The sequence below is a fragment of the Mesorhizobium sp. M0701 genome, assembly GCF_040320365.1.
Taxonomy (GTDB): Bacteria; Pseudomonadota; Alphaproteobacteria; order Rhizobiales; family Rhizobiaceae; genus Mesorhizobium.
In genome coordinates this window covers 161,163-211,343 of record NZ_JAMYPO010000008.1, presented here as the reverse complement: position 1 = coordinate 211,343, position 50,181 = coordinate 161,163, and the positions used below count along the sequence as shown (strand labels likewise).

General features: G+C 63.6%; 50 protein-coding genes and 3 pseudogenes (1 of these 53 cut by a window edge). 31 read left to right on the top strand and 22 right to left on the bottom strand.

Going from position 1 to position 50,181, the window contains the following annotated elements; translation table 11 throughout:
• The 6 genes and pseudogenes from NKI24_RS11165 to NKI24_RS11140 form a co-directional block, all read left to right on the top strand.
• Window positions 1–119, top strand: a pseudogene (locus NKI24_RS11165) (IS110 family transposase); the annotation flags it as partial.
• Window positions 120–277: 158 nt separating this feature from the next.
• Entirely contained in the window at window positions 278–2,485 is a 2,208-nt protein-coding gene (gene ligA / locus NKI24_RS11160) for an NAD-dependent DNA ligase LigA (protein WP_352745230.1), read from the top strand.
• Window positions 2,485–3,177, top strand: a complete 693-nt coding sequence (locus NKI24_RS11155) for a DUF2461 domain-containing protein (protein ID WP_352745227.1) — start codon at window positions 2,485–2,487, stop codon at window positions 3,175–3,177. Before ligA ends, NKI24_RS11155 begins: the two co-directional genes overlap by 1 nt.
• 119 nt (window positions 3,178–3,296) lie before the next feature.
• A complete protein-coding gene (locus NKI24_RS11150) occupies window positions 3,297–4,025 on the top strand; it encodes an AzlC family ABC transporter permease (protein WP_352450120.1) in 729 nt (242 codons plus the stop codon).
• Complete coding sequence (locus NKI24_RS11145; protein ID WP_352450118.1) at window positions 4,022–4,318, top strand: AzlD family protein; 297 nt, start codon at window positions 4,022–4,024, stop codon at window positions 4,316–4,318. The genes NKI24_RS11150 and NKI24_RS11145 overlap by 4 nt, the downstream gene beginning before the upstream one ends.
• A gap of 316 nt (window positions 4,319–4,634) precedes the next feature.
• Window positions 4,635–5,525 carry a LysR family transcriptional regulator gene (locus NKI24_RS11140; protein ID WP_352742461.1) on the top strand — a complete coding sequence of 297 codons (891 nt, stop codon included), beginning with the start codon at window positions 4,635–4,637 and terminating at the stop codon, window positions 5,523–5,525.
• Here NKI24_RS11140 and NKI24_RS11135 read toward each other — a convergent pair.
• Window positions 5,515–7,359 carry an aminopeptidase P family protein gene (locus tag NKI24_RS11135; protein ID WP_352745223.1) on the bottom strand — a complete coding sequence of 615 codons (1,845 nt, stop codon included), beginning with the start codon at window positions 7,357–7,359 and terminating at the stop codon, window positions 5,515–5,517. The genes NKI24_RS11140 and NKI24_RS11135 overlap by 11 nt on opposite strands.
• Window positions 7,360–7,559: 200 nt before the next feature.
• On the opposite strand from NKI24_RS11135, the gene NKI24_RS11130 reads away from it, so the two are divergent.
• Window positions 7,560–7,739 carry a hypothetical protein gene (locus tag NKI24_RS11130; protein ID WP_352450114.1) on the top strand — a complete coding sequence of 60 codons (180 nt, stop codon included), beginning with the start codon at window positions 7,560–7,562 and terminating at the stop codon, window positions 7,737–7,739.
• 39 nt (window positions 7,740–7,778) lie between these two features.
• Here NKI24_RS11130 and NKI24_RS11125 read toward each other — a convergent pair whose 3' ends face one another.
• Complete coding sequence (locus NKI24_RS11125; RefSeq protein ID WP_352450112.1) at window positions 7,779–8,651, bottom strand: 50S ribosomal protein L11 methyltransferase; 873 nt, start codon at window positions 8,649–8,651, stop codon at window positions 7,779–7,781.
• A gap of 11 nt (window positions 8,652–8,662) precedes the next feature.
• Entirely contained in the window at window positions 8,663–9,241 is a 579-nt protein-coding gene (locus tag NKI24_RS11120) for an SCO family protein (protein WP_352450110.1), read from the bottom strand.
• 205 nt (window positions 9,242–9,446) lie between these two features.
• Between NKI24_RS11120 and NKI24_RS11115 the strand changes: the two genes are divergently transcribed.
• The 3 genes from NKI24_RS11115 (at window position 9,447) to NKI24_RS11105 (ending at window position 11,275) form a co-directional block, all read left to right on the top strand.
• Entirely contained in the window at window positions 9,447–9,935 is a 489-nt protein-coding gene (locus tag NKI24_RS11115; protein WP_502901444.1) for a CreA family protein, read from the top strand.
• 96 nt (window positions 9,936–10,031) lie between these two features.
• On the top strand, window positions 10,032–10,673 hold the full coding sequence (locus NKI24_RS11110; RefSeq protein WP_352450109.1) for a DapH/DapD/GlmU-related protein: 642 nt from the start codon (window positions 10,032–10,034) through the stop codon (window positions 10,671–10,673).
• A 170-nt stretch (window positions 10,674–10,843) separates the two neighbouring features.
• Window positions 10,844–11,275, top strand: a complete 432-nt coding sequence (locus NKI24_RS11105; RefSeq protein WP_031211766.1) for a low affinity iron permease family protein — start codon at window positions 10,844–10,846, stop codon at window positions 11,273–11,275.
• A 69-nt stretch (window positions 11,276–11,344) separates the two neighbouring features.
• Here the strand turns inward: NKI24_RS11105 and NKI24_RS11100 are convergent, their stop codons facing one another.
• Entirely contained in the window at window positions 11,345–12,217 is an 873-nt protein-coding gene (locus NKI24_RS11100) for an SDR family NAD(P)-dependent oxidoreductase (protein WP_352450107.1), read from the bottom strand.
• Window positions 12,218–12,346: 129 nt separating this feature from the next.
• On the opposite strand from NKI24_RS11100, the gene NKI24_RS11095 reads away from it, so the two are divergent.
• Window positions 12,347–12,628, top strand: coding sequence for a hypothetical protein (locus NKI24_RS11095; protein WP_029351415.1), 282 nt, complete (start codon window positions 12,347–12,349; stop codon window positions 12,626–12,628).
• A 7-nt stretch (window positions 12,629–12,635) separates the two neighbouring features.
• Here the strand turns inward: NKI24_RS11095 and NKI24_RS11090 are convergent, their stop codons facing one another.
• Entirely contained in the window at window positions 12,636–13,211 is a 576-nt protein-coding gene (locus NKI24_RS11090) for a TMEM175 family protein (protein WP_352450106.1), read from the bottom strand.
• A gap of 156 nt (window positions 13,212–13,367) precedes the next feature.
• Between NKI24_RS11090 and NKI24_RS11085 the strand changes: the two genes are divergently transcribed.
• A complete protein-coding gene (locus NKI24_RS11085) occupies window positions 13,368–14,576 on the top strand; it encodes an MFS transporter (protein ID WP_352450104.1) in 1,209 nt (402 codons plus the stop codon).
• Between the two features lie 9 nt (window positions 14,577–14,585).
• On the opposite strand, the gene NKI24_RS11080 is transcribed toward NKI24_RS11085, so the two are convergent.
• Together NKI24_RS11080 and NKI24_RS11075 are read right to left on the bottom strand one after the other, a co-directional pair.
• Window positions 14,586–15,689 carry an MATE family efflux transporter gene (locus NKI24_RS11080; RefSeq protein ID WP_352450103.1) on the bottom strand — a complete coding sequence of 368 codons (1,104 nt, stop codon included), beginning with the start codon at window positions 15,687–15,689 and terminating at the stop codon, window positions 14,586–14,588.
• A 31-nt stretch (window positions 15,690–15,720) separates the two neighbouring features.
• Window positions 15,721–16,047: pseudogene (locus NKI24_RS11075) on the bottom strand (MATE family efflux transporter); the annotation flags it as partial.
• A 205-nt stretch (window positions 16,048–16,252) separates the two neighbouring features.
• Here NKI24_RS11075 and NKI24_RS11070 point away from each other — a divergent pair.
• Entirely contained in the window at window positions 16,253–17,041 is a 789-nt protein-coding gene (locus NKI24_RS11070; RefSeq protein WP_352745217.1) for a L,D-transpeptidase, read from the top strand.
• Between the two features lie 145 nt (window positions 17,042–17,186).
• Here NKI24_RS11070 and NKI24_RS11065 read toward each other — a convergent pair whose 3' ends face one another.
• Entirely contained in the window at window positions 17,187–18,665 is a 1,479-nt protein-coding gene (locus NKI24_RS11065; RefSeq protein WP_352745215.1) for an esterase-like activity of phytase family protein, read from the bottom strand.
• Window positions 18,666–18,913: 248 nt separating this feature from the next.
• Here NKI24_RS11065 and NKI24_RS11060 point away from each other — a divergent pair, with 248 nt between their 5' ends.
• Genes NKI24_RS11060 through NKI24_RS11035 form a run of 6 tightly spaced genes read left to right on the top strand, consistent with a single transcriptional unit; the run spans window position 18,914 to window position 25,402 of the window.
• The gene (locus NKI24_RS11060; protein ID WP_352450100.1) at window positions 18,914–19,903 is read left to right on the top strand and encodes a TIM barrel protein; all 990 of its coding nucleotides are present in this window, start codon (window positions 18,914–18,916) and stop codon (window positions 19,901–19,903) included.
• 42 nt (window positions 19,904–19,945) lie between these two features.
• The gene (locus NKI24_RS11055) at window positions 19,946–21,004 is read left to right on the top strand and encodes a sugar ABC transporter substrate-binding protein (protein ID WP_352450099.1); all 1,059 of its coding nucleotides are present in this window, start codon (window positions 19,946–19,948) and stop codon (window positions 21,002–21,004) included.
• Window positions 21,005–21,060: 56 nt separating this feature from the next.
• A complete protein-coding gene (locus tag NKI24_RS11050; protein ID WP_352745210.1) occupies window positions 21,061–22,587 on the top strand; it encodes a sugar ABC transporter ATP-binding protein in 1,527 nt (508 codons plus the stop codon).
• A 16-nt stretch (window positions 22,588–22,603) separates the two neighbouring features.
• A complete protein-coding gene (locus NKI24_RS11045) occupies window positions 22,604–23,581 on the top strand; it encodes an ABC transporter permease (protein WP_352456543.1) in 978 nt (325 codons plus the stop codon).
• Window positions 23,578–24,453: a MurR/RpiR family transcriptional regulator gene (locus NKI24_RS11040; protein WP_352745206.1), complete on the top strand. Its 876-nt coding sequence runs from the start codon at window positions 23,578–23,580 to the stop codon at window positions 24,451–24,453. Before NKI24_RS11045 ends, NKI24_RS11040 begins: the two co-directional genes overlap by 4 nt.
• Window positions 24,454–24,484: 31 nt before the next feature.
• A complete protein-coding gene (locus NKI24_RS11035; protein WP_352745203.1) occupies window positions 24,485–25,402 on the top strand; it encodes a ribokinase in 918 nt (305 codons plus the stop codon).
• Window positions 25,403–25,412: 10 nt separating this feature from the next.
• Here NKI24_RS11035 and NKI24_RS11030 read toward each other — a convergent pair whose 3' ends face one another.
• A complete protein-coding gene (locus NKI24_RS11030; RefSeq protein ID WP_023676728.1) occupies window positions 25,413–26,438 on the bottom strand; it encodes a LacI family DNA-binding transcriptional regulator in 1,026 nt (341 codons plus the stop codon).
• Between the two features lie 196 nt (window positions 26,439–26,634).
• Between NKI24_RS11030 and NKI24_RS11025 the strand changes: the two genes are divergently transcribed.
• The 5 genes from NKI24_RS11025 to NKI24_RS11005 all read left to right on the top strand — a co-directional run bounded on the left by NKI24_RS11025 (window position 26,635) and on the right by NKI24_RS11005 (window position 31,682).
• A complete protein-coding gene (locus tag NKI24_RS11025) occupies window positions 26,635–27,669 on the top strand; it encodes a Gfo/Idh/MocA family protein (RefSeq protein ID WP_352614306.1) in 1,035 nt (344 codons plus the stop codon).
• Window positions 27,666–28,574, top strand: coding sequence for a sugar phosphate isomerase/epimerase family protein (locus NKI24_RS11020; protein ID WP_352471591.1), 909 nt, complete (start codon window positions 27,666–27,668; stop codon window positions 28,572–28,574). The genes NKI24_RS11025 and NKI24_RS11020 overlap by 4 nt, the downstream gene beginning before the upstream one ends.
• A 164-nt stretch (window positions 28,575–28,738) precedes the next feature.
• Window positions 28,739–29,752 (top strand): substrate-binding domain-containing protein, encoded by a 1,014-nt coding sequence (locus NKI24_RS11015; protein ID WP_023676725.1) that lies wholly within the window; start codon window positions 28,739–28,741, stop codon window positions 29,750–29,752.
• 86 nt (window positions 29,753–29,838) lie between these two features.
• The gene (locus NKI24_RS11010) at window positions 29,839–30,636 is read left to right on the top strand and encodes an ATP-binding cassette domain-containing protein (RefSeq protein WP_352745200.1); all 798 of its coding nucleotides are present in this window, start codon (window positions 29,839–29,841) and stop codon (window positions 30,634–30,636) included.
• On the top strand, window positions 30,633–31,682 hold the full coding sequence (locus NKI24_RS11005) for an ABC transporter permease (protein ID WP_352450091.1): 1,050 nt from the start codon (window positions 30,633–30,635) through the stop codon (window positions 31,680–31,682). The genes NKI24_RS11010 and NKI24_RS11005 overlap by 4 nt, the downstream gene beginning before the upstream one ends.
• A gap of 12 nt (window positions 31,683–31,694) precedes the next feature.
• Here NKI24_RS11005 and NKI24_RS11000 read toward each other — a convergent pair whose 3' ends face one another.
• Window positions 31,695–34,418: an ATP-dependent helicase gene (locus NKI24_RS11000; protein WP_352745197.1), complete on the bottom strand. Its 2,724-nt coding sequence runs from the start codon at window positions 34,416–34,418 to the stop codon at window positions 31,695–31,697.
• A gap of 252 nt (window positions 34,419–34,670) precedes the next feature.
• Between NKI24_RS11000 and NKI24_RS10995 the strand changes: the two genes are divergently transcribed.
• The gene (locus NKI24_RS10995) at window positions 34,671–36,983 is read left to right on the top strand and encodes a glucose/quinate/shikimate family membrane-bound PQQ-dependent dehydrogenase (protein ID WP_352745194.1); all 2,313 of its coding nucleotides are present in this window, start codon (window positions 34,671–34,673) and stop codon (window positions 36,981–36,983) included.
• 10 nt (window positions 36,984–36,993) lie between these two features.
• On the opposite strand, the gene NKI24_RS10990 is transcribed toward NKI24_RS10995, so the two are convergent.
• Together NKI24_RS10990 and NKI24_RS10985 are read right to left on the bottom strand one after the other, a co-directional pair.
• Window positions 36,994–37,425: a hypothetical protein gene (locus NKI24_RS10990; RefSeq protein ID WP_352614313.1), complete on the bottom strand. Its 432-nt coding sequence runs from the start codon at window positions 37,423–37,425 to the stop codon at window positions 36,994–36,996.
• A 9-nt stretch (window positions 37,426–37,434) separates the two neighbouring features.
• The gene (locus NKI24_RS10985) at window positions 37,435–37,584 is read right to left on the bottom strand and encodes a hypothetical protein (protein WP_352745192.1); all 150 of its coding nucleotides are present in this window, start codon (window positions 37,582–37,584) and stop codon (window positions 37,435–37,437) included.
• 275 nt (window positions 37,585–37,859) lie between these two features.
• On the opposite strand from NKI24_RS10985, the gene NKI24_RS10980 reads away from it, so the two are divergent.
• Window positions 37,860–38,759, top strand: coding sequence for a dienelactone hydrolase family protein (locus NKI24_RS10980; RefSeq protein WP_352742426.1), 900 nt, complete (start codon window positions 37,860–37,862; stop codon window positions 38,757–38,759).
• Here the strand turns inward: NKI24_RS10980 and NKI24_RS10975 are convergent, their stop codons facing one another.
• Window positions 38,760–39,668, bottom strand: a complete 909-nt coding sequence (locus NKI24_RS10975; RefSeq protein WP_352745189.1) for an EamA family transporter — start codon at window positions 39,666–39,668, stop codon at window positions 38,760–38,762. It abuts the gene before it with no gap.
• A 90-nt stretch (window positions 39,669–39,758) separates the two neighbouring features.
• Between NKI24_RS10975 and NKI24_RS10970 the strand changes: the two genes are divergently transcribed.
• Together NKI24_RS10970 and NKI24_RS10965 are read left to right on the top strand one after the other, a co-directional pair.
• Window positions 39,759–40,238, top strand: coding sequence for an Lrp/AsnC family transcriptional regulator (locus NKI24_RS10970; RefSeq protein ID WP_352745236.1), 480 nt, complete (start codon window positions 39,759–39,761; stop codon window positions 40,236–40,238).
• A gap of 106 nt (window positions 40,239–40,344) precedes the next feature.
• Complete coding sequence (locus tag NKI24_RS10965) at window positions 40,345–40,548, top strand: hypothetical protein (RefSeq protein WP_352745186.1); 204 nt, start codon at window positions 40,345–40,347, stop codon at window positions 40,546–40,548.
• Between the two features lie 129 nt (window positions 40,549–40,677).
• On the opposite strand, the gene NKI24_RS10960 is transcribed toward NKI24_RS10965, so the two are convergent.
• From NKI24_RS10960 to NKI24_RS10940, 5 genes are all read right to left on the bottom strand, one after another.
• A complete protein-coding gene (locus NKI24_RS10960; protein WP_352745184.1) occupies window positions 40,678–40,914 on the bottom strand; it encodes a hypothetical protein in 237 nt (78 codons plus the stop codon).
• 35 nt (window positions 40,915–40,949) lie between these two features.
• A complete protein-coding gene (locus tag NKI24_RS10955) occupies window positions 40,950–41,438 on the bottom strand; it encodes a hypothetical protein (RefSeq protein ID WP_352745182.1) in 489 nt (162 codons plus the stop codon).
• A gap of 110 nt (window positions 41,439–41,548) precedes the next feature.
• Window positions 41,549–41,779 (bottom strand): hypothetical protein, encoded by a 231-nt coding sequence (locus tag NKI24_RS10950; RefSeq protein WP_352745179.1) that lies wholly within the window; start codon window positions 41,777–41,779, stop codon window positions 41,549–41,551.
• 177 nt (window positions 41,780–41,956) lie between these two features.
• On the bottom strand, window positions 41,957–42,154 hold the full coding sequence (locus tag NKI24_RS10945) for a hypothetical protein (protein ID WP_023676715.1): 198 nt from the start codon (window positions 42,152–42,154) through the stop codon (window positions 41,957–41,959).
• Between the two features lie 147 nt (window positions 42,155–42,301).
• On the bottom strand, window positions 42,302–42,787 hold the full coding sequence (locus NKI24_RS10940) for a thioesterase family protein (RefSeq protein ID WP_352745176.1): 486 nt from the start codon (window positions 42,785–42,787) through the stop codon (window positions 42,302–42,304).
• A gap of 119 nt (window positions 42,788–42,906) precedes the next feature.
• On the opposite strand from NKI24_RS10940, the gene NKI24_RS10935 reads away from it, so the two are divergent.
• A complete protein-coding gene (locus NKI24_RS10935; protein ID WP_352450082.1) occupies window positions 42,907–44,322 on the top strand; it encodes an FAD-binding oxidoreductase in 1,416 nt (471 codons plus the stop codon).
• Window positions 44,323–44,416: 94 nt separating this feature from the next.
• A complete protein-coding gene (locus NKI24_RS10930) occupies window positions 44,417–48,514 on the top strand; it encodes an AsmA family protein (protein ID WP_352745174.1) in 4,098 nt (1,365 codons plus the stop codon).
• On the opposite strand, the pseudogene NKI24_RS10925 reads toward NKI24_RS10930, so the two are convergent.
• Window positions 48,459–48,830 (bottom strand): annotated as a pseudogene (locus tag NKI24_RS10925) (MarR family winged helix-turn-helix transcriptional regulator); the annotation flags it as partial. The gene NKI24_RS10930 and the pseudogene NKI24_RS10925 overlap by 56 nt on opposite strands.
• A gap of 86 nt (window positions 48,831–48,916) precedes the next feature.
• On the opposite strand from NKI24_RS10925, the gene NKI24_RS10920 reads away from it, so the two are divergent.
• Window positions 48,917–49,042: a hypothetical protein gene (locus NKI24_RS10920; RefSeq protein WP_352450080.1), complete on the top strand. Its 126-nt coding sequence runs from the start codon at window positions 48,917–48,919 to the stop codon at window positions 49,040–49,042.
• Window positions 49,043–49,202: 160 nt separating this feature from the next.
• On the opposite strand, the gene NKI24_RS10915 is transcribed toward NKI24_RS10920, so the two are convergent.
• The 3 genes in view from NKI24_RS10915 to NKI24_RS10905 are tightly spaced (at most 20 nt apart) and all read right to left on the bottom strand, a layout consistent with a single transcriptional unit that may run on beyond the window.
• Window positions 49,203–49,424, bottom strand: a complete 222-nt coding sequence (locus tag NKI24_RS10915) for a ribbon-helix-helix domain-containing protein (protein ID WP_352450079.1) — start codon at window positions 49,422–49,424, stop codon at window positions 49,203–49,205.
• Window positions 49,425–49,444: 20 nt separating this feature from the next.
• The gene (locus NKI24_RS10910) at window positions 49,445–49,648 is read right to left on the bottom strand and encodes a DUF4169 family protein (protein ID WP_023676708.1); all 204 of its coding nucleotides are present in this window, start codon (window positions 49,646–49,648) and stop codon (window positions 49,445–49,447) included.
• A gap of 18 nt (window positions 49,649–49,666) precedes the next feature.
• Window positions 49,667–50,181, bottom strand: partial view of an SspB family protein gene (locus NKI24_RS10905; protein ID WP_352450077.1) — the 3' portion only. Its footprint extends 22 nt past the window's final position; only the last 515 of its 537 coding nucleotides appear in the window; its start codon lies off the right edge, out of view — the gene reads right to left on this strand; it ends in the stop codon at window positions 49,667–49,669.

Below are 50,181 nucleotides of genomic sequence, written 5' to 3'. Positions count from 1 at the left end.
AGCTCACGGCCGACGGCAAAGCCTCAAAACTCGCCATCACAGCCATCATGCGAAAGCTCATCATCCTCGCAAACGCACTACTCAGCGACAATCGGACCTGGACACCATCTCTCCCTTGACCAACACGGATACTCCAGGCGAGTTCGTTTCCGGCGCTCGCGACCTGAGTCAGGGTCTGGCGCCATCCTGCTGTTCAGGAATGATTTTCCGTGCCTGGTCTCTCCCTCGTGAGAGAATCCTGTTCTATTGTGTCGCGCCACCGTGGAGGGAGCAGTGCATGGACGAAAAACCAGTCGAGTCGCTCAGCGAAAGCGAGGCGGCAAGCGAGTTGAAGCGGTTGGCGCAGGAGATCGCCGAGCACGACCGGCGCTACCATGGCGAGGACGCGCCGATAATCACGGATGCGGAATATGACGCGCTGACCCGGCGCAACCTCGCCATCGAGCAGCAGTTCCCGCATCTTGTGCGTGAGGATTCGCCCTCACGCAGGGTCGGCGCCCCGCCGGCCGAAGGTTTTGCCAAGGTGCGCCACGCGGTGCCGATGCTCAGCCTTGCCAAGGCCTATACCGACCAGGACGTCGCGGACTTCATAGAACGGGGCCGGCGATTCTTTGACCGCGACAAGGATCTGAACATCGCCTTCACGGCGGAGCCGAAGATCGACGGGCTATCGGCTTCCCTGCGGTATGAAGGCGGTGTGTTCGTGCAGGGAGCAACGCGCGGCGACGGCGTCGTCGGCGAGGACATCACCGCCAATATCAAGACCATCGCCGATATTCCCAAGACCTTGAAGGGATCGGACTGGCCCGAGGTCATCGAAATACGCGGTGAGGTCTATATGACCTACGCGGAATTCGAGGCGCTGAAGCAACGTTCGGCGGCGATAGGCGGCCAGGATTACGTCAATCCGCGTAACACGGCGGCCGGGTCGCTCCGCCAAAAGGACCCGTTAGTTACCGCCAGCCGCAACCTTAAATTCTTTGCTTACGCCTGGGGCTATGCTTCAAAGGATCCAGCTCCGACCCAATACGATTCCGTGCAAAAATTCGCGGAGTGGGGATTCAAGGTCAGCCCGCTGATGGTCCGGGCAAGATCGGTCGAGGAACTGGTCGCGCACTATCACCTAATCGAGACCCAGCGCTCATCGCTGGGCTACGACATCGACGGCGTCGTCTACAAGGTCGACCAGCTGGAATTGCAGCGCAGATGGGGTTTCGTCACTGGCGAACCACGCTGGGCCATTGCCCACAAATTTCCAGCCGAACAGGCGATGACAACCGTGCTCAGGATCGACATTCAGGTGGGCCGTACCGGTACGCTGGCGCCCGTTGCCCGGCTTGCACCCGTCACGGTCGGCGGCGTCGTGGTCGAAAATGTCACGCTTCACAACGAAGATTACATCAAGGGTCTGGACAGCAACGGCCAGCCGATCCGCGACGGCTATGACGTGCGTATCGGCGACACGGTGGTCATCCAGCGGGCAGGGGACGTCATTCCGCAAATCGTGAGTGTCGTCGCCGACAAGCGGCCGACTGATGCCGTGCCCTACGAATTCCCGCACAGATGTCCGATCTGCGGCTCGCCCGCAACGCGCGAGATCAACGAGAAGACCGGCAAGGAGGATTCCCGCCGACGGTGCACCGGCGAGCTGATCTGCCCCGCGCAGGCCGTGGAAGGATTACGCCACTTTGTGTCGCGCGGCGCCATGGATATCGAAGGCCTGGGGGCTGAAAACATAGACCTGTTCTTCAATGCCGGGTTGGTCAAAACTGCCGCCGATATCTTCACGCTCCGGGACCGCCGTCCCGCCGTCACCAAGGCGCTGGCGGAGCGACGGGAGGAGCAGGCCAGGCAGCGCGACGCCGCATCGGGCAAAACGCGCAAGAATGTACGCAGCGTCGAGGAACGCAACTATGACGGCCTCGACAAGCTCTTCGCTGCCATCGACGCCCGCCGCGAACCCGAACTTGATCGCTTCATCTTTGCGCTGGGCATCCGCCATATCGGCGAAACGACGGCCGTTGTGCTCGCCCGAACCTTCTCGACGATCGAGGAGTTGATCCGCATTGGCAAGGAGACAGCAGCGGCAGCCGATCCACACACCGTTTTTCCTTCGATCAACGGCATCGGCGATACGGTGATAGGCGCCCTTCGCGATTTCTTCGGCAATGAACGCAACGACGCCGTACTTGAAGCGCTGCTCACACAGGTCCACCCGAAGCCGTACATTGTGAACGTCTCAGCCGATAGTGCGGTCGCCGGCAAGACAATCGTGTTTACAGGCACGCTGGAAAAGATGACGCGCCCGGAGGCCAAGGCGATGGCCGAACGTCTCGGCGCGAAGGTCGCCGGCTCGGTTTCCGCGAAGACCGATCTTCTGGTGGCAGGGCCAGGCGCCGGTTCCAAGCTGAAGGATGCGACCAAATTCGGCATCGAGGTGATCGACGAGGACACCTGGCTGCAGCGGATTGGCAAGGGCGGGTGATGGCGGCTGCGTTCAACGGTTTTGGGCAAAAGGCCATTCCCTTCCTCAAGGCGCTGGATTTTCATCAGAGCCGGGAGTGGTTTTTAGAGAACCGCGACCTTTTCGAACGCGACCTGCGCGATCCCTTCGGCGATCTGGTCGAGACGCTCTCCGAGCGCTTCACGGCCGCGGGGCTCGGCCTGCGCGGCGACCGCAAGAAGTCGCTGTTCCGGATTAATCGCGACGTGCGTTTCGCCAAGGACAAACGGCCTTATAACCGGCATTTGTCGGCGATCCTTTCGCCTGACGGCACCAAGATGGAACAGGGCGTGTTTTACGTCCTTATCGGGCTGGAGCGCTGCTTTGCCGCCGTTGCCTGGTGGCAGCCTGGACCGGAGCTATTGCTGGCGCTGCGCAACGCGATCGCGAAGCGGCCCGCTGAATTCCGTACCCTCGTTGCGGCGCTGAAGAAGAACGGCCTCGAATTCGACCCGGACGGCTGCATGAAGCGCACGCCGCGCGGCTTCGAGCATATCGCCGAGCCCGATCTCGCTGCCGCGATCCGCAACCGGCATTTTGCCGTCCGGCACGCAATCGAGCCGGCGGATATCTACGGAGCTGGATTGGTCGACGAACTCGTCGACTTCGTCATGCGGGCTAAACCGCTGCTTGACTGGGGCAGGGCGATCGAAGGCAAGGCTTCGCCGCGCTAGGCACGGAAGCGCGTTTGCGCGACCTTCAGCTGTCATTTCCGCTGATCGTTTGCCTCAAGCGAATTGGTGTGACAAGCCGCGCCGCCCTCCCTACATAGGCGCTTCCCGAGGAGCGGTCGATGTCGGCGGAAGCAATCTCCGAAAACAGTGCGAAAAGCGATTTCTGGGACGGCGTGCGGCTCAGCATGCCCGTCGTGGTGGCGTCGGCGCCGTTTGCGTTGCTGTTCGGGGCGCTCGCGGTCGACAACGGGTTTTCCGTGCTCGAAGCGTTCCTGATGAGCGCAACGGTGTTCGGCGGCGCCAGCCAGATGGTCGGCATCGAGCTGTTCGGCCAGCATGTCGCGCCGTGGCTGATCGTGCTGTCGATCTTCGCGGTGAATTTTCGCCATGTGCTCTATTCGGCTGGCATCGGCCGGCGCATTGCGCATTGGCCACTGGTGCAGCAGGCGATAGGCTATTTTGTGCTGACCGATCCGCAGTTCGCGGTGGCCGAGCGCAAGGCTGAGGCCGGCGAGACCGTCGGGTTCACCTGGTATATGGGGCTTGGGCTGCCGGTCTATTTGTTCTGGATCATCGAAAGCGCGCTCGGCGCGATGTTCGGCAAGCTTATTCCCGACACCGATGCGTTGGGCATCGATTTCCTGCTGCCGATCTATTTTCTCGGCCTGGTCATGAGCTTCCGCAAGCGGCCTCTGTGGCTGCCGGTGGTCGTCGCCAGCGCTGCCGCCTCCATCATTGCATACAAAACGGTCGGCTCGCCCTGGCATGTCTCCATAGGTGCGCTGGCGGGCGTGCTGCTCGCCGTCATCCTGCCGCCCCGCCACAGCGGCGTGGAGGCACGGCCATGAGCACGACCTTGTGGATCATCATCGCCGCTTCGATCGCGACCTATCTGACCCGCATCGGCGGTCATCTGGTGATCTCCCGCTTCGATCATATCCATCCGCGCGTCGAAGCCGGGCTCAGCGCCGTGCCGGCGGCGGTGCTGACCACGCTGGTGGCGCCGGCGGCGCTCAGCGCCGGGCCGGCGGAATGGGCAGCCTTGATCGTTGCCGCCTTGGTCTCACTGCGCGGCGGCCTGATGGCGATGTTCCTGGCGGGTGCTGCCGTGCTGATCCTCGCGCGGCAGCTCGTCGGCTGATCGACTTTTGCTTTGGCCGCGAGAGCACACATGCGCTTTACCGCAGCGACTATTGCCGCGCCGACCCACGACAGGCTCAGCCGGATCGCCTCCGCTCTCTCCTGGCGGGCGCGACGCACGGCGTCGCTGTAGAGCGCTTCGCGCTGCTTCGGCGTCAATGCGCTTAGATCGATCGGCTGGATGCCGAAGGGCTCACGCGACATTTCCATCTCCCCTGGTTTGCCGTGTTGATCGGCAGCTACACCGGCGATTTACGGGAAAGGCATAATCAGTTAAAATGAATAATTAAGATCGTTATGTTCTCCAGGAGAGATGTATGGATTTGGCCGATCTGCGCATCTTCCGCACGGTGGTGCGCGAGGGCGGAATCACCAGGGCGGCGGAAAAACTGTTTCGCGTGCAGTCGAACGTGACCACACGCATCCGGCAGCTCGAGGAGGATCTCGGCGTGCAGCTGTTTATCCGGGAGGGCAAGCGCCTGCACGTATCGCCGGCCGGTCACAGATTGGTCGGCTATGCGGATCGGCTGCTGGCGCTTGCGGAGGAGGCGCGAACGGCGATGCTCGATCCACACCCGCGCGGCACTCTTCGCCTAGGTGCTATGGAGAGCACCGCCGCGGCACGGCTTCCAAGTCTGCTCGCCGAATACCATGCACGGCATCCCGAAGTGGAAATCCAGTTGCGCACCGGCAATCCGCAGGTTCTCGCGACCGCCATGCTTGCCGGTGAGCTCGATGCAGCGTTCGCCGCCGAGCCGATCGCTGACGTTCCGTTCGAAAAGCTGCCCGCATTCCACGAGCAGCTGGTCATTGTCTCGGCGGCATCGCGCGTTTCGGTCGAAGACCACCTGGACATGCCCAAAACCATGATAGCCTTCGAGCACGGCTGTCCGCACCGCAAGCGGCTCGAACAATGGTATGCGCGCAGAGGGTTCATGGCCGAGAAAACCATCGAGCTTGGTTCATACCATGCCATCCTTGGTTGCGTGGTGGCTGGCATGGGCATAGCGCTGATGCCGAAAAGCGTGCTTTCGGGTTTCCCGGAAAGCCGCTGGCTAAAGCTGCACGAACTGCCCTCTGACGAAGACAACGCCGTCACGGTGTTGTTCTGGCGCAAGGGAGCCGGTTCTCCCAACGTCACCGCTTTGCAGGGACTGCTTGCGGAGCAAAGCCTGTCAACCGGCGTTGCCGCCGCGGCTATTGCTTGAAGTCGTGCGGCAGCGGCGCGGTTGCCTTTTCCAGCCAGGCCAGCGTTTCGCCGGCGAGCATCGGTCCGATCTCGGCCAGTACGCGCGCATGGTATTCGTCAAGCCAATGCAACTCGTCGCGGGTTAAAAGGTCCGATCGGACCAGCCGCTTGTCGATCGGCGCCAGCGTCAGTGTCTCGAAGCCGTGCATGGCGATGTCGCCGCCCTCGATTGCCTCGGCCGGTGTCACCAGAATCAAGTTCTCGATGCGGATGCCGTAGGAACCTTCCTTGTAATAGCCGGGCTCGTCGGAGACGATCATGCCGGCCAGCAGCTTTTCGGTACCGGTCTTGGCGATACGCTGCGGGCCCTCATGCACGGCAAGATAGGAGCCGACACCGTGCCCGGTGCCATGGGCGAAATCGCAGCCGTGTCTCCATAGCGCCAGGCGCGCCACTGCATCGATTTCGGAGCCGCGCGTGCCCTGGGGGAAGCGCAGCATGGAGATGCCGATCATGCCTTTCAGCACCAGCGTGAAGCGTTCGCGCATCTCTTCCGTTGGCGTGCCGATCGGCACGGTGCGGGTAATGTCGGTGGTGCCGTCCTGGTACTGCCCGCCGGAATCGAGCAGGAACAGCTCGCCATCCCCCAGCTTGCGATTGGTGGCGCGGGAGACGCGGTAGTGCATGATGGCGCCGTTGGGGCCGGCGCCGGAGATGGTATCGAACGATACGTCGCGCAGCGGCATCTGCGTTTCTTCGCCGGTCTGGCGGCGCGTCTCCTCAAGCCTGGTGACAACGGCGATTTCGTCGAGCGTGCCGGGCTTCTGGCGGTCGAGCCAGCACAGCAGCTTGGCGACCGCGGCGCCGTCGCGGCGATGTGCGGCGCGTGCGCCGGCGATCTCAGCTTTGTTCTTTGTTGCGCGTGGAATGCGGGCCGGATCGGCCGTGGCAATGACGGTGCCGCCATTATCCTCGACCAGCATCCTGAGCTTGTCCGCCGCGAGAACCGGGTCCAGCGCGATTTTTGCGCCGCCCTTGGCCCGGGTGACGATCGCCGATTCGAATTCACCTGGGTCGTGCAATTCGGCGAGCTGCGTCAGGTAGGCCGCGACGGTGCGCGAAAACTTGCGCTGGTCCATGAAAAGCAGATGCGAGCCGTCGGCGGCGAGCACGGCAAAGCCGAGCGCCAGCGGTGTGTGCGGTACGTCGCCGCCACGGATGTCGAAGGCCCAGGCAATGGAGGAGGGGTCGGTCAGTACGGCATGGGTGGCGCCGTCCTTCTCGATGGCCGCCGCCAGCCGCACCAGCTTGTCCTTGGCCAGTTCGCCGGCAAAGCCGATCGGGTGGATCTCGACCGGCGCCAGTGGCGGCCCGGGCTGGTCCTGCCAGATGGCGTCGATTGGATTTTGTTCGAGCGGCACCAAAGTCGCGCCGGACTTCTCGGCCGAGGCCTTCAGCGCCTTGACGTCACTGATCGTATGGAGCCACGGATCGAAGCCCAACCGTACGCCCTTGCCGAGATTGTCCCTGATCCAGTTGGCCGGCGGGTTGTCGACAAGGCTCTCGATCGAAAAGATGTCGAGATCGACCTCCTGGCGCACCTGCAGCGTGTAGCGCCCGTCGACAAACATGACGGCGCGCTCGCCAAGCACAATGGCGACACCGGCCGAGCCGCTGAAGCCGGTCAGCCATTTCAGCCGTGCCGAGCGGTCGGCGACATATTCGCCCTGGTGCTCGTCGGCACGGGGCACGATGAAGCCATCCAGCCCGTTCGCCGCCAACCATTGGCGCAGCATTGCTACGCGCGGCTTGCCAACAGCCGGATCGCCGGCGGAATCGAAGGTCTGGAACATGTAGGCTCTCCTCGAATGCTGGCGCGACCGTAGCGCATGACTTCGAAAATCGGAATCGATTTTCGGACCGATCATTCCCGGTTGCTGCGTGTCTCTTTGCGCATGGACGCCATGCAGAATCGACGATTTCAAAAAGCGTCAGCGGAGCTTACCTTCTTAATGTGGAGGAAAAGTCCTGTTGCCCTGCAAAGGAGACCGTCATGTCCACGATTTCACCTAGACGCGGATTTTTCAAAAACGCTGTGAAAGCGCTGATCGAAGCTCGCCAGCGCGAAGCGAGCCGGTATGTAAGCGGCGTTCTGCTTGGCTTTGACGACGAAACGCTGAAAGCTCACGGCTACGATCGCGAACAGCTAAAGAAAGCGGCGAACTCGCGCTAAGTCCGAGCGGATTCCGGCTTGCGTTGAAGGCGTCGCGCCTCAGCGCTTGAGGTGAATCGTCACCCAGCCCTCGCGGTGCAAGGTGCGGACGTGCCGGAATTTCTGGCCGACATAGGCCGCGATTACCGCATCGCGCTGGCGCTCGAGGATGCCCGACAAAACAATCGAGCCACCGAGCGCGATATGCTCCGCCATTTGCGGCGCCAGGCGCATCAGCGGCCGCGCCAATATGTTGGCGACGATCAAGTCGAAGGGCGCGCGCGCGGCAAAGATCGGGTGGTGGAATCCGGGCGCCGTCACTGTTTCGACGAGCCCCTTGACGTGGTTCAGCCGCGCATTGGCGGCGGCCACCTTGACGGCGACCGGGTCGATGTCGGTCGCCAGCACCGGTATATGCGCGAGCCTGGCCGCTGCGATCGCGAGCACCGCGCTGCCGGTGCCAAGGTCGAGCGCGTTGCGCGGATGCTCGCGCCGTACGACCTGCTCCAGCATTTCGAGGCAGCCGGCGGTGGTGCCGTGATGACCGGTGCCGAAAGCAAGGCCGGCCTCGATCTCTATGGCGATTTCGCCGCTGTGGCGCTTCCTGCGGTCATGCGCGCCATGGACGAAGAAGCGCCCGGCCCGCACCGGCTTCAATCCCTCCAGCGAGCGCGCCACCCAGTCGATGTCGGGCAGCGTTTCGCGCGCTATAGGCTTCGACAGCGACAGTCCGGCAAGTACATCCCTGAGCCGCGCCTCGACCGCATCGACGTCGTCGCCGGCATAGAGCGATACTTCGTGGATGTCGCGGTCCTCGTCGACCTCGAGCACCGCAATCGGCAGGCCCTCATCGTCGAACGCCGCACCGAGCGCCGCGAAGATGCGATCAGCCTCGATCTTGCCCGCGGTGAAATACAAACGCGTCTGCGTCATTACCGGATGTGTCAACCTTCCGCCGCCAGCCGTTTGAGCTTGGCGATGGCGGCGTCCGGGCTTTCGCCATAGGCAATAGTGCCGGCGAAATCGCCCTTGGCATTGAGCAGCAGCACCGAAGCGGTGTGGTCCATCGTGTAGTCGCCGTCGTTCGTGTCGACTTTCTTCCAGTAGATGCCGAAGGACTTGGCCATGGCGTGGACCTTATCCGGATCGCCTGATATGCCGAGGATGCGATCGGAGAAATTGCTGACATAGGTGTTCATGATTTCCGGCGTATCGCGCTCCGGGTCGACCGTAACGAAATAGGCACGCAGGTTCTTGCCGTCGTCGCCCATCGTCTTCAGCCAGCCGGCCAACTCGAAAAGCGTGGTCGGGCAGACTTCCGGACAATGCGTGAAGCCGAAGAAGACGACGCTGGGGTGGCCGCGAAACGCGGCTTCGGTGACCGGCGCGCCCTTCTGGTCGACCAGCGTGAACGGTGCTCCGAACGGCTCGCCGCCATAATGTCCGCGGTACCAGTCGAAGGTGAGCCAGCCGATGCCAGCGGCCATCAGGACGAGAATACCGACCAGAATTGAACGCATCATCAGTGAAGTCCGTCGTTATTTCCATCGGGCGCCGGGTTGGCGCCGTGAAGGCCCTGGCTTGGCGAACACTCTTAGCGGTTCGGTCGCGCCGACGCAAAGATGTCGCGTTGCCGCAACCGGCAATCCTGTGGGAGGCGATCTGCTTGCAAAGCGCTGCCGTTCGTCCCACCTGAGGTCGGCAAAATTCGAACCGCAGGAGGCCTCTTTGCGAAAACTGATTGGCGGTGCGTTAGCCGCATGCCTGGTCATTGGCGCCGGCGCGGCCGCCACCGAGGAAGTCGGCAAGGTCGGCGTCGATTGGCTCGGCAACGATATCATCGTCGAGGCGATCAAGGATCCGAAGGTCGAGGGCGTGACCTGCCACGTCTCCTATTTCGACCGTGGCATGATCGACCGCCTGCAGAAAGGCAACTGGTTCGAGGACCCGTCCGATTCCTCGATCTCCTGCCGCCAGACCGGGCCGATCACCATTGGCGACATCGACATGAGCGAGGCCGGCGAGGAGGTGTTCAAGCAAGGCATCAGCCTGATCTGGAAAAAGCAGGTGGTGAACCGCATCTACGACAAGGCCAACGAGACGCTGATCTACCTGTCGCATTCGCGCCAGGTGCAGGATGGCTCGGCAAAAATGTCGGTCACCACCGTGCCGCTCTACGGCCAGAACGTGGTGTGGACCAGCGGCAAGCCGAAATAGAGACTGAAGGTGCTACGGGGTCCTTGGCGCGTCCAAACGGATGCGCGGCGCTGCACTCGGCTTGCGAGACTATGCGCGCGGGCGTAAAGCGCCCGCATGGACCGTCCTGAACACCTTGTCCTAAAAGATCCCGAGCCGCGCATCCATCCGACGGCGGAGCTGAAGGCGTGCAAGCTTGGACGTTATGCGTCGATCGGCGAGCGCGTCATCCTGCGCGAGGTGATGGTCGGCGAGTTTTCCTACTTCGAGCGCCACGCCGAGGCGATCTATACGACGATCGGCAAATTCTGCTCGATCGCCGCCAACAGCCGCATCAATGCGCTGGAGCATCCGGTCGAGCGGCTGACGCAGCACAAAATCAGCTATCGGCCCAACGAGTACTTCCGCTGGCTGGGTGTCGATCAGGCATTCCGCGACCGGCGGCGGGCGAGAGCCGTCAGCATCGGCCACGATGTCTGGATCGGCCATGGCGCCGTGATCATGCCGGGCGTGGCGATCGGCAATGGCGCGATCGTCGGTGCCAACTCGGTGGTGACGCGCGACGTGCCGGCCTATGCAATCGTCGCCGGCGTTCCGGCCACGCCATTGCGGCAGCGCTTCAGCGCGGGAACTGCGGCCCGGATCGAACGTCTTGCCTGGTGGGACTGGCCGGTCGAGAAACTGGCCAGGGCAGTCCCCGACATGCAGGCCTTGCCCATCGAGGCTTTCCTCGACCGCTGGGAAAACGGCGCCCCCTGACTTCGGGGCGTATCTGCAAGCGGTCCGACGGCCTGCGCGATCTGCTCCTCCAACAATGTACCCGCGATCTTCCGCCACGAGGGAACCAGGAGCGGCTGCCAACTGTTTCTGCAGACACAATGAACTCGGCTTCCGTCCGGGTTCGTCGCCCGGCTGTTGAGGGAGTTTGAATGATTGAGAAGCTTTTCACCAGGATCGCCAACAACGTCGCCCATTTTGCCGGCCTGCCGCCGACGTTTGCCGTCTGTTTCCTGATCATCGTCGTCTGGGCGGCAAGCGGGCCGATGTTCGGCTTTTCGGACACCTGGCAGCTCGTCATCAACACCGGCACGACGGTCGTCACCTTCCTGATGGTGTTTCTCATCCAGAACACCCAGAACCGCGATGGCGCCGCGATCCAGGCGAAGCTCGACGAATTGATCCGGGTCAGCACAGCCCAGAACACCTTCATCGGTATCGAACACCTGACTGAGACCGAGGTCGAAGAGATCCGCAAGAAGTGCGAACAGGCAGCGAAGCGGCATGATCAGAAGCTTGCCGAGTTGGCAGCCGAGAAAGCCATGGCGAAGAAGCGGAACACGAAGAAGCACGCAGCGGCGTGATATAAAGGTCCGGCGCCATACCTGCGAAGATCGGATCCGATTCTTTGCTAGGTGATCTTCGGTTCGGGATCATGCGCTGCGTGTCATGAATGCCGCGAAAGCATCCTTGTAGTCCGGATGCCAGCGCGACAGAGCAGGACGGTTCTCAATGATGTCGCCGATTGCCCAGGCCATGCGCTTTTCGTCCATGGGCCGGGTCGCCTCGTTATCGGGACACAGGATATAGAAATCGCTACGCAGCAGCGAGGCCAGCATGAAGTCGATGACCTGCTCGCCGGTCCAGGCGCCCGCCGGCTTTTCGGTCGCACCTTCGGTCAGGCCGGTAAAAGTAAACCCGGGAATGAGCAAATGCGCCGCGACATTGGCGCCGGGCTCGTTGCGCAGCGCGTGTGCAAGGCCCTCGGTATAGGTCTTCACGCCAGCCTTGGAGACGTTGTAGGCGAGGTTGCCGGGCGGCGTGGTGATACCTTGCTTGGAGCCGGTGTTGACGATCAGGCCGGGCTTTCCCGCCGCCAGCATGCGTGGCGCGAACGCCTCTACGCCATGCACGACACCCCAGAAATTGATGTCCAGCAGTCGCTTCCAGGCGTCACGGTTCTCCCAGGGCTTGCCGGGGTTGTTGCCGACCCCGGCATTGTTCATCAGCAGCGACACGTCGCCGAAAGTGCCGGATGTCCTTTCGGCGAGGCGGTCGAGCTCGTCGGCCTTCGAGACATCGGTGGCGACGGCAAGTACGGCGCTGTCGCCGGCGATGGCGACGACGGCGTGTCGGGCCTCATCGAGGCGTGCGCCGCCGATATCGGCCAGCACGATCTTCATGCCCATCGCCGCCAGCCTTTTGGCCGCGGCGAGGCCGATGCCGCTGGCCGCGCCGGTGATGACGGCGACATTGCCGGAGGCGAGTGCGGGCAGGGCGGTCTGGATCTCGGCGTCGGTGGTCATGATTTTCTCCTGTTCTGGCCGCGGCGAACTTAGCGCGGAAAGAGGCTCGCGCAAGCCGGTGCGGCATCTTCGGGTTGACCGCGTCGGCGGGCGCTGCGCATGCTGGTATCGAAAAAAGGAGACTGACGATTGACCGACTGGATCGAGATCCTGAAAGAACAGACCGCCACCGGCGACCAGATGAGCCGCGAAGTGCCGCAAATGCTTGCCAATCCCGACATCAGCGAAGCGCAAGTGAAAACGCTGTTTTCGGCGCTCGAAAAACAGGCCGAATTCGTCGAAAAGCTGCGCATGGCGCTGGAAAAATTCGGCCATGATTTTTCAGTGATCAAGGCGGCCGAGCGGCTGGAGGAGCGCTACGCCGACCTTGCCGCTTCGGTAGCGGAAAAGCTGAAAGCAATGCGAGGCTAGACGGGGCCTATTTCTCGATCAGCCGCTCGAAGCGCCTGTCCGGCACGAACCAGATCGTCGCCACCAGGACATAGATCGAGACACCGATCCAGTGATTGACGAAGGTCAGCGCGATGGCGGAAAGATAGAGGACCAGCGAGATCTTTCCCTTGAGGTCATTGCCCAACGCCCTGGCGAAGAGAGTCTCGTTGCCGTGCAGCCGATGCAGGGCCATGGTGAGGATGTTGAAGCCGATGGCGCAGAGCGCCAGGTCGACGCCATAGACGGCAACCGGCACCGGCGCGAAATGGTTCTCACCCATGAAGGCTGTCGTCGCCGGCATCAGCGATAGCCAGAACAGCAGGTTGAGGTTCGCCCACAGCACGCGGCCGTCGACCCGCTGCACGGTATGGAACATGTTGTGCAAATTATTCCAGTAGATGCCGACATTGATGAAGGACAGCACATAGCTGAGGAATATCGGCCAGAGTGGTGCCAGCGCGGAAAAATCCTCGCCATGCGGCACCTTCAATTCCAGCACCATGATAGTGATGATGATGGCGACCACGCCATCGGTGAATGCTTCGACTCGTCCCTTGCCCATGAATCTCCCCTGACAATCCGCTGAAGTTAAAAGAGGATCTCGCTCAGCGCCATCGGCAAAGCTGCCAAACTTGTCAGGAGCAAGCCGGGGAGGGGGAACGGCTGACGCGAAAAAGGCGTTAGGATGTCAGATCCCGAACAGCAAAAGGTCGAAAAAATGACAGCTCACGCTCAAGTCATGACGCGCGATCACGAACTCGGCGGCCGCGCTGCAGCGGCCGCCGTGGCCGCCATGATTGCGGCTCTTTTCGCCGGCAGCACGGCGCTGACGCCACTTTACATCATCTACAAGCAGGTCTTCGGCTTCTCGCAGATCACTTTAACGCTGGTCTACGCCGTCTATGTCATCGGCAATCTGGCAGCGCTTCTGATGTTAGGGCGTGTGTCCGATGTCATCGGGCGCCGTCCAATGGCATTGGCCGGGATGGCGGTGGCCGTGGTCAGCGCGGTGGTTTTCCTGTTCGCCGAAAATGTCGCCTGGCTCGACATCGCCCGAATTCTGAGCGGACTGGGAATCGGCGTCGGCGCGGGCACCGGCACCGCCTGGCTCGCCGAATTGCTCCCGACCGACGACAAGTCACAGGCGGCGACGATTGCCACCAGCACCAATTTTCTCGGCCTCGGCCTCGGTGCGCTGGGGGCCGGGTTGCTCGCCGAATACGCGCCCTGGCCGCTCAGGCTGACATTCGTCGTCTACCTGGCGATGCTCGCGACTGTAACCCTGCTGGTCTGGCGCACGCGGGAAACCGTTTCGCGGCCGGGGAAACTGGCTGACGTTTCGATGCGGCCGCGGCTTTCCGTGCCCGATGACATCCGCGCAAGTTTCGTTGCGCCGGCGGTGACCGGCTTTGGCGCAATGGCGCTGGTCGGCTTTTATGCAGCACTCGCACCGAGCATTTTGGCGCAGCAACTGCAGGTAACCAACCATGCCAAAGCCGGCGCTCTGTTCTTTGAATTGGCAATCGTGACGGCCGCCACCATTGTGGTGACGGCACGTCTTTCGAGCCGAGCCGCGATGTTCGCGGCGCTTGCGCTGATGATCCCAACCGTCGCGCTGATTGTTGCGGCGCAGGTCTTCGCCTCGATGACCATAATGATTGCCGGGACCGCCTTGTGCGGCGTGGCGGCAGCGCTCGGCTATCGCGGCGGCTTGCAAGTGGTGAACGAGATCGCGCCGGCGGACCGGCGCGCCGAAGTCGTCTCGGCCTTTTTCATCTGCTGTTTTTGCGGCAACGCGCTGCCGGTAATCGGCATCGGCGTTCTGTCGACGGTGGCAGGTGCGACCGTGGCAAGCCTGGCCTTTGCCGGCATGATTGTCGTCTTTTCCCTGGTCGCTCTCGGGTTTGGCGCGAAATACGCGCGCTGAGCCGACCCTTCAGCCGTTCGGTGTCTCGGGCGAAAGATGCGCGCTCTGGCGCGGTACGCCGAGGCCGGTATCCGGCGGTTCGCCGGCAGCCGGCCGGCTCTCGATCATGTGCAGGCTGCGCCAGCGGCCGAAGCGATAATAGGCCGCGGCCAACACGAGCGAGGTTATAGAGCCAGCCGGAAAGCTCCACCACAGAGCTTCCTCGCCGATCACGCTTCGGAAGAAATAGGCGAAGCTGGTGCGCACCAGCAGCACCGAGATCACCAAGATGATCAGCGGCGGCATCACGGCGCCGGTGGCACGCACGGTGGCGAAGAGCACGATGGTGATGCCGAACAGGATGAAGGACCACGACGCGATCTTGTTGATGTGAGTGGCGATGTCGATTGCTGCACTGTCGCTGCCAAGGAAGAGGCTGAGCACCCCGCGATCGAACACGAACAGCAGCGCGACGAGCATGCCGGTGAGCACAAGGTTGAAGCCGACGCCGGAGGTGGCGATGCGTCCAATCCGGTCCCAGCGCCTGGCGCCGACATTTTGCGCCGCCATGGACGAGACCGCGGCGCCGATGGCGAGCGCCGGCATCTGGATGTAGGTCCAGAGCTGTGCGGCTATGCCGTAGGCAGCCGCGACCTGCGAGCCGTACGAGTTGACCATGCCCATCACCGTCAGCGCCGCGGCCGAAACGACGATCATCTGCAGGCCCATCGGCACGCCCTTGAAGACGACAATGCGCAGCAGCGCCGGGTCCGGCCGCAGCAGAGCGAGATTGGCGCCGGCCAGCCGCAGCGGGTGCTTGCGCGCATAAAGCACGATCAGGATGGCAACCACGCTTACCGTCTGGCCGATCAGCGTCGAGGCGGCCGAGCCGGCGATGCCGAGTTCGGGGAACGGGCCGATGCCGAGGATGAGCAACGGGTTCAAAATGACGTCGAGCACGACGGCCAGCGCCATAAAAAGGAAGGGCGTGCGCGAGTCGCCGGCGCCGCGCAGCACCGTCATGACGAAGGAGAGCAGATTCATCATCGGCACGGCGAGGAAGATGATGCGCAGATAGGAGCGCGCCAGCGGCAACGCATCGGCCGGCGGTGCCGAGTGCATCGAGGATCGCATCGACCCAGATCCAGCCGCAAACCGCGAACACCACCGAGACGAGGAAGAAGAAGGTGGCGCTGGTGCCGACGATGCGCCGGGCTTCGGGCAGGTCACGAGCGCCGACGGATTGCGCGACCAGGATGGTCGCCGCCATGCCGATGCCGAACATGGTGCCGAGGATGAGAAACAGTACGAGGTTTGCATTGGACGTGGCGGTCAGCGCCGCTTCACCGAGGAAACGGCCGACCCACACGGCATTGATCGAGCCGTTGAGCGACTGCAGCACATTGGAGCCGAGCACCGGCAGGGCAAACAGTAGAAGGGTGCGCGGGATAGGCCCACTGGTGAGGTCGCCGGTCTGCCGGCGCGCGGGCATGTTGTCGTCCATGGCAGGCAACTCGGCGAAGGCTTGTCTTGAGTCCGCAATGATTGCCGATTTAACGGGAGAGGTCGATGCGGCGCTGTAAATTCCGCCTGGCGTGCCTTGGTCTAAGCATTTCTCAAACCTTCCGGAATCGTATATTGATCCCGCACGCGTGGGGCCGCATTTTCCTGGATCTCATGGGTAAGCCGGGGGGCTCATGTCCGATATTCCGTTGTTTTTTGAGCGCCTGAACCGGCGCGCCTTTCTTGGTGCATCCGCTCTGGGCGCGGCCTCCGTGGCTCTTTCGTCGTGCACCACGACGGACGTGGCGGCGCCGCCGGTGCCCGCGGCACCAAGCGATCCGGCTCTCGGCGATGCCGCAAGCATGTATGCCGCGCGCAGCGACGAGGGCTATCAACTGCCGGCAATCCCGGTAGCCAAGGTCGATCCGAAATTCGTGCGTCAAATCGTGGCCGAACCGACTGGAGAAAAACCCGGCACGATCGTCGTCGATACTTCCGAGCACTTCCTCTATCTGGTGCGCGACGGCGGCAAGGCAATTCGCTATGGCGTCAGCCTCGGCAAGGCCGGTTTCGGATGGACCGGCAGCGCCGTGGTTCAGGCGAGGAAGAAGTGGCCGGTCTGGACGCCGCCGCCGGAAATGATCCAACGCCGGCCGGAACTGGCGAAATACAAGGACGGCATGCCGCCCGGCCCGCAGAGCCCGCTTGGCGCCCGCGCGCTGTATCTCTTCCGCGACGGCAAGGACACGATGTATCGGCTGCACGGCACACCGGAGTGGGATTCCATTGGGAAGAACGCTTCCTCCGGCTGTGTGCGCTTCATGAATCAGGACATTATCGACCTCTACAGCCGCGTCGACGGCGTCGCGCCGGTCTTCGTGCGCCCGAACCTGTCGGCCGCCGGGAAGATCGCCGCCGTGTCGAACAGGACGGCCGAGCCGATCGATGCCGGCGTGCCAAAGGACGCGGAGATGTTGAGGTAAGTGCCGTCGACTGGATCGTCAGTCGCAGGTTTGCAACGCACTAGGACACCGTCCTTGCGCGGGCGAGCCGCAACTGAAGGGCACGACCGCTCAATCGCGCCAGCTCAGGCGGACGCGTTCCGCGCGTCCGCCTGTATGGGTGCCGCTACTTCTTGGCGAGGCCTGGGAGCGTGACCTGATAGACCAGGAACATGGTGTCGACATCGGCGCCATCCTCGGCCTTGTAGGCCGCGCCTACCTGGAAGCCGTCCTGCGTGAGGAAGTCATTGTCATTGGCGACGAACAGGAAATAGTCGTCGGGCAGTGTTGGATCGAGGACGCTCACCACCGACATCGCCTCCCATTTCTCCGAAAGGTTGTTGCGGTCGTTGGGCGCGCCATTGTGCAACCCGAAGCGGCCGAGCTCGCTCTTGTCGTTGATGTCGATGAACGGCGTCAGCTTGGCCGGCGTCACCGATGGATCGAGCTCACCCGTGGGCGCCAGCGGCTTGTCCTTGTCGAATTCTGTGCCGGCGACATCGGTTGCTGTCGACACATCGACGACGCTGATCTCGCGGTGGAGCGAGGTGTCGCCCTTCAGCCCCTGGCCGTTGCCGCTGTCGCGCGCCAGCATCAGGAAGGTCTTGTCCGACAGCGCCACGATTTCGCTCTGCGCGGCGATCTTGGTTTTGCCCTTGGCATCGGTGAACACCGGCAGCGGCACGACATATTCATGCGCGAGCTTGAGCTGGCCGGGATCCGAGGCATCGTAGACCAGCGCGCGCGTGTTCTGACGCGTCGAGGCGGAATCGCCGCCATCCTGCCTTGGGGCCGACTGCAGCACGGCAATCAGGAACTTCCCGTCCGGCGTCAGCGCCATGCCTTCGAGGCCCTGGTTGTTCTGACGGCCGGTTTCGGGATCCTTCGGATCTGGGTCTGCCGCGCCAGGTCCGGGATTGTTGGAAGCAAAGTTTGGCGTCCCGTGACGCATCGGGACAAGCGCCGCCGGCGGCTGCGTTGCCGACATCAGACGCCCATCGGCGGAGAAGCGGTAGATGTTCGGACCGTATTCGTCCGAGATGAACATCGTGCCGTCGGGCAGCCGTGCGATCGCTTCGTTATCGAGCGCGAGCTTGCCGTTGGCTTCGGGCAGGATCGGCATGTCGTCGGTCGCGGCACGCACGCCGTTGAGCGGATCGAGGCCGGTTGCGTCGGCGCCCTTGTCGTCGCTCAAAAGCATGGTGTCGGCAAGCGTCGCCTTGAGGCCCGATTGTTCCTGGCCGGTGGCCGGCACTGCACCCGGCGCGATCGGGGCGAACTCGAGGGCGATCGTGTTGAGGCGCGGGCGGTAATCGGTGGTACCGACGACATTGTAGCCGCGGTCCGGCAACAGCCATAACGAGCCTTTGTAGCCATCGGCGCCATGCGTCCAGCCGGCAGCGTCGATCGACATGCCTGAGCCGGAGCCAAACGTCTCGCCGAACTTGTCCTTCTGGCTGGCCGGGATGCGGCCGACACCGACCAAGCCCTTGTTGACGAAGCTGACGCCGCCGACGGTCGCGGCGTTTTCTGCCAAGGCCGGAGTCAAGGCGGTGAACATCGCCAGCGCGACGGCGAGGGACGCGGTTCGGTGCAGGTTTTTCATGGAAATCCTCTTTGTGACAAAGCTGCCGGGGCACGAAAAAGCGTCGCGTCGCATCAAGGATGCCGCGAAAGCCTTCGGAGAAGCGATCTAGGACGCGAACATGATACTTGCGTGACAGTGCCGCGCTTGCTTGTCCCCACGTGGTCGCAACTGGCCTAGGTATGGCGAATTCGTCGTCGCCGAGCGAGCAATTAACAACTTTACAAATAATCGTTATTATGTAAAGTTATGACAATGAAAGGTCCCCGATGACTGCCTGTCGTTTCGCCACCCGCCTCAATTCCTTTGCCTCGCGGCCACAGTCCGAGTGGCCCGATCTTGTCGGCAAACCGTCCATGCTGCAAATGGCGGCACGTGCGGCGAAGGTTGCGGAGTTGACCGATCTCGACCTCAACTTCCCCGACCATGTCGGCGAAAAACCTACGGAAATAGCGCGCAAACTCGGCGACATCGGGCTTTCCATCAATGGTTTCGCCATGCGCTACTACTCCAATCCGGCTTTCAAGCTCGGTGCCTTCACCAATCCGGATCCTTCCGTTCGCCGCGAAGCCATCGACCTGACCAAGGCCGGCATCGACGCCACCCGCGAGGCGGGCGCCGGCCTGATGACGCTGTGGCTCGGGCAGGATGGCTTCGATTATGCTTTCCAGGCCGATTATGCGACGCTCTGGCAACACGAAATCGATGGAATTCGTGAAGTTGCGGCGCATGACCCCGATTGCCAGATCAGCCTTGAATACAAACCCAACGAGCCGCGCTCCTACAGCCTGATGCCCGATGCGGCGACGACATTGCTGGCGATCCGCGAGATCGGCCTGCCCAATCTCGGCGTGACGCTCGATTTCGCCCATGTGCTCTACGCCGACGAGCAGCCGGCCTTTGCCGCTGCGCTGGTGGCGCGACACAGCAAGCTGCTCGGCGTGCATCTCAACGACGGCTACGCCAAGCGCGACGACGGCTTGATGGTCGGGGCCGTGCATACGCTGCAGACGATCGAGCTGCTCAGGCAGATCCGTCGAGACGGCTATGCCGGCGCCATCTACTTCGACACGTTCCCCGACATGACCGGGCTCGACCCGGTCCACGAATGCGAAGTCAACATCGCGACTGTCAAGCGCATGCTGCGCGTCGTCGATCGGCTGGAAAAGGACAATCGCCTGTCAGCCGCCGTCGACCGTCAGGACGCGGTCGCCTCGCAGGCCATCGTCCAGGAAGCCATGCTCGGGCCGGACAGCTGAAGCTCCGGCGCCATCACCGTTTTCAACCAGGGAGGAAAGACCATGAAATTTCTGCTTGCCACCGCCACCGCTGCCCTGATGGCGCTGTCTATAGGCTCGTCGTTTTCCGCGGACCTCGCGCCGCTCAATTCCGACACCGAGAACGATCGCATCGACTGGTCGCAGCTCGAGGCCAAGTTCGGGGCCTTCCCCAAGCTGCCCGAGGGCACCAAGGCGGGTGCGGTCTCCAAGACGCTGACCAACGAATACTGGCGCTCGCTGGGAGAGGGCTACAAGTCGTTCGGCGACCGCACCGGCGTGCCCGTGGTCTACCAGGCGGCGCAGAGCGAGGGCGACCAGCTCGGCCAGCTCACCATCGCCGAAGGCCTGGTCACGCAAGGCTACAACGTGCTGCTCGTTTCGCCGCAGACCGACTCCAACCTGCAGCCGATCATGGAACAGGCCAAGGCAGCCAATGTGCCGGTGGTCAACGTCAACGACGCGGTCATCCCGCAGGCCGAGCACTATGTCGGCAATGTCCAGCGCGACAACGGCGTGCGCGTCGCCAAATGGTTCATCAAGAACCGGCCGGATGGCGGCAAGGTCGCCATCGTCGAAGGCCAGGCCGGCGTCTACGCCGCCGTCCAGCGCACCGACGGTTTCAAGACAACGATCACCGAGGCCGGCAAGTTCGACGTCGTCGCCAGCGTCCCCGGTAACTGGGATCGCCAGACCTCCTACGACGCGGCCACCAACATCCTGCAGCAGCACCCCGACCTGATCGGCTTCTATGCCAACAATGACGGCATGGCGCTGGGCATCGTCGAGGCGGTCAAGGCTGCCGGGCTGCAGGACAAGGTTGCGGTCTTCGGCACCGACGGCATCTCCGACGCCTATGCCTCGATCCGCGCCGGCGAGCTGACCGGCACCGTCGATTCGTTCCCGGTGCTGACCGGCGAGGTGGCGCTGGAATCGGCGCTGCGGCTGGTGGCCGGGCAGAAGCTGCCGCGCGTCGTTGCCACGCCGCAGGCGCTGATCACCAAGGACAATGCCGACCGTTACTCTGGCGCCGGCGACGCCGTGCGCAAGGCGCTGCTCGAGGACGCGGCAGCGGGCCAGTAGAGCAGGGCCGGCAGGTGCCGGCCTTGGGTCGGCACCTTGCCTGGAGAACCGAAGCAATGTCAGCGCGGCTGCAATTCGAGGGCATTTCCAAAGAGTTTCCGGCTGTGCGGGCGCTGAGCGAAGTGTCGTTTTCGGTCGGCGCCGGCGAGATCCATGGCCTGCTCGGTGAAAACGGCGCCGGCAAATCGACGCTGCTGCGCATACTGTCAGGCGTCTACCGACCGACGGCGGGAAGCGTGCTGATCGACGGCAAGCCGGTGATGCTGAACAATCCGGTCGCCGCACGCGCCGCGGGCGTGGCGATGATCCATCAGGAATTACAGCAGGTGCCACGCCTCAGCGTCGCCCAGAACATGTTTCTCGGCCATCCGTTGACGCGCGGCGGCGTCTTCGTCGCACGGCGCGAGCAGGAAAGCCGCGCTGCGGAAGCGCTGGCCGCCATCGACCCAACCATCGATCCGGCAGCCCCGCTTGGCAGCCTGAAGGTGGCGCAGCGGCAGATCGTCGAGATCGCCCGGGCGCTGCTCGACCGCGCCAGGATCGTGGCGATGGACGAGCCGACGTCGAGCCTCACGCCGAGCGAGTTCGAACAGCTGGCGGAAGTCATTGCCGGTCTGGCACGCGACGGTGTCGCCGTCATCTATGTCTCGCACAAGCTGGACGAGGTGTTCGGCATCTGCGAGCGCGCCACTGTCATGCGCGACGGCGTTGTGGTCGAAACCGTCGATCTCGCGCAGGTGTCGGAAAAGGCCGTCGTTTCGATGATGGTCGGCCGCGAGCTTGCCCAGGAACAACACCGCTCGCATGCTTCCCCCGAGATCAGGCTGAGCGTGCGTGGCCTCGCCTCGGCAACCAAGGTCCGTGACGTTTCGTTCGACCTGCATCGCGGCGAGGTGTTGGGCATTGCCGGACTGGTCGGCTCCGGCCGCACCGAGCTGCTGCGGCTGCTGGCCGGCGCCGACCGGGCCTCATCAGGCGCAATAGAGATCGACGGCAAGGCGGTAAAGCTTTCCAGTCCGCGCGACGCGATCGCGGCCGGCATCGGCCTGGTGCCGGAGGAGCGCAAGCGCGAAGGCATCGTGCCGTTGCGGTCGATCTCCAGCAACATGGCGCTGGCCTCGATGAGCGTGTTCGCGCCGCGCGGCCTCATCGACCACCGCCGGCTGAAGCGGGTCGCGGCCGAGAAGATGAAGCGGGTCAATCTCAGGCCGTTCCTGCTCGACCGGCCAATTCGGCTGTTCAGCGGCGGCAACCAGCAGAAAGCGATCATCGGCCGCTGGCTGGCGGCGGGAACGCGGATCCTTCTGTTCGACGAGCCGACGCGCGGCATCGATGTCGGCGCCAAGGCGGAGATCTACCACCTGATCGAGGAACTCGCCGCCGAAGGCCATTCGGTAATCGTCGTGTCGTCCGAACTCCCCGAGGTGATCCGGCTCGCCGACCGCGTGCTGGTCATGCGCGACGGCACGGTCGCCGCCGAACTGGGCCGCGCAAGTCTCAGCGAACAGGCGATCGCCGCGTACGCCATACCCCAAACGGAGATTGAGGCCGGCAAGGCGCAAGGCCATCGGGCCGGTGCATAACGGACAGGACCAGCGGATGACCGATATAACTCAACACACAGCAGCGCGCCCAAGGGCAGATTTCCTGCACCGGTTTTCCGTGCGCGACGCCGGCACGCTGATCGGCCTGGTGGTGATCCTTGCCGTCTTCGGGGCGCTGGTCCCCGGTTTCTTTGCCGAGCGTAACCTGATCAACATCCTGCAGCAGTCGAGCATCAATGCGTGCCTGGCGTTGGGCATGACGCTGGTCATCATCTCGGGCGGCATCGATCTGTCCGTCGGGCCGACGGCAGCCCTTTCGGCGGTCATCTCGGCCTCGATGCTGGTTGCCGGTGTGCCGTTTCCGCTGGCCATCGCCGCTGGCTTCGCCATCGGCCTCGCCTGCGGACTGCTCAACGGCGTGCTGGTTGCCTATGTCGGGCTGCAGCCCTTCATCGTCACGCTGGGAACGCTCAGCACCTACCGGGCGCTGGCGCTGATCTATACCGGCGGCAATCCGGTGCTCGGCCTGCCTGCCGGCTTCCGTGCCATCTTCAACGGCTCGCTGTTCGGATTGCCGTTGGCGGTCATCATCGTGGCCGTGGTCGCGCTGATTGCCTGGATCATCCTCAAGAAGACACCGTTTGGCGAATATCTGCTCGCCGTCGGCGGCAATGAGGAGGCGGCCTACATAGCCGGCGTGCCGATCGCCCGCACCAAGATCGCCGCCTATATGATCTCGGGCCTGCTGGCAGCGCTTGCAGCGCAGATCCTGATCGGCCGGCTGGGTGCGGCCGAACCCATTCTCGGCAATCTCTGGGAGCTCGACGCCATAGCGGCGGCGGCGATTGGCGGTGCCTCGCTGATGGGCGGCAAGGGCAGCGTCGTCGGCACCATCCTGGGTGCCGTCATTCTTGGCAGCATGCGCAACGGCCTGACGCTGATGAACGTGCAGTCCTTCTATCAGCTCCTGGCAACTGGCCTTATAATCCTCGCCGCGATGCTTATCGATCGCGTGACGAGGGGACGTGGATGACCTTGACCGGGCTGGACCTGAAAGCAGTAGGACCGCGCATTCGCATGATGATGCCGCATCTGACGCCGCTCGAGGCGAAGGTGGTTGAAACCGTATTCGGAAGGCGCGGCTTCGACGAGACCATACAGCTCAAGCAGATCGCCGAGGAGGCCGGTGTGTCGGAGGCGATGGTGGTCAAGATCGCCAAGAAGCTGGGTTTTTCCGGCTATCGCGACTTTCGCACGGCGGTCTATGAATACAGTCGCCTGCCGACCGCCGAGATGCATCAGGAGCTGTCGGTGGACGACAGTTCGGCCGAGATCGTGCAGAAGGTGTTCCGCACCTCTATCCAGGCGCTGGAGGAGACGCTGGCCATCCTCGACATCGACGATTTCGACCGTGCCGCCGATCTGCTTTACCGCGCCAGGAATCGCGATTTCTACGGCGTCGGCGGCTCGGCGCAGATCGCACGCGACGTTTCGCACAAATTCCTGCGCATCGGCATCCGCACCTCTGTCTACGACGATTCGCACCTGATGCTGATGTCGGCCTCGCTGCTCGGCGCCGACGACATCGCCGTCGGCTTCTCGCATTCCGGCAACACGAGCGCCGTCATCGACGCCATCCAACTTGCGCGCAAAAGCGGCGCGCGCACGCTGGCCATCACCAACTATGACAACTCGCCATTGGCAGCCGTCGCCGACATCGTGCTCTGCTCGACCGCGCAAGGCTCGCCGTTGATGGGTGAGAACGCGGCGGCGCGCATTGCCCAGCTCAACATTCTCGACGCGCTGTTCGTGGCGGTCGCGCAACGCGACTACCAGGCGGCGGAGCGCAATCTCGGCCGCACCATGTCTGCGGTGACGTCGAAACGGAAAGACAAGAACTCATGAAAGGCAAGCGGCTCATGAAGGTCTGGGGCACATGACGGCTCCCCCGCCGCTGGTGACCGTATTCGGCAGCCTGCATTACGACATCATGGTCGAAGCCCCCGATCGCCCACGCAAGGGCGAAACGGTCACCGGCCATGCCTGGCATCCGAAATGCGGCGGCAAGGGCGGCAACCAGGCGGTGTCGGCAGCGCGGGCCGGCGTGCGTGCGGCGATGATCGGAGCTGTCGGCGACGATGATTTCGGCCGCGCGCTTCTCGACAATCTTGATCGCAACGGCGTCGACCAGCGCTTCGTGGGAGTGGCTTCGGGCGCCGGCTCGGGCATGAGCGTAGCGATTTTCGACGACAGCGGCGACTATGGCGCGGTGATCGTCTCGGGCAGCAATCTCACTCTCGGCGAAAAGGACATTACTGAGGCGGCCGAGCTGATCGCGCAAACGGCGGTTCTGCTGCTGCAAAACGAGGTATCGGAAGCCGCCAACATTGCCGCGGCGCGAGCGGTGAAGGCGTTTGGCGGCCGCGTCCTCCTCAACGCGGCACCCGCCCGAAACCTCTCCGCCGAGCTGATCGCGCTCACCGACATCGTCGTCGTCAACGCCATCGAGGCGGAGTTCCTGGCCGGCGTTTCGGTCGTCGACACGCTCGAGGGTGCTGCGAAGGCGGCCGGCATGCTCGTCGGTTTCTATCCGGCTGCAATCGTCACGGCCGGCGGCGAGGGCGTTGCGTATTGCGGCCGCGACGGCCAGGCATTCGCCTTGCCGGCGATGCCGGTGGAGGTGGTCAGCACCCACGGTGCCGGTGATGAATTCGTCGGCGCCTTTGCGGCGGGGCTTGCGCGTGGAGAGCCCGTCGAGGCGGCACTTGGCGCCGCCAATGCCGCCGCTGCCTCGCTGGTCGCAACGCCGGAGCGCGGGCGCGGGGGTCTTGATCAATCTGAGCCTGCTCAGTGACCGCCGCGATTCAATCGCTGTCGCGCGCGATCAGTTCCAGTGGCCAGACTTCACGGATGATGCGTGCGCCTTCGGCGCCGGCGTAAGCCGGGATCGATGCCAGCAGCATTTCGGCCAACCGCTCGCCCATCGGCTCGAGCGCCGGGCGGAAGCCGGTCAGCGCCGGCGAAAAATAGCGGCAGAGCGGGGTGTCGACGATGACGATCACCGCAACGTCGTGGCCGGGCCTGATGCCCGCCTCGGCCAGAGCCTTGCAGCCGCCAAGCGCCATCGCGTCGTTGTTGAAGATGATGGCCGTCGGCGGGTCCTTGGAGCGCATGACCTTCGGCGTCACCGCGTAGCCGCCGGCCTCGTTGATGAAGCCGTCGGCGATCAACTCGGGGTCGAATTCGATGCCGTGCCGCCGCAACGCCTTGCGATAGCCGGCGAGGAACAGATAGCCGAAATTGAGGTCGAGCGACGGGCGGATGGCGGCGATGCGGCGATGACCGCGCGCGACGAGACGATCGACCGCGTCAGCCCCGGCTTTTTCGAAATCGAGGTCGAGCGAGGGATAGGAATCGCCGCCGGAGCGGCTGCGGCCGAGCGTCGCGAACGGGAAACCGGCCTGGGTCAGATAGTCGATGCGCTCGTCCTCGCGCCGCGTCCAGGCCAGCACCACCGCATCGGCCCGCCGCGTCTCGACGACACGGCGCAGGCGCTCCTGCTGATAGTCGCCCGGCGCGCCCATCACTACGATCAGGTCAAGGCCGCTTTCGGCGAGCTTGGCCTGCAACCCGGTCAGGAACGGAATGAAGAACGGCTCGCCATATTCCTGGTCGCCCGGATGCGGCTGCAGCATGAAGGCGATCGAATGGGTGGCGCCGCGCCGCAGGCTGCGGCCGGACTGGTTCGGTGAATAGTTCAGCTTCTTGGCCGCATCGAGCACGCGCTGGCGTGTGTCGGCATTGACGTCGGCGCGGCCGTTGAGCGCGCGCGACACCGTGCCGATGGAAATATTCAGGTGACGCGCAAGGTCGTGAATACTGGACGCCAAAGGACAGTTCTCCCCCTTGCTTGGCTAGCACCGGCCGCTCTTCAGGCCAAGCCGGCATCACGTTTTTCGCTATCGGCCAATTGACATTCTACGCCATCGGGTGTGTTCTCGTAAACGTTTACGGAAGAAACGTTTGCGGCCCTGCCGTGAACGCCGTGACGATCGGTCTGGAGGGGCCGAGAGGGAGGAGTGCTGGATGATCAATGTCGTCCTGGTCGGCTGCGGCGCGATGAGCAAGGCCTGGCTCGATGCGGCCAAGCAGATCGACGGGCTCGCCATTGTCGGCCTGGTTGATCTCGACGCCGAAAGGGCGCGGGCAAGGGCGCGCGAATACGAGCTTTCCGGCGCCGTCATCGGAACCGAGCTCGACGCCGTGCTCGACCAGACCAGGCCCGCCGCGGTATTCGACGTCGTGGTTCCCGCCGCCCGCCGCGAGGTCGCGCTTTCCGCCTTTGCCCACCATTGCCATCTCTTGACCGAAAAGCCGCTCGCCGACAGCCCGGACAATGCGCGTGCCATTGTCGGGGCGGCCCGCAGCGCCGGCCGCATCCATGCCGTCGTGCAGAACCGCCGCTATGTCGCCAATGTCAGGCGCATCCGGCGCTTTCTCGATTCCGGCGCCATTGGTGCGCCAACCAGCATCCACGCCGATTTCTTCGTTGCGCCGCATTTCGGCGGTTTTCGCGAAGAGATGCGCCATGTGCTGCTGCTCGATATGGCGATCCACACATTCGATGCAGCCCGCTACATGGTGGCCGGCGAACCGGCCGGCGTCTATTGCCAGGAGTGGGAGCCGGCCAATTCCTGGTATCGGCAAGGGTCGTCGGCAACCGCAAGCTTCGACCTCGGCGGCGGCAAGCTGTTCACCTATGCCGGCAGCTGGTGCGCGGCCGGCTTCCGTACCAGCTGGGACAGTACATGGCGGATCGTCGCCGAGCGCGGCAGCATTGTCTGGGACGGCGCGGACGGGTTGAAGGCGGAAGTCGTGCGGCCGGTCCGTGAGGGCCTGTTCGACCGCACCGAATCGATAGCCGTGCCGCCGCTCGACCTGGCAGATCGCGTCGGCGGCCATCTCGGCATCATCCAGGATTTCGTCCGCGCCGTCGAGACCGGCACCGAGCCGGAGACGCGCGGCGCCGACAACATCAAGAGCCTGGCCATGGTTTTCGCTGCGATCGAGAGCGCCGAGACCGGGCGCCGGGTCGCTATCGCTCAACAGGAAGGATCATGATGCCAAACCCGCTGCTCGACATCAGGATCGGCACAATGGTGCGGGCCAATCTCGACGACCCGGCCGCCTATGTCAGGCAGATCCTGCCGCTCGGCTTCGAGAGCATCCAGCCGTTCTTCTGGCAGACGCTGGGCGGCAAGGACATTCCGCGGCTGGCGGGCGAGATCCGCGAGGCGATCGGCGATGCCGATGTCATCGTCTCGTCGATCGGCGTGTTCGGCAATCCGCTGGAGAGCGGCGAGATCGATCGCGGCGTGCTCGAGGCGTGGGAAACGATCATCGACAACGCGCATCTGTTCGGCACCAATGTGGTCAGCGGCTTCACCGGCCGCATTCGCGGCAAGCCGCTGCCCGACAGCCTGCCGCGCTTCCGCGAGGTCTGGGGGAAGCTGGCAAGGCGGGCCGCCGACAAGGGCGTGCGCATCGCCTTCGAGAACTGCGCCATGGACGGCAATTGGGCCAGCGGCGACTGGAACATCGCCCATAATCCGGACGCCTGGGAGCTGATGTTCAACGAATTGCCAAACGACAATCTCGGCCTGGAGTGGGAGCCCTGTCACCAGTTGGTCTATCTGATCGACCCGATCCCGCAGATCCGCAAATGGGCGCCGCGCATCTTCCACGTCCATGGCAAGGACGCGACGGTGCGCTGGGACGTGATCCGCGAACATGGCGTGTTCGGCCGCCTGCCGTTCGTTCAGATGCGCACGCCGGGTTTCGGCGACAGCGACTGGGCGCGGGTGATCAGTGAGCTGCGGCTGGCCGGCTACAAAGGTGCCATCGACATCGAGGGCTGGCACGACCCGGTCTATCGCGGCGATCTCGAGATCACCGGCCAGGCGCGTGCGCTGGATTATCTCCAACAATGCCGGGGAGGCGCGAGCTACCTGCCGAACCCGGTGTGAGGCTAATGCATGTCGCGCAAAAGTGCCCAGCGGTTTTGCGATAACGACATGCATAAAACAGGACAAGCCGGCGGGAGGTGCCGGCCAGCGAAAGATTGCGGCGCAATGCCGAAGCGATCGTCAAAACCCCTCGGCTAGCGAGGGAACAAAGGGAGGATAAGTGCATGAGCATTACGATGAGAAGGACAGTTCTGCGCTCGACCGTCGCGGCGGCCGCGATGGCGCTCGCCGCCGCACTCTCGACCTTGCCGGCGCAGGCGCTCGATGCCCAGTGGTGCAAGGATGTCCATATCCGTTTCTTCGTCGGCGGCGCCGAGGGCGATGCCTTCGGCACAATCGTCTATAATGGCGCGAAGCAGGCCGCGGCCGATCTCGGGCCGAAGGTCGACTACATCTTTTCCCAGTGGGATGTCGAGAAGATGGTGCAGCAATTGCGCGAGGCTGTCGCGGTCAAGCCCCAAGGCATCGCCATGATGGGCCACCCCGGCGACGCCGCGATCATGCCGCTGGCCGAACAGGCACACAAGGACGGCATCAAGATGATGTACCAGAACGTGCCGGTGCCGACGGTCACGGCGGCGTTCGGTGGCGGCTATGTCGGCGCCCAGCAGGAGCAGCAGGGCCGCGCGCTCGGCGCCGAGGCGGTCAAGCTGGCCGGGCTCAAGGCCGGCGACAAGGCAATCATGATCGGCCCGTTCGAGAACGAGAGCCGCGGCGCGCGAGAACGCGGCACTGTCGCTGCCCTCAAGGAAGCGGGTGTCGAGGTCATACAGCTCTCCTCGCCGCCGAGCGGCGAATGGGCTTCCGACCCAAATCTGGCCCTTCCGGTGATCACCGCGGCACTGCTCAACAATCCCGACGTCAAGGCGGTTGGCTATCCCGGCGGCCAGATGCTGGGCAATGTGCCCACCTATATGCAGGCGGCGGGCAGGAAGCCGGGCGATATCTTCAACTTCGGCTTCGACACCAGCCCGCAGATCGTCGAGGGCTTCAAGGGCGGCTGGGTGCAGCTGACGGCCGACCAGCAGCCGTTCCTGCAAGGCTATCTGCCGATCCTCAGCCTCTGCCAGCAGGTTGTGCTGGGTCTCGCACCGATGAATGTCGACACTGGTGCCGGCTTCGTCACGCCGCAGAATTACGAGATCGTCGCCGAGCTCGCCAAGCAGGCGCTGCGCTGACCTCCCAAGCCGTCGGCCGGGATCGAGCCCGGCCGGCGGGACCGCCGGCGAAAAGGCCGGCACGCGACAATCAAGCGAGGATCGCCATGGCGGAACGCATCATCGAACTGCGCGACATCACCAAGTCCTACGGCCAGGTCTATGCGCTGGGCGGGGTCAATCTCAGCGTCGATCGCGGCGAGGTGGTCGGCCTGATCGGCGACAATGGCGCCGGCAAGTCGACGCTGATCAAGATCCTGTCCGGCGTGGTCAAACCGACCAGCGGCGAGATTCTCGTCCGCGGCAAGCCGGTGACCGGATGGAGCCCTGCGCGCTCGCGCGACGCCGGCATCGAAACGGTGTTCCAGGACCGGGCGCTCGCCGTGCAGCAGACGATTGTACGCAATATCTTCATGGGCCGCGAACTCACCGGCTGGCTTGGCTGGCTGAAGGTCAACAAGGAGATCGCGGAGGCGAGCCGGCTGATGCGCGAGATCGGCTTCACCTCGAAAGTGTTCACGCCACAGTCGATCGTCGGCCAGCTCTCGGGCGGCGAACGGCAGGGCGTGGCGATCGCGCGGGCCATCTATAAGAAGGCGGAGCTGATAGTCCTCGACGAACCGACGACCGCGCTATCGCTGACCGAGACCGCCAAGGTCTTCCACTTCGTGCGCCAGGTGCGGGCGAGCGGTCGCTCGATCCTGTTCATCGGCCACAACATCCACCACGTCTTCGATATCGCCGATCGCTTCGTGGTGCTGGACCGCGGCAAGGTCGCGCTCAGCGCCGACCGCAGCGAGGTCAAATCGGCCGAGGACCTGATCAATTTCATGGAAGACGTCGCCCACCCCAGCGGATTGCCGGTGTTACACGACGCGGGCGATGCGGAGAGGGCGGCACGATGAGCAAGACCATGGAACCCGATCTGCAGAGCCCCCTCGGCGGCACGCATAATGAGGCCGCCGGGAAAGAGTGGAGACACCCGTCCGACAACTGGCTGCGCGGGTTCATCCTCGACAACCGCGCCGCGCTCGGCACGCTTGCCGTGTTCATCGTCATGATGGCGGTGTTCATGATCGCCAACCCGATTGTGTTCACCACCTGGTATCTCTACAGCTCCGTACTCACCACGCTGCCGGTGGCGCTGTTCGTGGTGGTGCCGCTGGTCTTCGTCGTCACCTGCGGCGAGATCGACCTGTCGTTTCCGGCGACGATGGGCTTTGCCTCCTGGGTGTTTGCGCTGGTCGTGCAGGCTGGCTACGACCCGTTCCTCGGCATCGCCGCCGCAATCGTCACCGGCATGCTGCTCGGCTTCCTGGTCGGCTCGCTGGTCGTCTATGGCGGGCTGTCGTCGCTGATCGCCACGCTCGGCATGAATTTCCTGCTGCGCGGCCTGATCCAGATCATCAACGAGGGCAGGTCGACGGCGCTGACCGGCCTTGCCGACAGCTGGGCCTACAAGATCTTCTCCAGCCAGCTTTACGGCATTCCGGTGCAGATCTTCTGGGCCATCGGCTTCGTCGTGCTGTCGGCGCTGCTTTACAACCGCCATCGCTTCGGTGCCCAGGTCAAGGTGGTCGGCGACAATCCAGACAGCGCCCAGCAGATGGGTATCGACGTCAAGCGCGTGCGCGTAAAAGTGTTCGTCTTCGTCGGCATCGGCGCGGCAATCGCCGGCACCTTCTCGGTGATGATCAACTTCACCTGGTGGCCGACGGCGGGCGACGGATACCTGCTGCCGGTGCTGGCATCGGTGTTCGTCGGCGGCACCCCGACCTGGGGCGGCATCGGCACTGTCGTCGGCGGCGCGATCGGCGCGGTCACGGTCTCCTTCATCCAGACCGGCGTCGTCGCGGCAGGCCTGAGCGGCTTCTACGTCCAGTTCTTCAACGGCCTGATCATCATCCTGTCGCTGCTCGGCCACAAGTGGAACCAGGCGCGGTATCGCTAGCGCCCGGCGGCCTCACACCCCGGTGACAAACCCGTCCAGTACGCGTTTCTGGCCGGCTTTGTCGAAGTCGATGGTCAGCTTGTTGCCTTCGATGGCCGAGATGTTGCCGTTGCCGAATTTCTGGTGGAAGACGCGGTCGCCGACGCTGAAGGGGGACGGCGTGTCGGCGACGGATTTGGCGACCAGTTCGCCGTCGATGGTGCGCCCCTTGACCGAGGTACGGCCGGCGCCGTAGCCGGAGTCGGTTTCGCCATAGCCGATGCGCTCGACCTGGTGACCGGAGCGCGTGCCCCAATTGCGGTCGGTCGCCTCGGTGCGGTTGGCCTGAGCGCGCTGCCAGCCCGGCGTCGCATAGGTGCTGGAGAAAGCGCCGGATTTCTCGGCGCCGTTATTGCCGCCAATGTTGTCGAAGCGCGATGCCCCATAAGGGTTCTGCCTGCCTGCACCTTGGCCTCCACGACCGGAGGCGAACGAGCCGCCGCCATAGGCATTGCCGTAGCCGCCGTAGGAGTTGCCGCTCTCGGAAACTTCGACATGGGCTTCCGGCAGCTCGTCGATGAAGCGTGACGAGATGGTCGATTGCCAGAGGCCGTGGATGCGGCGGTTGGAGACGAACCAGATGTGCAGGTTCTTCTTGGCGCGGGTCAGCCCGACGTAGGCGAGGCGGCGTTCCTCCTCCAGCCCTGAGCGGCCGCCCTCGTCGAGGGAACGCTGGTGCGGGAACAGCCCTTCTTCCCAGCCGGGCAGGAACACGGTTTCGAATTCGAGGCCCTTGGCCGAATGCAGCGTCATGATGTTGACCGCGTCGAGCTCGGCATTCTGCTCGGCGTCCATGACGAGTGCTACATGTTCGAGGAAGGAGCGCAGCGATTCATACTCCTCCATGGAGCGGATCAGTTCCTTCAGGTTTTCCAACCGTCCCGGTGCTTCGACCGAGCGGTCGTTCTTCCACATATCGGTGTAGCCGCTCTCCTCAAGAATGGTCTCGGCGAGCTCGGTGTGCGGGGTGGTTTCCAGCGCCTTCTGCCAGCGCTCGAAATTGGCCGCGACCTCGCGCAGCGCGGCGCGCGGCTTCGGCTTCAGCTCGTCGCTTTCGGCAAGTTTTGCCGCCGCCTCCAGCATCGGGATGCGCAGCGCGCGTGCGGTGTCGTGGATCTGGCGGATGGTGGCCTCGCCAAGGCCGCGCTTCGGCACGTTGACGATGCGCTCGAAGGCGAGGTCGTCGGCGCCTTGCGCGACGACGCGAAAGAAAGCCAGCGCATCGCGAATCTCGAGCCGCTCATAGAAGCGCGGGCCGCCGATGACGCGGTAATTGAGGCCGAGCGTGACGAAGCGATCCTCGAATTCGCGCATCTGGAAGGAGGCGCGGACGAGAATCGCCATGTCGTTGAGATTGTGCTTCTGGCGCTGGTAGGCCTCGATCGTCTCGCCGACGGCGCGGGCCTCCTCCTCGGAATCCCAGGCGGCGTGGACATGCACCTTCTCGTCGTCCTCGGCGATCTTTTCGGTGAACAACGTCTTGCCGAAGCGGCCCTCATTGTGGGCGATGAGATGCGAGGCGGTGCCGAGGATGTGCGCGGTCGAGCGGTAGTTGCGCTCCAGCCTGATGATGGTGGCGCCGGGGAAATCCTTGTCGAAGCGCAGGATGTTGTCGACCTCGGCGCCGCGCCAGCCATAGATCGACTGGTCGTCGTCGCCGACGCAGCAGATATTTACGGTGGACAGGCGCGGGCTTCCCTCCCCCTTGAGGGGAGGGTGGCCGGGCAAAGCGCGGTCGGGTGGGGTCCGTGCGGCAGTGCTCGACCTACCGGCGGCAGTGCTCGACGCTCTAGCGGTGCCTTCTGCGGCAACCCCCTCCGCCCGCTTCGCGGGCACCTCCCCCTCAAGGGGGGAGGATTGCGGCCGCTGCGCCAAGAGCCGCAGCCACATGTACTGGGCGGTGTTGGTGTCCTGATATTCGTCGACGAGGATGTAGCGGAAGCGCTTGTGGTATTCCTTCAGCACGTCCGGATTGGCGCGGAAGATGCGGATCGGATGGCACAGGAGATCGCCGAAGTCGCAAGCGTTCAGCGTTTTCAGCCGCTCCTGATAGGCCTTGTAGAGCTCGCGGCCCTTGCCGTTGGCGAAGGCACGGGCATCGCCCTCGGGGATGTCGGCGGGACCGAGGCCCTTGTTCTTCCAGCCGTCGATCATCTGGGCGAACTGCTTGGCCGGCCAGCGCTTGTCGTCCAGCCCTTCGGCCTGGATAAGCTGCTTGATCAGGCGCACCACGTCGTCCGTGTCGAGAATGGTGAAGTCGGATTTGAGCCCGGCCAGCTCGGCATGTCTGCGCAGCAGCTTCACTCCAATCGAGTGGAAGGTGCCGAGCCACGGCATGCCCTCGACATTGCCTTCGCCGATCAACAGGCCGATGCGCTGCTTCATCTCGCGCGCCGCCTTGTTGGTGAAGGTGACGGCGAGGATCTGCGACGGGAAAGCCTTGCCGGTGGCAAGGATGTGGGCGATGCGGGTGGTCAGGACGCGCGTCTTGCCGGTGCCGGCGCCGGCCAACACCAGAACCGGGCCTTCAGTGGTCTCAACCGCCAGCCGCTGCTCGGGGTTCAACCCCTTGAGATAGTCGGGCGCATTGTTGTGGCCGCTGCGGGCAGCCATGGCGCGCGCGGCAATGCCCGACGGGGCCGCGGGCCGCGCGTTCGGTTCGTCAAAAAAGGGCATGTCTTCCGAAAAGCCGGACATATCCCCCCGAATGTAGTGATTCGGCAGCGAAAGGCCAGAAGTGTCTCCGTTTTGTTCTCTGTCCAGTCGGTAGACTCACAATCTGAATGGGTCCGCTAACCAAAACGCCGGGCTTGCTGAGGGTCGGCACCGTAAAACGCCGAGCTTGCTTGACAGGGGAAGCGGGCCGGAGAAAGTTGCGTGGGGGCAGGAGCGCAATGCCGGGTTGCCCATGGACGCGTCGCGGAGCGCACCAGTCGAAGGAGCACCGTCTTGGCTGTGGTCATTACCTCCCTGATCCTTTTCCTCATCGGCCTGGCGGTTGGCGGCGGCGGCATCTGGCTCGTGACGCTGGGCGGCAGCTGGTACTACGTCATCGTCGGTCTAGCTTTCCTTGTCGCGGCCTGGCTGCTCTACAGGCGCAGATCCACGGCGCTGTGGCTCTACGCGGCGATCGTGCTCGGCACGCTCGCCTGGGCGGTCTGGGAGATTGGCTTCGACTGGTGGGAGCTCGGCCCGCGCGGCGGCATCATCGTGCTTGTCGCGCTATGGCTGTTGACGCCATGGGCGCGGCGCGGGCTTACCGGTCCCGACGGACGCGCGCCGCTTATCCTCGCCGTGCTGGCATCGCTTGCCGTCGCCGGCTATTCGATGACGACCGATCCAAAGGATATTGCGGGTGAACTCAACACCGACAAGGTGACGCCGACGGCCGATCTTGGCGGCAACGTGCCGGCTGGCGAATGGCACTATTACGGTCGCACGCAATATGGCCAGCGCTATTCGCCGCTCGACCAGATCACCGCTGAAAACGTTGCCAATCTGCAGCCGGCCTGGACCTACCGCACCGGCGACGTGAAAGGGCCCGACGACATCGGCGAGACGACCTATCAGGTGACGCCGCTAAAAATCGCCGACACGCTCTACATCTGCACGCCGCATAATTTCGCCATCGCCATCGATGCCGCGAGCGGCAAGGAGAAATGGCGGTTCGATCCGCAGGTCAAGCTCAACAAGGACCGCCAGCACCAGACCTGCCGCGGCGTGTCCTATTATGCCGATGCCAAGGTCGCCGCCGGCCAGCCCTGTGCCACACGCATCTACCTGCCGACATCCGACGCCCGGCTGATCGCGCTCGATGCGGCGAATGGCCAGGTCTGCCCGACTTTCGCCGAAGGCGGCACGCTGAACCTGCTCGCCAACATGCCATATCCGAAGCCGGGCTATTATTATTCGACCTCGGCGCCGCTGATCGTCGCCAACAAGATCATCGTCGGCGGCGCGGTCAACGACAATTATTCGACGCAGGAGCCGTCCGGGGTCATCCGTGCCTACGATGCCGACACCGGCGCGCTGTTGTGGAATTGGGATTCCGGCAATCCGGACCAGACGACGCCGCTGCCGCCGGGCCAGACCTACACCAACAACTCGCCCAACATGTGGTCGACGGCAAGCGCCGACGAGAAGCTCGGCCTGCTTTATGTGCCGCTCGGCAACAAGACGCCGGACCAGCTCGGCGCCGGGCGCAGCGCCAATGACGAGAAATTCTCCTCGTCGATCACCGCGCTCGATCTCAACAGCGGACAATTGCGCTGGGTGCGGCAGACCGTGCACCACGATCTCTGGGACATGGACGTGCCGGCGCAGCCGACGCTGGTCGACATCACCACGGAAAGTGGCGTGGTGCCGGCGCTGGTCGGGCCGACCAAGCAGGGCGACCTCTATGTGCTCGACCGGCGCAGCGGCGAGCCGATCGTTCCGGTCAAGGAAGTGCCGGCGCCGGGCGGCGCGATCGAAGGCGACCATACCTCGCCGACGCAGCCGGTCTCAGACCTGAGCTTCAGTCCGAAACCGCTGACCGGCGCCGACATGTGGGGCATCACCATGTTCGACCAGCTGGCCTGCCGGATCGAGCTCCGGAAGTTGCGCTATGAGGGCCGCTATACGCCGCCGTCGCTGCAGGGCTCGCTGATCTACCCCGGCAATTTCGGCACCTTCAACTGGGGCGGCGTGGCAGTCGATCCGGTCCGGCAGGTGATGTTCGGCATGCCGACATACCTGGCCTTCATCTCCAAGCTGGTGCCGCGCGCCGACGTGCCGCCGCCCGGTGACACCAAGGGCAGCGAACAAGGCCTGAATCGCAATGACGGTGCGCCTTACGCAGTGATATTGAAGCCGTTCCTGTCGCCGCTCGGCATTCCCTGCCAGGCGCCGCCCTGGGGCTATGTGGCGGGCGCCGACCTTCGGACCGGCAAGATCGTCTACAAGCATCGCAACGGCACCGTTTACGATATGACGCCATTGCCGCTGCCGTTCAAGGTCGGCGTGCCCGGCATTGGCGGGCCGATGATCACTGCCGGCGGCGTCGCCTTCCTCGGTGCGGCGGTCGACGACTATGTGCGCGCCTATGACCTGACGACCGGCAAACAGCTCTGGCAGGCGCGGCTGCCGGCGGGCGGGCAGTCGACACCGATGACCTACACGGTAGCCGACGGACGCCAGTTGGTCGTCATCGTTGCCGGCGGCCACGGCTCGGTCGGTACCAAGCCGGGCGACTATGTGATGGCCTATACGCTGCCGAAATAGAGAAGTTCCTTCAGAGCCCGAGATGCCCTTTCAGGTCGGGTACCGATGCAAGTACCTCACTGGTCAGCTGCGGGCCGGCGGCTGTCTCGGCCTGCTGGACCAGCATCGTGCCGGCCTGGCTGATCTGTGCGAGCGTGAGGCCTGATGCCTTGAGTATGGCGACGCCGTTGATCAGCGCGCCGGTCTTTTCGCCGAGAGCGCCGCCGAGCGCGCCCTCCAGCGAGGACAGGAGGCCACCACCGGAAGCCGCGCCGGGAGCCATGACATCATATTGCTTGGCCAGGGCGTCGGCTCCCGGGATTTTGGCAAAGAAGCTGGACAGAGTCGTGCCTTCCGCCTCGTGTTCGAGCACCGAGAAAATCGTGCCGGCGACCTTTTCCGTCAAAGCCTGGTTGAGACCGGATTTCTGGGAGACGGTGTTGATGATGTCCTGAACGTCCATGACCTTTCCTCAGGCTTTGGTGTTTGCGGGCGGGTGCCGGTTGGCGCGGATCTTGATCAACGATCGTTTGAAGGCGGTGAAGGCAGTGAACCGCAGCGCCAGCAAAGCCAAAGCGGCGAGGGCGAACCCACTTGCCAGAAGCGGGGAGGGAAAGGTCATGGGCGTGTTCCTTCGTCGTCAATCAGGCATTCTTTTCCCGCCAAATGGCCATTGTCGTTCGCCAAATGGCCCGAGTGAGGCATAGCCCGGTAACTTCTTTTTACATCGTGGTGCGTGCATTTAGCATTGCCACAAAGGACCAAAATTTAACGACAGTGGGGCTAGCGGCATCACGGCCCTCGCGCAGGGACTTATGGCAGCCTCACTCAGCCGTGACTGGACCAGGCAAGCTTCGGCTCTATGTTGCCGCGGGGGGCGCCGACGAGGAGCGCGCCATGACAACACCTGCCGAACCCACTGCCGCCGAGCCTGTCATTACCCAGGCGATGATCGACGCCTATGACGAATACACGCATCTGACGCTCGACCGGCGGCGCTTCATGGAGCAATTGACCAGGCTTGCCGGATCGGGTGCGGCAGCTGCCGCGATCGCGCCGCTGCTGGCGGCGAACTCGGCCCAGGCGGCAATCGTGGCGGAAGACGATCCGCGGGTGAAAGGCGAGGACATCAGCTATCCCGGCAGCGCCGGCGAGATGAAGGGCTATCTGGTCAAGCCGGCGGACCAGACCGGCAAGCTTGGCACCGTCATCGTGGTGCACGAGAACAGAGGTCTCAACCCGCATATTCGCGATGTGGCGCGGCGCGTTGCGCTGGAAGGGTTCGTGGCGCTTGCGCCGGACTTCATGACACCGCTCGGCGGCACGCCGGACGATGAAAACAGGGCACGTGACCTGTTTTCCCAGCTCGATCCAGCACAGGTCGCCGCCAATGCCGTGGCAACGGTCGCCTACCTCAAAGGCTACAAGGACGGCAACGGCAAAGTCGGCGCCGTCGGCTTCTGCTGGGGCGGCGGCACGGTGAACATGCTGGCCGTCAACGCGCCGGACCTCGCCGCCGCCGTCGCCTATTACGGCATGCAGCCAAAGGCCGAGGACGTGCCGAAGATCAAGGCCGCGCTCATGCTGCATTATGCCGGGCTCGACACCCGCACCAATGCCGGTATCGATGCCTTCAAGAAGGCACTCGACGCGGCTCATGTCGAATACTCGGTCTATGTCTATGAAGGCGCCAACCATGCCTTCAATAACGACACGTCGGCGGCCCGCTATGACAAGAAGGCGGCCGACCTCGCCTGGGGCCGGACGATCGCTTTCCTCAAGGAGAAGCTGGCCTGATCAGGTGGGCGCCGGCGCCGGTTTGTGAAGGGCGACGCCGGCCACCACCAGCGCGATGCCGATGCAGTCGGTGAGGCTCGGCACCTGCCGCAGCACAATGACGCCGATCAACGTCGCGGTGACCGGCAGCAAAGACAGCATCAGCGCGAAGCTGGAGCGCGGTAGCCGCGACATGGCAAGCTGGTCGCAAATATAGGGAATGACCGACGAGCAGATGCCGACGCCGACCCCCGCAAGCAGCAGCGGCGGCGCCGAGAAAGCCGGCAGAGCATCGGCGAAACCGATCGGCAGAACGACGAGAAGGGCGACCGCCATGGCGGCACCCAGCCCGGCGATGCCATCGCCGGCGCCGCCGCGCGCGACGCGGTGGCCGAGCACGATGTAGCTAACGAACAGCGTGCCGTTGAGGAAGGCCCAGAACAGGCCGACGGGATCGCTCGACCATTTGACGTCGATCAGCAACAGGGTGCCGGCGACAGCGATTGCGAGGGCGGCGAGATTGCGCGGGCTTCTGAGGCCAACAAGCGCAACGCCGATGGTGCCGACGAATTCGATCGCCGCCACCAGCGAGATCGGCAGCCGGTCGAGCGCCAGGTAAAACGAGCAATTCATCACCCCAAGGCAGACGCCGAAAGCCACAAGCAACAACCGCGTCGAGCGATCGGCGCGGGCGAAGACCGCCCATGGCCGGGTCAATGGGGCAAAGACGAGTGCCGCGGTGGCGATGCGCAGCCAAGCCATGCCCAGCACGCCGACATGCGGGAACAGCAGCACCGCGAAGGCCGGTCCGAGATAGTGGAACACGGCGCTGACGCCGAACCAGAGATGCGGCGGGACCGCGTTTGCCAAGGCAAAGGCGGGGCCGGCGAGTGCCGGACTTGCTGCTGGGGCTTGCGTCCGATCTTGCATGGGATCAGTATCGCAGGCGATTTTTGCCATTGATATGGATGATGGCCGGGCGTTGCGGCCATTTCCTTTCTGAAAGCAAGGAGTATTCCGCTGAAACGCCTTCGAAATGAAAATAGCGATCTGGATCCGGCGGACCTGAAAATCCTGCGCCTGCTGGAAAAGGACGCGCGCACCAGCACCGCCGAACTGGCGCGGTCGGTCGGCCTGTCGGCGCCGAGCGTTGCCGAGCGCATCAAGCGGCTGCAGGAAAGCGGTGTGATCGAGGCCTATACGGTGCGTATCAATCCGGCCGCGCTCGGCATGAAGCTGTCGGCATGGCTGCGGATCAGGCCGGTGCCGGGGCAACTGGCTGTCGTGGCCGAAATCATCCGCGACCTACCGGAAATCGCCCAATGCGACCGGGTCACCGGTGAAGACTGTTTCATCGCGCTGGCGCATGTCGCCTCGGTGGCCGAACTCGAGCGGGTGATCGACCGGATCATTCCGTTCGCGATGACCAATACGGCGATCATCCAGTCGTCGCCGGTGATGCCGCGATCGCCGCTGGGGGCGGTGAAGCGGCTGCTGTGATGTCCAAGAACGGGGCGTTGGCAACAGCCGCGTTGCCCGATCGACACCCTTTCTGACGCTGCGGACAATGCTTTGGTCGAGGACGTTTCGCTGCCTGGATATGGAAGTGGCGATCGACGAGTACGACAAGCTCAGCTCGCAGGAGCCGAGCGGAGAGGAATTAGCTGACGCATTGGCATTGCCACAAGCAACGCAGAAGGTCTGGCTACCAGTTCCTCCAGGTTCGATCCTTGAATGCGTTGCGCGCAACCGCGATCGCACCAACGCTGAAGAACGCAAAGAGGGCAGCACCAGCCCATTGTCCCTGTGAGACTAGGTAAACCGCGATTAGCGGGTTAGCGACGGCCGCCAACGTGACAAGTGCAATAAACCAAAGCAACAAAATCCGCGCCAAGGCCGTGCCCCACTGAAGTCAGCATCCGCAATTCATCCACTGACGCTAAACGTCACTGATTCGCAATCGCGCCAATTCTTCGAGCTCGACGAGGGCCGTTTCTGTCGCTTCCCGCAGCTTGTTGTGGCTCTGAATAAGGTTGTCGCGAGCTAAACGGTTCGTGGGCAGCGGCACTTTGTCGAAGTTATCAATGGCGTCCCGAATGCGGTCAAGCATCTCTCGGTGGGATTGACGGGCTTGTTCCAATTCCGCGTTGGTCAACCCGGCAAAGTCATTTGGCATTGCATTTGCTCTTTCGATTCTTGAGGTGTCTCGGATTAGAATAGCTTCTTGTTTCGCTGAACGAATCCAAACGCTTCTCGCTGGAACTGGTCGAGTGCCAACTGGTATGGCTTATACGCATCCTGCATGCCGTCCGAAGCGCCAGAAAGATCATTTACTAGACGCTTTCTGCGAACGCCGAGTATCCACATGAGGTAAGGGCGTCCCTTATTCTCGACGTTTTGCACGTGCGGAAGCAGTTCTGGGAAATGCAGCGAGCACAACAAAGTAGCGCGCTGAATCGGTGGTTGGCTGTCTATATCTCTGCCCTCGAATGCCGCTTGGACGCGTTGGGCAAGCCAATGGTCATGGTCGTAGATAGCTGAAATCAGGTCTTCGTATTTTTGGGTCCGTTTTGCCTTTTGGCTAGTGCGGTCATTAAGCAATTGGGTCACCGCCGGCCCTGCAGCAACGCCCAGAAGCGCGAGCAGGCCCCCCAGAAGTACTTGGATAATGGTCGTCCAAAGATTTGTATCGTGCTCCATCCCGCTCCCAGTCAATCGAGCAGCCATACCATGCAAATTCGCCGACGGCGTAACCGTAGCGTCATCGTGCACGGCCGAAAATGTTCGAGGAAGTAAAGGCGGATTGACGTCTATTTTTGCACCGCACAGACGAGCAATTTCCACCGGATAGGGGCCGGCGGATTATGCTGATGATGGTTTTGAGGTGGAAGTGGCTGATTTTTGTTGGCAGCGATCTCATCCCCGCAATGAACACAGCGATAAATTGCTGAATCCGGGGAAATAAAGCCCGGGGTTCGTTCTGCGTCAAAGTTAGCGTGGTCGATCTGCTTTAGGTGCATGCCGTATTTGTAAAGCGCCATGTTCCCCCCCAACGTTGCGGGACCATTGATGCGCTCTTCTACTTGAAAAGTCGAATCGCATATCCTGGATGCATCATGCAATTCGCCGACGCCGTAACCATCGCGGGAAGGCGTTGGAGAGAGGTGCCGGCGTGCGGATGGGGCAGCGCAGCCGAGAGCTATTTCACAACAGCGGTGCTACGCATGCCCGCGTTTCATCCGCGCCTGCTTCAGGATGGCGCGCCAGCGGATCATGGCGAAGGGGATCGGCTCGTTGTTGTTGGCGATGTGGAAGATCTCGTTATTGAGGTTCTTCAGCGAGCGCCAGAAATCATAGTCGGTGATGCGTGGGTCAGCCGCCAGCCTGTCCGCCTCGACCTTGATATCGGTTTTCATGCACGTTCCCCGAACCGCTGCTGCTCCGCCGCCCGTATCGCAATTCGATGCGGACGGTTTTCCAACGCCGCGCTGAGTCGTTCAACGTCTCAATTCGGCTTGTTCACGTTAAAACCTCGGTAAGGTTAACGGCGGTTGGACCGTGGTTCAAGCCGGCTTACGACGAATACCGATCGAACGGCCGGCGCGCTCCGGCATCGGCAGGGCGGCATGGGCGGCGCGCATCGCTTCCACCCTGGCCAGGACGTCGGCGGGGAAGGGCGCTACCTTCGGGCCAGCCATGTCGACATGCAGCGACAGCGTTTCGGATGTGGCGGCAAGCCAGCCGTCGCGATGCCGGATTTCCTGATAGGCCCTCAGCCGCTTCTCGTCATGGTCGAGGAGTTGGAACGAGACCGTGACCTTGTGGTCGAGATGCAACTCCTGGACGTAGCAGACATGGACTTCCGCCGTGTAGATGGTCAGCCGCCGTTCCCTTACATAGTCCGGCCCCATCCCCATCATCTCGAATGCTTCGTCGGAGCAACGATCGAAAAGCACGTTGTAATAGGCCATGTTGAGATGGCCGTTGTAGTCGATCCAGGCCTCCTCGATGTCCATGGCGCGAGAGACGAAAGGGGCGGGGATGGGCATCGGAAACTTCCTTCTCGTCATGCCGGGGTGAGCGTGGACTGGACAGAGCGTGGTTGGTGAGACTACGCATCCCTAGATGCAGAACAAGGGTGGACGCTGGTCCATTCGCGGAGGAATCGATGGCTCTAAGCGACCTCAACCCGGTCGAGCGTAACGAAGAAGGCATTGCCGCCGTGCTCGGCATCCTCAAGCAGCGGCTCGGCGAGCGATTCCAGACCGGCCAGGCGATTCGCGCCCAGCACGCGCACACCACGACCTATATCCCGACGCAGGCGCCGGACGGTGTCGCCTTTGCCGAGACGACGGAGGAAGTGCAGGAGATTGTGCGCGCATGCGCGGCGCATCGCGTGCCGGTGATTGCCTTCGGCGTCGGCTCTTCGCTGGAAGGCCACACCAATGCGCCGGGCGGCGGCATCTCACTCGATACGTCACGCATGAACCGCATCATTGCGGTCAATCCGCAGGACCTCGACTGCACCGTCGAGCCCGGCGTGACGCGCGAGGATCTGAACCGGCACCTGCGCGACACCGGCCTGTTCTTTCCGATCGACCCCGGCGCCAACGCTTCGCTCGGCGGCATGGCGGCGACGCGGGCGTCGGGCACCAACGCCGTGCGCTACGGGACGATGCGCGAGAACGTCCTGTCGCTGACGGCGGTGATGGCCGACGGCGAGGCAGTGACGACCGGCAAGCGCGCCAAGAAAAGCTCGGCCGGCTATGACCTGACGCGGCTGCTGATCGGTTCGGAAGGCACGCTTGGCATCATCACACAGCTGACCTTGAAGCTGCAGGGCATTCCGCAGGCGATTTCAGGCGGCGTTTGTCCGTTCCCCAGCCTCGAGGCGGCGTGCAACGCGGTGATCGCGACCATCCAGATGGGCATTCCGGTGGCGCGCATAGAATTGGTCAACGCACTGCAGATGCGGGCGATGAAGACCTATTCGAAGCTCGACTATCCGGAGAGTCCCTGCCTGTTCGTCGAATTCCACGGCAGCGATGCCAGCGTCGCCGAGCAGGCCGAGACCTTCGGCATGATCGCCGAGGAAAATGGCGGCGGTCCGTTCCTGTGGACCAGCGTCGCCGAAGAGCGAACGAAATTGTGGAAGGCCAGGCACGATGCCTACTGGTCGTCGCTGACACTGCGGCCGGGCGCCAAGGGCCTGTCGACCGATGTCTGCGTGCCGATCTCGCGCTTTGCCGAATGTGTCACGGAGACCGAAGCGGATATCGCGGAGATGGGGCTGATCGCGCCGATCGTCGGCCATGCCGGCGACGGCAATTTCCATGTGCTGGTGCTGATGGACGTGGACGATCCGAAGGAGATCGCACTGGCGGAAGAATTCGTGGCGCGGCTCAATATGCGCGCCATCGCCATGGACGGCACCTGCACTGGCGAGCACGGCATAGGGCAAGGCAAGATCGGCTTCCTGCGGCATGAGCTCGGCCATGGCGTCGACATCATGCGCACGATCAAGCAGGCGCTCGATCCGCTGAACATCATGAACCCGGGCAAGATATTGCCGGGAAAGGACTGACATCAGGCCGCTGCCGTACCCCTATTTGCCTCTTTATCGACACGCTGATGCGGGTAGAGTGCCACTGACTTTACTATCAACTGTCTAGGAGTTCATGCTCGCACGCCTGTTCGTGATCTTCGGTGGGCTTCTTGTGCTGGTGCTGTGTGCGGCGCTGGTGGTGCCGTACTTTGTCGACTGGACAGGTTACCGTGCCGATTTCGAGCGCGAGGCGAGTGCCGTCCTGGGTCGCAAGGTGACCGTGCGAGGCGATGCAACGGCAAGGCTGTTGCCGTTCCCCTCGGTGACCTTTTCCAACGTCGCCGTTGCCGGTGGCCCCAACGGCCAGCCGGCGATGACCGTCGAAACTTTTTCGATGGATGCAGAACTCGCGCCATTCCTGCGCGGCGAGGTGCTGATCTTCGACATGCGGCTGGTGCGGCCGAAGGCGACGATCGACATCGCCGCCGACGGCACGGTCGACTGGACGATACGGCCGTCCTCGCCCTTCGATCCCGGCCAGATCTCCATCGAGAAGCTGACGGTGACGGAAGGACAGATCGCACTCAGCCACGCCGCAGGCGGGCGCAGCCATCTCATTTCCGAGATCAACTCGACGATCTCGGCCAAGTCGCTGGCCGGCCCCTGGCGGCTGGACGGCTCGCTGTTGCTGGACGGGTTGCGGACCACGATCGCCGCTTCCACCGGCAAGACCGAACCGGACGGGCAAATGCGGCTCAGGCTCAAGGCCGATCCGGATGCCTATCCGCTGGTCGTCGAGACCGACGGCAATGTGGGCCTCGTCGAGGGCGCCGCCGTCTATTCGGGCCAGTTCAAGATATCAGGCGCAGACCAGACCGCGGCGCGGCCGCGCGGCACCGACGGTGAAGCGCTGAAAGTCAACGCCGGCAAACCGGATCCGGGCTTCAGGCTGAACGGCAAGTTTTCGCTCGACCACCAGAAGCTCGGCGTCGACGAATTCCGCTTCGAGACGGGACCACTCGACAATCCCTACACCGCCGACGGTAAGGCTACGGTCGACCTTGGGCTGAAGCCGCATTTCTCGATCGAGACCAATGGCGCGCAGGTGCAGTTCGACGAGGCCGTGGGGGCGGCGGCCGGTGCCGGATTGACGCTATCCGAGCGGGTGGCGGCGCTGGAGCAGGCGCTGCTCGGTCTACCGAAGCCGACCATACCGGGTACGGTCGAGGTGAAACTGCCGGCCGTGGTTGCAGGCGACACCACCGTTCGCGACGTGCATCTGTCCGCCGAACCGGCCGAGGGCGGCTGGGCGGTAAAATCGCTGGCCGCCACGCTGCCCGGCCGCGCCAAGCTGGAAGCCAATGGCTTGGTCAGCGTCGAGGACCATTTCGGTTTCACCGGATCGCTGCTTCTGGCGGTGGCGCAGCCCTCCGGCTTCGCCGCATGGCTGTCGAAGGACGTCGACGAGGCGATCCGCCGCTTGCCGGCCGCCGGCTTCAAGGCCAAGGTGGATTTGAGCGAGAAGCACCAGGCCTTCAGCGATCTCGAACTCATCCTCGGCAAGGCGAAGTTCTCCGGCCGCATCGATTCCAGCCAGCCCGACGACACCCGGCCATCGGTGCTGATGCAACTGGAAGGTGGCGAACTCGATGTCGATGGGCTCGCCGCCTTCGCCTCGATCTTCGTCAGCGACAAGGGCGCCAACCGCTTTTCCGACCGCGACCTCGATTTCCAGATCAAGGCCGGGCCGGTCAGCGCCGGCGGGTTGACCGCCGATAGCGTCGATACTGCGCTTAGATTGCGCGAGGGGCTGCTTGAGATCGACCGACTGTCGGTCGGCGGACTTGCCGGCGCCTCGATCAGCGCCACCGGTCGAATCAAGGATTTCCCGGCGAGCCCGACCGGCAAGCTCGACGCCTCGGTGGTCGCCGTCGACCTCAAGCCGCTGATCGACGTCGCCGTCCAGCATTATCCCGGCAATGCAGTGCTGAAGGGCCTGGCGGAGCGTGCTGCTGCCTATCCCGAGCTGTTCCAGGATGCGCGCATCGACGCGGTCACGAGTGCCGCAGACAATGGCGACGGTACGACCGGACTGGCAATGAGCGCACAGGGCAAGGCCGGTGGCTCGGCCTTTTCGGCGTCGTTGTCCGGCAAAGGGGCGCTCGACCGGCCTCTCGAAGCGCCGGTGACGCTGACCTTCAACGCAAGGAACGCCGACGCCACCGCGCTTCTGGCGCTTTACGGTTTGCCGGCGCTGCCACTCGGCATGCTCGGCGAGGCGACCGCCGACGTCTCGGCCAAAGGCACGCTTGGCGGCGGCCTGGCGACACGATTCAGCCTGGCCGGCAATGACTTCAAAGCTGGTTTCGACGGGACAATTGCCGACACGTCTCAGGGCGCGGCCGCCAAGGGCAAGGTCAGCCTTGAAACGGCCGACATCGAGCCATGGCTGATGACGACCGGCGTCGGCCTGCCCGGCATGGGCACCGGCATGTCGACGTCGCTTGCAGCCGATGCCGATTACGGCAATGGTCTCCTGGTGCTGAGCGGCCTCAGCGGCGCCGTCAACGAAGCGGCGGTTTCCGGTGACGTAAATATCGACATCAAAGAGGGGCTGCCGCATCTTGCCGGCGCGCTGTCGCTGGACGAGCTGGACCTCGATCCGATCGCGGTGATGCTGTTCGGTGACCAGGCCTTCCTTGTCAATGACAGGACCTGGCCGACGGCACCGTTCAGCCAGAAATCCAGTCTGCCATTTACCGCCGATCTCGATCTGACGGCGGCGTCGCTTGCCGCCGGCCCGCTTGCCACCGCCTATGACGCTGCGCTGTCGCTGCAGCTCGACCAGGAGGGCATCCGCGTTTCCGACCTCAAGGCAAAGTTCCTCGGCGGCGCGTTGAGTGGCCTGTTCGAGATCAAGAACAATGACGGCACCGGGCTTTTCTCCGGTCAGATGAAACTCGCCGGCGCCGATCTGGCAGCCGTGCTGCCCGAGGCCGGCATCAGCGGAAGCGGCGAGTTCTCGACGGCGCTTTCGACCAGCGGCAAATCGGTCGACGCGATGGTCGCGGCGCTGTCCGGTTCCGGCACGGCAACGCTCAAGGGCATGACTATTGCCGGCTTCAATCCCGATGCCTTTGGCGCATTCATCGCCAAGGCCGATGCGATAGGGCGCGATATCGACGCGTCGAAGACTGCCGGCTTCGTGCCGCAGATCGCCGCGGCGGGCAGTTTTCCGGCGCAGGACACCGATATTGCCTTAACCATCGCCGGCGGCACGCTGAGGGCGCCGCCGGTCAAATTCGAAAGCCCGGGCGCGACGCTGTCCGCCGACATCACCGCCGATCTGAACACCAGCACCGTCGACGCCAAGGGCGAGATCGCTTACCGGCCCGGCGACGAGGCACTGGTCGGCTCCGAACCGATTTTGAATTTCAGCGTCGACGGGCCGTTCGGCGCCACCAAACGGCAGTTCGACAGCGAGCCGCTGGCACAGTTCCTGACCCAGCGTGCGCTGGAAAAGGAGCAGCAGCGGGTCGAAGCCATGCAAGCCGCACTGCTCGAGAAACAAAGGCTGCGGCGGGAGGTGCGCTACTACGCTGCGCTGCAAACCGAGCGTGAAAGAGCGGCGGAGGAACTGCGCAGACAACAGGAAGCAGCGCGGCTGAAGGCCGAGGCCGACGCCAAGGCAAAGGCCGAAGCCGAGGCGAGGGCGCAGGCTGAAGCCAAGGCGAAAGCTGAAGCGGACGCCAAGGCACAGGCGGATGCGGAGGCGAGGGCCCAGGCTGAGGCCAAAGCGAAGGCTGAAGCGGATGCCAAGGCAAAGGCCGAAGCTGAGGCGCAGGACCAAGCCGAAGCGGAGGCCAGGGCGCAGGCTGAAGCCAAGGCGAAGGCGGATGCAGCGGCGAAGGCCGAAGCCGAGGCCAGGGCGAAAGCCGAGGCGGCTGCAAAGGCCGAAGCGGATGCCGAAGCCAAAGCCAAGGCGGCGCAACAGGCTGCCGAGGAAGCAGCGCAGGCCGAAGAACAGCAACGCCAGAGGGCGGAAGAGGCGTTGCGGATCGCCTCGGAAGAGAAGGCAAGGCTCGACGCCGAACGCAAGGCCGCGGCGGAGCGAGCGGAACGGGCGCCACCGGCCGCAAATAACGTGCCACCGCCAGTGCAGCCCCCGCCAAAGCTCAAGTTCGATCCCTCGTCGATCGACGATCTGCTGAAATCGTTGAATGGCGGGTGACGGCGCATCCCTTAGTGTCGCGTCCAGCAAGCAAGCGCTTCAGCATCGGCTCGATCCGCCCGAGTTCGTCGAGATGAGCGGCTGACAGATCGGTGAGACTGTCGTCGGCGCGCTCGGTCAGCCGCAGCGGCACGCGGCGGTGGTCCTCCTCGTCGTGGTCCCTCGCGACCAGCCCGGCTTCGCAAAGACGGTTGACCAATTCCACTGCGCTGTGATGGCGGATGCGCAGGCGCTCCGCGTGGTCGCCAATGGTCACCGGCCCTCCGCCGGGGAACCCTTTGATTGCAAGCAGGGCCTGATGCTGGCGTGGTGTCACCAACATCGCTCGTGCCCGCCATCTTCGGTGGCACGGCCGGCGACCTATCCGCAAGTCGGCACGCCGCCAGAAAGCAAGGTCTGCAAATGAAGTCCGATCACGCCAACCCCGGCCATCTGCGCGATTTTACCACCGACGCCCGGGTGCTGCTCATTGCCAGCATAGCGGTGGTGGTTGCGACGGCGGGGTTGTTGCCGGCATTGCCCTCTTGAAGCTGATCCGGCTTGCCACGAACATCGCCTATTTTGGCCAGTTCACGCTCGCCGACCTGAAACGGCAGGATACGCTGCTTGGCAGGCCGAAGAACGCGACCGCTCGGCTTTGCTGGGCTTCCGTATCCGGCGCAGGAAACAGGATAGCGTTGCCTGAAGGCTACAATTTGCCGCGCTTGGCCCAATCCAGCACATAGAGCCGGAGCGCCGAGGAGAGATTGGCATCCCGCGGGCGGCTCTCGTCGATTTCGGCGACAAGGGCGGCGAGCGTCAGTTTTCGCACGGCCGCGATGGCGACCAGGTCGTCGTAAAAAGGCTTTTCGAGCGAATAGCTGGTGCGGTGGCCGCGAATGGTGACCGAGCGCTTTTCCACCGGGCTCACGAGACGATCCTACTCACACTTCAAGCATCGGATTTGTCCGAATCGCCCGAATTTTCGCGGCGATGGCCGGCGACGAATTTATCGGCCTTGTCGGCGATCAGGCGGTCGCGATCCCGGCTGGGTTTGGAACGGCCATGCAGCGCCCGGTTCTGTTCGGCCAGGCGCTCCTTCTCGGCTCGCGCCTTCTGCTTGCGTGCCTGACGGAGATTGACGATCTCGGCCATGTCACGCCGCCCGTCGGGTCACTTCTTGCGGAAGGCGTCAAGCGACACGACGTCGGCGCCCTTGGCGACGGCGTCGGCCGCTGCAGGCTTCTTTTCCGCCTCGGCGGTTTTCTTCTTCGTCTCGGGCTTTTTCTCGGCGACGATGGCCAGCGGTTCGGGAGCAGGCTTGGCCTTTGTCTCCTGTTCCGCCGGGGTATCGGTCTTGACGTCGAATTCGAGCTCGAAGTTGACGGACGGGTCGTAAAAGCCGCGTACGGCCGAGAACGGGATTTCCAGTTTCTCCGGCACGTCGGAAAACGACAGCCCGACCTCAAAGCCGGTGTCGCTCACCTTCAGGTCCCAATACTGGAACTGGATGACGATGGTCATCTGTTCGGGATAGCGCTCGCGCAGCCGCGACGACACGCGCACGCCCGGCGCGCCCGTGAGAAAGGTGATGAAGAAATGATGGTTGCCCGGGAGACCGGTGCGCGCGACTTCGGCCAGGACCTTGCGCATGACGCCGCGCAACGCCTCCTGGGCCAGAATGTCGT

Excerpts from the sequence above, each read along its gene's own strand:
- ligA (WP_352745230.1), top strand. The coding sequence starts at position 278 with ATGGACGAAAAACCAGTCGAGTCGCTCAGCGAAAGCGAGGCGGCAAGC.
- NKI24_RS11155 (WP_352745227.1), top strand. The coding sequence starts at position 2,485 with ATGGCGGCTGCGTTCAACGGTTTTGGGCAAAAGGCCATTCCCTTCCTC.
- NKI24_RS11150 (WP_352450120.1), top strand. The coding sequence starts at position 3,297 with ATGTCGGCGGAAGCAATCTCCGAAAACAGTGCGAAAAGCGATTTCTGG.
- NKI24_RS11145 (WP_352450118.1), top strand. The coding sequence starts at position 4,022 with ATGAGCACGACCTTGTGGATCATCATCGCCGCTTCGATCGCGACCTAT.
- NKI24_RS11140 (WP_352742461.1), top strand. The coding sequence starts at position 4,635 with ATGGATTTGGCCGATCTGCGCATCTTCCGCACGGTGGTGCGCGAGGGC.
- NKI24_RS11135 (WP_352745223.1), bottom strand. The coding sequence starts at position 7,359 with ATGTTCCAGACCTTCGATTCCGCCGGCGATCCGGCTGTTGGCAAGCCG.
- NKI24_RS11130 (WP_352450114.1), top strand. The coding sequence starts at position 7,560 with ATGTCCACGATTTCACCTAGACGCGGATTTTTCAAAAACGCTGTGAAA.
- NKI24_RS11125 (WP_352450112.1), bottom strand. The coding sequence starts at position 8,651 with ATGACGCAGACGCGTTTGTATTTCACCGCGGGCAAGATCGAGGCTGAT.
- NKI24_RS11120 (WP_352450110.1), bottom strand. The coding sequence starts at position 9,241 with ATGATGCGTTCAATTCTGGTCGGTATTCTCGTCCTGATGGCCGCTGGC.
- NKI24_RS11110 (WP_352450109.1), top strand. The coding sequence starts at position 10,032 with ATGGACCGTCCTGAACACCTTGTCCTAAAAGATCCCGAGCCGCGCATC.
- NKI24_RS11105 (WP_031211766.1), top strand. The coding sequence starts at position 10,844 with ATGATTGAGAAGCTTTTCACCAGGATCGCCAACAACGTCGCCCATTTT.
- NKI24_RS11100 (WP_352450107.1), bottom strand. The coding sequence starts at position 12,217 with ATGACCACCGACGCCGAGATCCAGACCGCCCTGCCCGCACTCGCCTCC.
- NKI24_RS11090 (WP_352450106.1), bottom strand. The coding sequence starts at position 13,211 with ATGGGCAAGGGACGAGTCGAAGCATTCACCGATGGCGTGGTCGCCATC.
- NKI24_RS11085 (WP_352450104.1), top strand. The coding sequence starts at position 13,368 with ATGACAGCTCACGCTCAAGTCATGACGCGCGATCACGAACTCGGCGGC.
- NKI24_RS11080 (WP_352450103.1), bottom strand. The coding sequence starts at position 15,689 with ATGCGATCCTCGATGCACTCGGCACCGCCGGCCGATGCGTTGCCGCTG.
- NKI24_RS11070 (WP_352745217.1), top strand. The coding sequence starts at position 16,253 with ATGTCCGATATTCCGTTGTTTTTTGAGCGCCTGAACCGGCGCGCCTTT.
- NKI24_RS11065 (WP_352745215.1), bottom strand. The coding sequence starts at position 18,665 with ATGAAAAACCTGCACCGAACCGCGTCCCTCGCCGTCGCGCTGGCGATG.
- NKI24_RS11060 (WP_352450100.1), top strand. The coding sequence starts at position 18,914 with ATGACTGCCTGTCGTTTCGCCACCCGCCTCAATTCCTTTGCCTCGCGG.
- NKI24_RS11055 (WP_352450099.1), top strand. The coding sequence starts at position 19,946 with ATGAAATTTCTGCTTGCCACCGCCACCGCTGCCCTGATGGCGCTGTCT.
- NKI24_RS11050 (WP_352745210.1), top strand. The coding sequence starts at position 21,061 with ATGTCAGCGCGGCTGCAATTCGAGGGCATTTCCAAAGAGTTTCCGGCT.
- NKI24_RS11045 (WP_352456543.1), top strand. The coding sequence starts at position 22,604 with ATGACCGATATAACTCAACACACAGCAGCGCGCCCAAGGGCAGATTTC.
- NKI24_RS11040 (WP_352745206.1), top strand. The coding sequence starts at position 23,578 with ATGACCTTGACCGGGCTGGACCTGAAAGCAGTAGGACCGCGCATTCGC.
- NKI24_RS11035 (WP_352745203.1), top strand. The coding sequence starts at position 24,485 with ATGACGGCTCCCCCGCCGCTGGTGACCGTATTCGGCAGCCTGCATTAC.
- NKI24_RS11025 (WP_352614306.1), top strand. The coding sequence starts at position 26,635 with ATGATCAATGTCGTCCTGGTCGGCTGCGGCGCGATGAGCAAGGCCTGG.
- NKI24_RS11020 (WP_352471591.1), top strand. The coding sequence starts at position 27,666 with ATGATGCCAAACCCGCTGCTCGACATCAGGATCGGCACAATGGTGCGG.
- NKI24_RS11015 (WP_023676725.1), top strand. The coding sequence starts at position 28,739 with ATGAGCATTACGATGAGAAGGACAGTTCTGCGCTCGACCGTCGCGGCG.
- NKI24_RS11010 (WP_352745200.1), top strand. The coding sequence starts at position 29,839 with ATGGCGGAACGCATCATCGAACTGCGCGACATCACCAAGTCCTACGGC.
- NKI24_RS11005 (WP_352450091.1), top strand. The coding sequence starts at position 30,633 with ATGAGCAAGACCATGGAACCCGATCTGCAGAGCCCCCTCGGCGGCACG.
- NKI24_RS11000 (WP_352745197.1), bottom strand. The coding sequence starts at position 34,418 with ATGTCCGGCTTTTCGGAAGACATGCCCTTTTTTGACGAACCGAACGCG.
- NKI24_RS10990 (WP_352614313.1), bottom strand. The coding sequence starts at position 37,425 with ATGGACGTTCAGGACATCATCAACACCGTCTCCCAGAAATCCGGTCTC.
- NKI24_RS10985 (WP_352745192.1), bottom strand. The coding sequence starts at position 37,584 with ATGACCTTTCCCTCCCCGCTTCTGGCAAGTGGGTTCGCCCTCGCCGCT.
- NKI24_RS10980 (WP_352742426.1), top strand. The coding sequence starts at position 37,860 with ATGACAACACCTGCCGAACCCACTGCCGCCGAGCCTGTCATTACCCAG.
- NKI24_RS10975 (WP_352745189.1), bottom strand. The coding sequence starts at position 39,668 with ATGCAAGATCGGACGCAAGCCCCAGCAGCAAGTCCGGCACTCGCCGGC.
- NKI24_RS10960 (WP_352745184.1), bottom strand. The coding sequence starts at position 40,914 with ATGCCAAATGACTTTGCCGGGTTGACCAACGCGGAATTGGAACAAGCC.
- NKI24_RS10955 (WP_352745182.1), bottom strand. The coding sequence starts at position 41,438 with ATGGAGCACGATACAAATCTTTGGACGACCATTATCCAAGTACTTCTG.
- NKI24_RS10950 (WP_352745179.1), bottom strand. The coding sequence starts at position 41,779 with ATGGCGCTTTACAAATACGGCATGCACCTAAAGCAGATCGACCACGCT.
- NKI24_RS10945 (WP_023676715.1), bottom strand. The coding sequence starts at position 42,154 with ATGAAAACCGATATCAAGGTCGAGGCGGACAGGCTGGCGGCTGACCCA.
- NKI24_RS10940 (WP_352745176.1), bottom strand. The coding sequence starts at position 42,787 with ATGCCCATCCCCGCCCCTTTCGTCTCTCGCGCCATGGACATCGAGGAG.
- NKI24_RS10935 (WP_352450082.1), top strand. The coding sequence starts at position 42,907 with ATGGCTCTAAGCGACCTCAACCCGGTCGAGCGTAACGAAGAAGGCATT.
- NKI24_RS10930 (WP_352745174.1), top strand. The coding sequence starts at position 44,417 with ATGCTCGCACGCCTGTTCGTGATCTTCGGTGGGCTTCTTGTGCTGGTG.
- NKI24_RS10920 (WP_352450080.1), top strand. The coding sequence starts at position 48,917 with ATGAAGTCCGATCACGCCAACCCCGGCCATCTGCGCGATTTTACCACC.
- NKI24_RS10910 (WP_023676708.1), bottom strand. The coding sequence starts at position 49,648 with ATGGCCGAGATCGTCAATCTCCGTCAGGCACGCAAGCAGAAGGCGCGA.